Below are 57,671 nucleotides of genomic sequence, written 5' to 3'. Positions count from 1 at the left end.
CATCAGCGCATCCATCGTGTCGTCCAGCTTGCCCCAGGCCTCCCAGCGCCGCGCGTGCTTGTCCTGCTCCTGCCGCGACACCCCACGCAAGTGATGCGCCTTGAGGATCGCCGGGCCGTCCAGTCGGACCCCGCCGGTGTTCTGCGTCTCGAAGAAGTGATAGGCGTCATCCTCACTGCGGGTGACGACCAAGGTGATGTTCATCCGAGAGAAGTCCACCGATGGCAACGGCTGTTGCTCAAGCCAGCGCAGATTGCCCAGGGCGCGGGTCTGGGACTCTGGAGAGGCCAATTCGATGCCTTTGGCGAGATCTCGTTGCTTCAGCACATGCGCCAGCAATGCCAGGGTAATCAGGCGCTGCTGGCCATCTATGATGTTCAAGACGTCGGTGCGCATCCTTGGCGGGCGCGATTGGTGGACGATGATGCTGCCCAGATAGAAGTCGTGCTCAGACGGCGATGCACCCACAGACGGTGAGAAGTATTCGGTGAGATCGTTCAGTAGGCGTTGCAGGTGTTTGATCTGCCAGCGGTAAGGGCGCTGGTATTCGGGGATGGTCAACCGGCCTTTAATGTGGCGGTCGTCGCTGCCGCGGATCGACTCGCCGCCTAGCAATGCGGCAACGGAGGTGCTGGCTACGACGATATCGGGGGTGACGAGGCCGCTTAGCAGCATTTGAACTTCGTCCTTGAGGGGCTGCGTCATGTGTAGCGTTTTTCCTGGAGTTGGCGGAACCTGCGGAAGGGGTGGAATGACAAGTCTCATCCCAAGTGATGGCTTGATGATGTCAGTGAGGCGAGGTGGAAACAAGCAGGCGATGCACGCAGGAGACGCAGCCATCAAGGGCCACCAAATGTCGACAACATTTTCCGGGACCGTGCTGCCTCTGACTTTTTGAAAAACAATGATTTAGGTGTTTTGAAAAACGTTCTGATCCCCCCATTTGTTCCCCCACTTTTTTGTGGTTTTTTGCACTTGGAAGCAAACCGTGGTGCCTCTGAGCGATGCACTGCTGCCTGGGGAGTGGTTTGAGCGCTGCTCGAAGTGTGGGAGCAAGGAATTGAGGATGCGGGCGGCAGGGTGGTTGGAGAAAGCGGTGGCGGAGTATTTGCGGCGGTGTTGATGGCTGTAAGTAAGGGCAGCAATTACACCTCGCGAGCGGACGTAGCGTTTACGCTGGTCTATGACCTGGTAAACGGCATTGTGAGGCCCTGAGTTTGATCAGATGAGCACCTCAGAAGGGGGGCTTACATCCCAGTTGAAGATCCGGGCCTGATCGCTTGCATGCAAGCTGTAACAAGCAATCAGGCTTCAGCTCTAGGGCTGGGACTCAGGCCGCTTCCAGAATAGCCATACGACCATTGGGCAGGGACAGCAGCAGCCGGTTTTCTTCCGAGTGGATCAGTTGTTTGGCTTTGTGTTCGATGCGATGGAAGATTTCGGCCTTTTCGCCGATGCTGCCGCGGATCAGATTGCGGTGTTGTTCGTTTAGGAAGTTTTTGTAGAGATTCATGGCTCCCTGGTAGCGCTCGGCACCGTCCTCCAGGATTTGCTGGGCCAATTGTGGTTTGCCGACGCGGGCGGCCAGCAGGTATTCGGTGTGCATTCCCAGGGGCATGATTTCCAGCATCATGTGGGCGAAGTTGACCACCAGTTCGTAGTGTTTGTTGGTCAGTTCGTTGCTGTTATGCGCCAGGTTGAGGATATTGTCGATGAAGGACAGCGCGTGGTTGCGCTTGGCCGCTGAGGTGGCCAGCAGTGGGTAGGCCACTTCCCTGATCTCATGGGCCAGGCTGCGGTCCTTCAGCAGGGTGCGGGCAACTTCTATCCCTCCGATGTAATCGGTGACTTTGTCCATATAATAGACAATGTTCTGGGCGTGCAGGTCTTTGGCGATTTCGTCGACGGTGTTCTGGATCTTGTCGAGTTTTGCGGCCAGATATTTGGTCTGGATGATCAACGCGCCGAGGATCACGCAGGTGGAAGCGGCTGCGGCCATGACGGTTGTCATTTGTGCGGCTTTGATCGCTTCTTCGGCGGACTTGATCATGGTTTCCTTGAATGGCAGGTGTTGAATAATCCCACTCTCGCCACTACCTGCTTTCCAGTAGGCCACGCCGTCATGGATCACAGCTTTACCCTGAGCCAAGGCGTCGAGCAGTTTTTTGGAGAAGGCGGCTTCATCGAGAACCCAGATTTTCTGCAGTAGGTCGGCGGCGGCTTGCATCAGAAACGGTCCTCTTTTTCGTATTTGCGGCGCATGTAGGCGATCTGGATGACCGCTGGAATGGTGACCCGATAGGCGGTGCCGCTTAGCAACGGTATGGTCACGGCGATAGCCGCGACCGGCCCGGCGAAGGCGGCCACGGCGCGTCCGCCAATCAACGCAGCGGCGCCACCGGCGCCCATGACCAAGGCATTGCCGAAGTACTGGCGGGCGGAATTGGCGAGCCAAGCAGACCACTCGAAGGACCCTATGCCGCCTGAGCTGATAGCTTTGATGATTGCGGCCAGGGGCATAGACTCAATGGCCCCAGGAAGATTCATCGACTCCATGGCTTTGCGTTTTTCGGAGTCAGACATGCTGTCCCAAGACTGCTCGACCAGGCGTTCGATCAACTTGTTTTCGATGTCATAGGCAGACGATTTGCTATCGTACTTGGCTTTTGCCTTGTCGCAGACGTCGCAGAGCATTTCCTTGTACAGCACTCCCTGGCGGCGAAACAAGTTGACGATCGAATCGCCACCGAAATGCTGCAGTTCACCGGCCACCAGTTTCCAGCACTGGCGCCACTGGTCCGGCTGGCCCTCCAGTTTCTTGAATTGCTCATCGTTAGCGATCTCACTGGCAACTCGTTTTTCGCCATCGTTATCGAGCATCAGGTACTTGGCCAGCTGGCGGATGTCTTCCTCCGTGCAGTACTGGAGAAACGCCAGGTCGTCATCTTGTCTGTAGGTGATACCCATTACTGGAATCCTTTATCTGTGGTGAAAAGTGTGGCGAACACGGCCTAGCGATCTTCCTGTGTCACCCAGCGCACTTCGATGCGCCGTTGCTGGGCATCCTCTGGTGCGATACCTGGGATAGGCTGGGAGTCGCCGTAACCGGCCACCACGACGCGCTTGGCGCTGACAGTGTCGCCGAAAGGGATTCATACAATGTCACTCCCTTACAGACTCATGGTAACAACCAGACTGTACTGGGGCGGGCGGTTCGACCTATACCTACTGATCCACATGCTTCAAGAATCGGTAGCACATACGTGATCACCATGGGCCCGGAACTACCACCAGGTTCTCTGCGTGCAGCCTGGCAAAGCGGACTTGCCAGCAAAGGGTCTTTATTGGAGCCGATAGCGACCTGATTGGAATGCCCCTGATGTCCCTGAGTGAGCAGATAGTCCAGCGTCTGTTCAAATGCCTGCCGCGAAACACTGACAGTGCTGCTGTGTGTCGCTATGGTCACGTGAGTAGGGCTGACTGCCTGAACTTCAAAATCCGACCGGTTGGCAGGTGTATCTAAACGCTGGCCACTGAGGTTGGAAATTTGTGCCCAAAGTGCATTAGGAACTCGAGGAGTGGTCATCAATCTTGCTCCGGATAATTTTGAAAATACGTTTGTCGGCCGCTCGAAAAGCCCAGCCAAGCCCTACCGCTTCCCAATGCCCAATCCATTGGTAATCCGGCACTTGCTCGGTTCGACACCACCCCAATGGTTGGACGGAAACGGCCCGGCATTGACCACCGTTCCATCGGCAGTTTGCACCTCCAGGACTGCATTCCACAGTGACACCCGAGGGGCTTCGAGGAATGGATCGAGGCAGAGCAGGTGGGTGACGTTGGTCTGGGACTTGGCACCTGCTACTTCTATCACCTGACCTTGATAGCCAACGACCAGTAACCAATGACCTTCGCCGCCCGGCCAGTCGACCCCGATGATGGTGGAGTAGCCATTGGTTACTGCTGCCACCAGCTCGGTCACCATGGAGCGAGTGTTGCCGCTGAATTTCTCAAGGCTGATCTGGTTGCGAAAGCAGTCGACTAGCCAGTCCAGGTCACATCCGTTGGTACCGTTATTGATCAGACCGCCGAATTCGGCCAGGCGGTTATGGAATTTACCCAGCCGGGTACGGCCGTCGTTCAGCCCCATGTAGCTGGCCTCGAAGCGGCTGATGATGCCGTTGGCAACTAGCGCCATCAGAAGGCTGTAGGGGCCGCAGGCGCCGTCAAGGTCGCCTTGACGAAAATGTACTTGCTCCCCAGCTTCGTTAACCGGGCCATAGGGGGACAGGGACAGTTGGGGCATTACGTTCATCACATTCATGGTGCGCAGCATCCGATGCAGTAGGTTGGGTCGTTCTCAATGTTCAACAGGGACAGGGGATCAGGGCAGGTCACCGCCGTTAATGCTGGCCACCCTGCTTCCCCAAGTGCTTCAATCATCGCCGTCTGCACCCCAGATTCGCCCGCTCCACTCCATCGGTAACTTCGGTACCGAAACTCCGATATTTTTGAAATCCACCGCCGCTGGGCTTGCTGCGCCCATCCTCATACAAGCGTTCGTCGGGCCCGATGGGGGTAGTCGATCAGTGGAGGCGGGTGCGACAAGGTGCGTCGTGGATTTGGCGATGGCATCGTGCATGTGAGCTGCCCGCAACGATGATGGCTAATTGCTTTGCCTCTGTCGAGAGTGCTGTGTGGCTCGGTGCCGGACCTGGCGTGTGCCAGCAAGCATGAGCAGGCGTTTTCGCCGATCTACATCGGTACCATCAACGGCGGGGGGCTGGCGCTGGTGCTGCTTGGCAGCCTAGGTGACGTCACGGGATCCCTGCTACCGACGCTGCCCATGGCCTGGTGTGCAGCTGGTCCTGGATGCCGATGAGGCGCCAGGCTGGACGCAAACTACTGCCATTTTTTAGCCTTTATGCAGCCTGCAAGTTGGGATGAGCTGAGTGCCATCATGCAGCGCCCTATGGACTCGCCAAACCTCACCGGGCAAGCTTCGTGTTTTTGTGATGGCACTGAGATGGCAATGCCGAAAGAGATAGTATTCACCATCCGCCCACGCGGCCTTGTCAGTGCTCTGCTTGTATCGCCGTTAGTCGTCCTAGCCGCTTGGTGGATCTTCAATTGGCCTTGGGGAAATCCCAACGCGCCAGCATGGGTTCAGGCTGTGGGTTCCATCGCGGCCATACTGGCATCGGTGTGGATAGCAAATGCGAAGGATCGACGTGATGAGGAGAGGGCGCTGCGCGAAGTAGAGAAGGCAAAGGAGAAGATGACTTTTCTTCAAAATTCAATAAGCCATACCGCCCTATCCATGCACGACTTTGCTGTACGCCTGTTGGACTGCGTTCAGGGCTTGGGGGTGCTGACTAAAACAGTTGATTGGGGTCAGGTAAGGAGATCACTTGAAGGCTATTACGAGCAGCTGAATAAGCTGAGCGCATTGGATCTGCCCAGCGACCAGCTGGCGAAAGCTTATCTAAGCTTGTGGGGAGCAGTGAGAGAAGCTCATGCCGAGATCAGCATTTCGATGAGTGACAGTCAGCACGAGAATTTGGTCCCTAATGCCATTTCTGGCTGCAAGCGAATCATTAAAGCTGCCCACTATTGGTCTGAGACCACGAAGCTCGATTAGCGCTGTGTATTCCAACCACCTACGCGTGCACAGGTGGGGAGTAAGACAAGTCGGCTTTCTGTGAGGTTGGTGATGCTGCCATGGGTGCCTCATAAGTGATACCAATTTGGAATGCGGCGCGTATCGACACTGGCGCTCCGTGAAGCGCGGGGCAGTGAGTGCTGGTCAAGTGCCATTATTCTTCGTTAAAGTTGAAATAATTTGTTTGCGCTTGTGCACCTGATCGCTGCCAGAACCAGTCTAAGGAATGACGCAATGTCCCAACGCTCTAACTTCTTCTTCCTTGCCGAACACGACCCGGTTTTCAACAAGTTGGCCGCAAGCGCCGAGCAAGCTTTCAGCAGCGATCCCAACATTACGCTGATCAAGCTCCGACAGTTGGGAGAAGCCCTAGCGCAGGACCTTGCCAGCCGTGCTGCCATCGAATTTGATGTCAAGACCACCCAAGCCGACCTGCTTTACAAACTGGGCCGTGAAATCCAGCTTGATCGAAATATTGTCAGCCTGTTCCATACGCTGCGCATTGAAGGAAACAAAGCGACCCACGAGTTCAGCACCTGCCACCGGGAAGCGCTCGATGGCTTGAAAGTCGCCCGCGAGCTCTGCGTCTGGTACCACCGCGCTGTTGGTAAAGCCGACAGGACATTCAAGCCTGGCCAATTCATCACGCCAGCAGACCCCAGCGCGCCGCTGCGCGAGCTCCAAAGCGAAATTGATCAACTCAAGGCACAGCTGCGCGAATCCGATCATCGACTGGAGGATGACCAGCACCTGGCAGATCTGCTCAAGCGTGAAGCCGAAGAGCACGCAGAGCTCGCGCACCTAATGGAAATCGAGTCGCGCAACTACAAACAGAAGGCGGACGAGCAGGAAAAGCAACTGGCCGATTTGCGGGCCGAGCATGAAAGGAACCTTGAGGCCTTGCGCAAAGAGCTTGCCTCTCAAGCCAAGGTCTCTCAAGCGTTTGCCAAGAAAGCCAAGCGAGCGACCAGACAGTTCGATCTGGATGAAGACCTTACCCGTATTCTCATCGACCAGCAGCTCAATGAGGCGGGCTGGGAAGCCGACTCTTTGGATCTCACCTATACCAAAGGCGGGCGTCCGGAAAAGGGCAAGAACAAGGCAATTGCCGAGTGGCCCATGTCCAACCTGAATTCCAAGGCAGACTATATTCTGTTCCGCGGCCTGACGCCGATTGCTGTAGTCGAGGCCAAGCGCAAGCGCATCAACATTGCGGAGCGTATTCCCCAAGCCGAACGATACGCTCGAGGGATCGATCCCACCGCACACGTGACCGCCTGGAGCGAAGCGGGTCGCTCCGACGCATGGGAAGACGGAGAAGGCGGCCGCTTCCAAATCCCCTTCGCCTTCGCCTGCAATGGTCGCCCGTACATCCAGCAGCTTGCCGAGCAATCTGGTACATGGTTCAGAGACCTTCGCAGCCCTGCCAATACCCGTCGTGCCTTGCAGGACTTCCACCGGCCAGACGATCTGCTCGACCTGCTCAAACAGGATCGGGCAAAAGCCGAAGCCAAACTTCATACAGAAGGTTTTGGCTACCTGAAGCTGCGAGACTACCAGGAGAAAGCCATCCTGGCTGTCGAAAAGGCCTTGGCCGAAGACAAACGCAATTGTCTATTGGCCATGGCCACCGGGACTGGCAAGACCCGTACGATAATCGGCCTAATGTATCGCTTCCTGAAATCGTCACGGTTCAAGCGCATCCTGTTCCTGGTAGACCGCAGTGCTCTGGGTGAACAGGCCATCGATTCGTTCCACGATATGCCATTGGAGCAGAATCAGACCCTCGCGCAAATCTACGACGTCAAGGTGCTCGGCGATATGGCGGCTGAAGCGGAGACCCGCGTCCAGGTGGCCACTGTCCAAGCCATGGTCAGTCGTATCTTCCGTTCGGATAATCCACCACCGGTTGGCGAGTTCGATTGCATCATCGTTGACGAAGCGCACCGCGGTTATACCCTTGATCAGGAGATGACTGAAGGCGAGCTTTCCGTTCGGGATCATAGCCAATACCTTTCGCAATATCGTCGCGTACTCGACTATTTCGACGCCTGTCGCATCGGGCTGACCGCCACCCCGGCGATACAGACAACGGAGATCTTCGGAAAACCGGTGTTCACCTACAGTTACCGCGAAGCGGTCGCGGATGACTGGCTGATCGATCATGAACCCCCGATCAACTACAGAACCGAGCTAAGCGAAAACGGCATTCATTTTGACAGAGGCGATAAGGTCAGCGTAATCAACACGCAAACTGGCGAAGTCGACGTCGCCGAGCTGGAAGATGAGCTGGATTTCCAAATCGAATCATTCAACCGCCGAGTGATTACACCTGACTTCGACCGGGTCATCTGCGAAGCCCTTGCTGGAGATATCGACCCAAACGGCGAAGAGAAATCCATGATCTTTTGCGTCAGTCAGGCTCACGCGGAAAGGGTGAAAAATCTTCTCGACTCGGCCTTCAAGGATATCTACGAGGAGAGCTACAACCAGGCTGCGGTACAGGTCATCACAGGCCAGAGCGACCATGTTGAAAGTCGTATTCGCCATTTTAAGAACGAGAAATATCCCAATATCGCGATTACCGTCGACCTATTGACCACCGGTATTGATGTGCCCTCGATCTGCAACCTGGTGTTCATGCGTCGCGTGCGTTCTCGCATCCTCTATGAGCAAATGAAAGGCCGCGCGACCCGGCGCTGCGATGACATAGGCAAGACCGTATTCCGCATCTATGACCCAGTGGACCTGTACGCCAGCCTGGAATCGGTCGATACGATGCGGCCACTGGTAAAAGACCCGAACATCACGTTGGAGCAATTGCTGGATGAAATTACCAGCGACCATAGCCACGAAGCGCCGGGCAACAATGAGCAGACGAGTCATGCCCATGACGTACTAGACCAACTCAACCAGCGCATCATGCGTATCCTGCGCAAGGCCCAGCACAGAGCTGAGACGCGGCCGGACATCAAGCATAAACTCGATGAGCTACATGAACTCTGGGGAGTAGAGCCGGCTAACCTACACCAGCATCTTCATGAGCTGGGCCCCCAGCAAGCAGCAAATTTCGTTCGTCAGCACAGCCAGCTGCTCAATCAGCTTGCCACGGTGAACGAGTTGCTCGGTACCTATCGTTATCCGGTGATCTCGCATCACCCGGATAAGCTGTTGGTCCGTGAACAAAGTTATGGTCATTACGGCAAGCCTTCCGACTATCTGGACAGCTTTCGCGAGTTCATCCACCTGCAGATCAACCAATCCGCGGCCCTGTCTGTAGTGGTAAACCGCCCGAAAGATCTGACACGTGAACAACTCCGCGAGATCCGCCTGTTGCTCGATCAGAATGCATTCGGTGAAGCCAGTCTGCGTAGCGCCTGGTTCAATAACAGTAATCAGGAAATCGCTGCCAGCGTGATCGGCTACATTCGTCAGGCTGCACTGGGTGAAGCGCTGATTCCTTTTGAGCAGAGGGTCGCCAACGCCATGCAGAAAATCTATGCCCTTCAGCCCTGGAACCAGGTCCAGCGCAGATGGTTGGATCGCTTGGCGACCCAATTGGTCCATGAAATTGTGGTCGATAAGCAGCAACTGAACCGTGCATTTTCCAATGACGGCGGATTGAAAAGGCTCGACAAGCTGCTTGGAGGCCAACTGGAGCAAGTGCTGGATACACTCGGCGATAACCTCTGGTCCGCCGCCGCGTGATCAGCCGGGGGCGTCGGGATGGTCTCTTGCAATGTCAGGCAGATCTCCATACGCTCCCGCGCCACATGCTGGCCAGCTTCGGCCACCGCAAACCTTTTCTTTCGATTTTTACATAGGTCGACGACTCGCATGGGGCTGCCACGCCTTTCCCGATCGACCCGATACCTTCTTTTCTCAGGGCAACCAATGACCAATAGCGATATCGTCCAGAAACTCTGGAACCTCTGCGACGTCCTGCGCGACGACGGCATCAATTACAGCGATTATGTGACCGAACTGGTCCTGCTGCTGTTCATCAAGATGGAATACGAGCAGGTTCAGAACAACGACGACTTCAACCACAAGCTGCCGGCCGGTGCCCGCTGGCCAGACCTGTCGAATAAGTCAGGTCTGGATCTGCTCAACCATTACCGCCAAATGCTCCTCGATCTAGGCAAGAGCAGCGATCAATTGATCGCCGCCATCTATACCGACGCCCAAACCCGTCTTAAGGAGCCACGCCATCTCGAACAAATGGTAAGGAGCCTAGATGGAATCGACTGGTTCAGTGCCCGTGAGGACGGCCTCGGCGACCTTTATGAAGGTCTGCTGGAAAAGAACGCCAGCGAAACCAAATCCGGTGCGGGGCAGTACTTCACCCCGCGCCCGCTGATCGACAGCATCATCAACTGCATCAAGCCCCAGCAGGGCGAAGTCATTCAGGATCCGGCCGCCGGTACCGCAGGGTTTCTGATTGCCGCCGATACCTACATCAAAAGCCAAACCGACGACTATTACGACCTCGACGAAAAGGCCCGCAGCTTCCAGCGCAACCGTGCCTTTGTCGGCGTAGAACTTGTGCCTGGCACTCGCCGCCTGGCATTGATGAACACTCTGCTGCATGGCATGGAAGGTGACGAAGAAGGCGTGGTGCACCTGGGCAATGCCCTTGGCCAAACCGGGGCCAACCTGCCGAAAGTCGACGTAATTCTCTCCAACCCCCCGTTTGGCACCGCAAAGGGCGGCGGCGGCCCGACCCGTGACGACCTCACTTACAAGACCAGCAACAAACAACTGGCCTTCCTGCAGCACATCTATCGCGGCCTCAAACCCGGTGGCCGCGCCGCCGTGGTGTTGCCGGACAACGTATTGTTCGAAGCCGGCGTCGGCACCGACGTGCGCCGCGACCTGATGGACAAGTGCAACCTGCACACCATTCTGCGACTGCCAACGGGGATCTTTTACGCCCAAGGCGTGAAGACCAATGTGCTGTTTTTCCAGAAAGGCACTGTTGAAAATCCGCGCCAGGATCAAGGCTGCACCCAGCGTGTGTGGGTTTACGATTTGCGTAGCAACATGCCGAGTTTTGGTAAGCGCACGCCGTTTGGTGCGACGCATCTCAAGCCTTTCGAAGTGGCGTACGGGGTGGATGCCAATGGCAATAGTCCGCGTGCGGAGAATGTAGAAGGGATTGGGGAGCTGAGCCGCTTTCGGGTGTTTACTCGCGAGCAGATTGAACAGCGCGGTGATTCGCTGGATATCAGTTGGTTGAAGGATGCGGACAGTCTGGATGCTAACGACTTGCCGGCCCCGGAAGTGTTGGCGGGTGAGGCTATGGCTGAGTTGACCGAGGCGCTGCATGAGTTGGAAGAGTTGATGAAAGCGCTGGGGGCGGGGGATGAAGTGGCGGCGCAGAGGCAGTTGATGGCGGAGGTTATGGGGTTGGTCGTGGCTCAGGAGAATGGGGATGAGTGAACTACCAAATGGGTGGGTCGATATTGCAATTGGTGAAATTTCCGATGTAATTGCAGGAGGCACACCTAAAGCAAATGACGCCAGCAACTTTGCCCTTCCTGGCAAAGGTATTGCTTGGCTAACACCCGCCGACCTCAGTGGCTATAAGCAAAAAGAAATATCCAAAGGTTCTCGCGATCTTTCGCAAAAAGGTTACGACTCTTGCTCTGCTAAATTAATGCCGAAAGGGAGCCTCCTCTTCAGCAGCCGGGCACCTATCGGATATGTGGCCTTGGCTGCGAACGAAATCTCGACAAACCAGGGTTTCAAAAGCTTTGTTTTTCCCGCAGAAGTTGACCCAACCTACGCCTTTTTCTTCTTAAAAAGTATTCGAGAGCTTGCCGATAGTTTGGGTACAGGAACCACGTTTAAAGAACTTTCAGGCACTACAACAAAAACGTTGCCTTTCCGGTTGGCGCCGACCAACGAACAAATCCGCATCGCCCAAAAACTCGATGAACTGCTGGCTCAGGTCGACACCCTCAAAGCCCGCATCGACACCATCCCTGCTCTGCTCAAACGCTTTCGCCAATCCGTTCTCGCCGCAGCGGTTTCGGGGCAGTTAACAGAAGAGTGGCGTGCATCAGCCATTACACTCGGTAGTGCCCATCAGTTGCATCAACAGCTCAAGGAGTCACACGAAGCAGAGGGTGGCCATGCTCGTGGCAATGCGTCTAATCCTACGGAGGAAGCCCACGATCTTAGCCCGAGTGACTTGCCGGAATGTTGGGATATCGCAGAGATGCGTGACATTTGCGCTCCTGGGCGGCCGATCACTTACGGGATTCTGAAGCCAGGCCCGGAGTTAGAGGAAGGCGTACCCTATATTCGCGTTGCCGACTTTCCGGGCAATAAGCTGAACCCAGCCAACATCAAAAAAACCAGCCCCGAAATTGACCTGCAATTCAAACGTGCTCGATTGATTACAGGTGATCTTTTACTTTCAATTCGAGGCAGTGTTGGACGGCTAATAAAAATCCCTGAGGCACTTGAAGGCGCAAATATCACCCAAGATACGGCAAGACTTTCAATTTCTCCGCTAGTCTCCACGACCTTCATCTATTGGGTCCTTTTAGCTGATTCAACCCAACGCCGGATGAAGAACGCTACTCGGGGTGTTGCTGTACGTGGAATTAATATCGGTGACGTACGGGCAATCCAGATTCCACTCCCTACCCTAGAGGAGCAAACCGAAGTCGTCCGCCGAGTCGAACAACTCTTCGCCTTTGCCGACCAAGTGGAGGCCAAGGTCGCCTCGGCCAAAACCCGTATCGACCACCTGACCCAAAGCATCCTGGCCAAGGCATTCCGCGGTGAGCTAGTGCCCCAAGACCCGAATGACGAACCCGCCAGCGTGCTGCTGGAGCGCATAAAAGCCGAGCGTGCCGCCGCACCCAAGGCAAATCGTGGCCGCAAGGCGTCGGCCTGAATTCAAGAAAGGAAGTGAACATGGCCATTCCCGACTTCCAGTCCGTCATGCGTCTCGTATTGGTCGTGGTCGCCGATGCCTGCCCATCAGCCTTAAGGCCTTACGTGAGCAGGTCATCGAGCAGTCCCTGCTGAGCGAGGTCTAGCGCGATGAAATGTTGCGGTCAGGACGGCAGAGAGTAATCAATTCCTACCTACGCCTAGCCTAGCAACTGATCAGCAATTCTCGGCCGTTCCCTAATCGCCTCCAGATCAATAGGGCGGTAAGTCGATAGTAATACCGGGTGGCATCGGAGTGGTCTTTCAGGTGCTGAGTGAGAAACCAGCGCACATGCTTGAGCTGCCAGGTCCAGGGATTGTCTCGCTGCCATCGCTCTTGAATGGCCACTTGCATGATTTGGGCTTGCCGTAGGTGGCGTTGTTGGGTGGCATTCGAGCCAGTCAATACGCCGCTCAGGAACAGCGCCATATCGAAGGGCTTGGTCATGCTCGACCTCCAATATAGGCCGAAACCACATCGATCCGGTTATGCCCGAGTTCAAGGCTGATTTGTTGGCGCGCCTGTTGATCAAGGTCACGGTCAATGCGATAGCAGTGACCACCATTGACCGGTGCGGCGTGGCCAGTGAGCTGTTCGTAACGCTCGCAGGCGTAGGCTGCTCGCAGTTCATGAAAGCCCTTCAGCCCGTGTTCATGCAGCGTTTCGCGGGCGGGGAGCACGGTCTGTTGCAGGAACGCAGCGTAGCTTTCGTCTCGGGCCAGCAAGTTGCGGCTGCGGGGTGGCGACGCATGATGAGCCAACTGCAGCGCCGCCTTCACCGCTTCATTGGCCGCGATCCATCGCGGCGCTGAAGCCCCTGAGCGGCCGCCTTTGGTGCCGTTCTGGATGTTGATGCGGCCTAAGTGTTCGGCTTCGCGGTGCAAGCGTGGCAGGTCAGCCAGGATCGCTTCGCGCAGGCGCATGCCGGTTTCTCGGGCCAACAGGACAATCGCTGCCACCCGCTCGTGTTGCCGTTCGCCAAGCGCCTCAAGCACTCGCCGCAGCTGTTGGCGGTCTTGGCCATCTGGCGCGCGGGTGCGTACGCTCGAGCGCTGCTGTCCCAACGCCTGACTCGGGCTGGCGATCCTCACGTCCTGATCACCGCGCAGCGCGGCGAGGGTGCGGTTGACGCTGCTCAGGCGGTTCTGCGCGGTCGCGATGCAGAGTTCACCTTGCTGGATCTGCTGGCGCAGGTACATGGCGTAGTCTTGCAGCGTCCGTCGATCGATCTGGCGCGCATCGTTGCAACCGGGGCCGTCCTCTGATCGACACCAACGCACGAACGCTTGCCAGCGATCGCTATGCGCTTTGACCGTGGCGAAGTGGCCGCCGGCAAACAGATCCTTGAGCGCTTGTGGGCCGGCGTAGCTCAGTTGGCGGCCGTAGCCAAAGTTGCGACCATCACGCCGACCGACCAATGCCATCGTCATCACCGTGTTCGTTTATTTGCAGAAAGAGCAGCACGGCCTTCCAATGAGGACTGAGCCTGTCCATCTGCTGCCAGTGTGTCGGGCGGATCAGGAGGGCGTTCTCGTGGTGTTGCAACAGTGCCCCTTCCTCACGCAGTTGCTCGATCAGCCGGGCTAGGTGGGTAGGCTCCAGGGGTGGTGTGGCGACAGCGGCGACAGTGGCGACAACCCGCGTCGTTTCTGGCCTGGCGCGTGGCGACAGGGTGGCGACAGCAGCGGCGACACGCGGCAATTCAGGCTGTGCTTGATGTTGCGCCTGGTAGCGGCGCACCGCGTCATTGAGGCGAAACATGGCGGACCTCGAAAGTTGTTCCGTCGCGGCTGCTCAGCCAGCGATGAGTGATCAGCACGACCAGTAAAGAAGCGGTATGGTCAGCGCTCTTGCGGGCAAAACGAGGGCCGTTGCGATTGATGTCGCGAATGGTGAAGTGGGTCCAGCCTTTCTGCACCAGCCAGCGCAGCAGCCGATCCGCCTCTTCGCGTCGGCTATTGACCGGCTCCTGTTCGGTCAAGCGCTGGATCTCGGCCAGGTAGTAATCCATCAACGTGGAGGCGCGCTGGATGTGTGCTTCCTCCAACTGACTGGCCTCTTCAACCATGGCCAGCACGCCCGCGATGCGCAGCACATTCGCCGCGGCTTTGCCCGCGACAGGCTGGACGCCGGCCAGCTCGCCGAACTCGCCAGACTGGCACTCGATGGTGTCGTGAATATCGATCCAGGCACGACGGGCACGGGGAGTCAGTTCCAGCGTGACGGGATTGAGTGATCCATCCTTGTGAAGCGACCAGGGCTTTTGCAGCAGGGCGGTAATCCGTTGTTGGTAGCGCTGGACTTTGGCATCCCGGCTCAGGTCGATCGCCTTGTATAGCCGCTGGCCGGCCAGGCGTTCGGGCCAGCTGATCAGACAACGGCCGAGGATGCCTTGGCCATTGATCACCGGGTCTTTGAACAGCTGGTTGGCCAGGTAGGGCTGCAGCATCAGATGCAGGCTGAGGCGGCGGTCATAGGCGCGCAGGCTTTCTCCGGCCATAGAGCGAGCCCGGTCGATAGGGCTGCCATCCCACAGTGTCGACAAGGTGGTGATCGCCTTGAGCAGATTCTCTTTGCTCATGGTGCTGCTGCCCAAGAACTGTCCACCTTCATCATTGAACAAGCCCATGCTGGGCAAGCCATGGCACAGACTTTTGACTAGGGCCTCAATGGTGGGCTCGGCAATGATCAGTCTCGGCGGTACCGGCTCGGATAGTTCGCTGACTTCCGCCTCTGCGTGTTTTTTTGAGGTTTTGGGTTTGGCCATGATGCTGGTAGCGGCGCGATAGGCTTTGAGCTTTTCTGCATACAGGGTCCACTGCTGTCGTTCCCAGTCGCGCGCCGCTTTCAGTGCCAGGTGATCCACCGCGCTTTTGCGATCCCCCGAGGACGCCACCGTCAGTAGGTAGAGGGACAGCGGATAGGTTCGGCCGTCGAGGTGGACATTGGCATGACCCTGGCTCACCAGGGCAGCAGTAGCCAGCACCGATTGTGCAGCCATGGCGCAGGGCACGCCGATCACCTCGGCCAATCGTTCGACCGCAGGGCCTAACAAATCCCCGAGTGCTTCGACCGGGTAGGGCAGTGGCGCCTGCTGGTATTCCAGCAATGGTAGTGGTGGCTCGAACGCTTCGCACAGTTGCATCGAAATTCTCCTGAGATTATCGACTTCGTCCTCACTCATCCCGCCACGGTTGTTGAGTGTTATCAGGGATCAAGGCCCCTGCGACCTGTGAGGGTTGTCCACTTACGCGGGACTGACGGCTCCTTACGGCCGGGAGCTTGGGCATCTCATGATCTGGCCTCCTGAACACCTCCGAAGAAGTGGGCGGGTGGAGGCTGCACTGGCTGACGAAGCCGGTGCCGCGAGATCCTGAGTGAGGTGAAGGCAGCGAAGCGATGACTAGGGCATGCCTGACTGTCAGTCAGGTGCAGTCCATTCCGTGGGCTGCGGCACCATCATCGGCATCGCTGTGGCGAGTGAGCATTCGGTGTTTGTCACGCCGATTGTCACGAGGGGGAAAGCCGCAAAGCCCCATGCGAGCGGGGCTGCAGCAGTGGTAGGAGCGCCCGTCTCTTTAGGGGGCAAAGAGACGGGCAACAGGTTGGCGCAAGAATTGGCCAAGCGGATAAGTTGCTGCAGAGCAGCCAGGAGGGGGCATCAGTTGCCGCAGTGGGCATTCTGGAAGAAGTGGCATCCATCACATCGCTGTGACCGTGCGAGCCACCGGACGCTAATCGCACTTGGGGGTGAACCACCACAATGTGGCGTAGCTTCAAAGGTTCTGGCTACCTGGGTGCTGTCGAGGACAGCGCTTGTACAGTTCTGGTGTAGCGCTGGTTCTGTTCGCGGTCAACAGTATTTTGGGGGTGGCTGTTGCGCCAACCGGTAGCACTGGAAGACCTGGGAAGCCGGTGGCTTTCCATGGCTGGGTGGTCGTTCGTCGGGTTTTAATGTGAGCCTGCGTAATTGCATGAACTTAACCATTTGCATTGTCACTGACCAGTCAATTGCAGTCGTGTGGATCAACCGTTTTCATTCGACTTGACCAGCACACGCAGTGGTGACGACCGGCGGAGAACGGCCAAAACCGGTCACTCGAAATTAGAGAGGATTGTCGAAGAATAGGCGCGCGCAACCCCGTGACTTGGTGACAATGTCAATTGCTCAGTTACGCTTAATCACAGATATAGTAGGTGTAAGCATTCAACAACTCTGGACAGTGTGTTCGCAAAAATGTGGAAACTCCGACCTGCTCTTTTCCTTTGGCAGAGGAGACGCGCCGCACTCGATCAAGATCGTCGGACAACCCTAGTGCAGATAGCCACATGGCTATCTCCTCCGCACTCTTCGGCTCAGGGACAGCGTCATCAAGCTTCTTTACGCAACGGATGGCCATAGCGGTTAGCGAAGACACATCCTTCAAGGTCGGTGTATCTTTCTCGAAGTCTTCAAGGGTCCGCGTCGGATCAAGATTTTTGAAGCTCTCGCCAATCTTATTCGCAGCATTAACGAACAGCATCCGCTGAGCATCCGTGAGACGTGCATTCGACTTTCGGTGGATAATCCGATTTCGCCAATGCCCGACCAGAAGCGCGCCTACGAGAATGAAGTCTTCTTCTAGGTCCAGAAGTCGCCAAACGGCCATCAAACGATCCGACTTGCTCTTTGATTCCCAATCTGCGGGCCTGTTCACGCCTGGGAAAGTTGTGAGGCGATCCAAATAGCCATTCAGCTCTTCGGAGAGAAACACCAATGTGGAGCGAAGTGCAAAAGCCCGCGCCTGCCGACCCGAAGTCCGAGGGTTATGCGGTGACCACGTGATGTCCATCGTTGCGGGCTTTACTGCCATACCCGTTTCGACTGCGCTTAGGCCCACCACAATCGAGTTCAAGTGATGAACGATATGGCCGGTGGCATTTAGGAACGGTTGCAGGGCGGGTGTTGGCATAATTTTGTGTAGCTAGGATTTGAACCCAGTCTCCGGCTTTGAGCGAACTTTCTTTAATCGGCCGGCGTTTCGACCACTAACTCCCACACGACAATAGTGTACCAACGCGATCTAATGGGACGCAAGTTACGAAGTCATAGATTATATCTGGCGTTTGTGATCGAAATCGAAGGACGCAATGAACCGTATCTGCTTTCGTAGACGCCTTGATCGGTTGCTTTGGGTCGCTAGCAGTTCTTCTCGACAGGCATAAAACGGCCAGAAGCGCACGCTCCTGCACTCTAATCCGCCGCCGTAAGGAGTAAGGGGTCTAGTCCAACCTCCGCTCCAGTAAAAGAGCGCGTAAGTAAAGGGTTAAGCTTCGCGGCCTACTGCTAAGGATTAGCCAGACATTGCTCTTGAAATGTGAGATGGTCGACCCGACCATTATCTATGGGGAATTTCTGACAAGGGGGATAAGCCGTGAGCGCGACATGGAACAAGTGTTTTGCATCATGGGCGCAAGCTCCGAGCCAAACAGAAACCGATAGAATCGACAACACAATCACCGCAATCAAGAAGGCCCTCGCCGCTGACCCGAAAGTGGCGTCAATGACGAAAGTTTTTGTTCAAGGCTCCTACCGCAACCGCGTAAACGTCCGGCAGGACAGTGACATAGATATTGGCGTCCTTTACACCGGCAATCTGTTCGGTACCCACTACCCGCCTGGAAAAGCAGACGCAGACTTCAACGTGATTGGAGTCGACTATGGATACTCACATTTCAAGAACGACATAGAAAAGGCGCTCGTAAGCCGCTTTGGGCGAGCGGCCGTCAATCGGGGCGATAAGGCGTTCGACATTCACGAAAACACCTACCGTGTCGATTGTGACGTAGTCCCTCTCATGGTACACCGCCGTTATTCCGATGATGGCACCTACATTTGCGGAACAGAGTTGCAGCCAGACAGTGGCGGCAGGATCATCAACTGGCCCGAACGCCTCTACGACACCCACGAATGGCCGCGCCAGCATTACGAAAACGGCAATACCAAAAACAACAACACCAGCCGAGCATATCGCGGTGTTGTCCGTATCGTGAAAAAGCTTCGCAACATCATGGACGAGGAAGGAGTCCCCGAAACTAAGCCAATTAAGGGCTTCAATGTCGAATGCCTCGTTTGGAATGCTCCCAATAATTGTTTCATCCACGCCACATGGTACGAAGACGTATCTGCCGTGTTGAATCATCTGTCCTTCCATTTGTCTAGCATGCCGCTCTGCGAGGAATGGGGTGAAGTGAGCGAGTGGAAATACTTGCTGAAGAACGACGACACGAAGCGCAAGCAATTCGAAGCCTTCGTGGACAGTGCCCGCCGATATATTGGGATTACCTGAGCCATGTTTACACGACTCCAGATTACTGTAGCGCTCGCCATAGCCACTTTTGCATGGGGATTTGCTCTTTGGTTGCAAGGAACGCCGCTCTCCTGGGACCACCTTGCGCCCTTCACCACTGTGGTCGGCGTCCTCGTAATCGTCGCGTCGGCGATGGAGCATCTTTTCTGGCGGCTGCGCGTTTTTCAGGGGTGGCTTTTTGATCGCCCCAACATTCGCGGCACTTGGAAAGTGACAATCCAATCGGAATGGGTCAACCCGGAAACCGGCGAGAAAGCCCCTTCGATTGCAGCATACGCTGGCATCGTGCAGACGTTGAGCAAGCTGCAAATTCAGCTTATGACGTCGGAGTCCGAATCCTGCCTGCTCGCCCACGCAATCGAGCCGACGCCCTGCGGCAATCGCTTCAACGTGTCGGTCGTATATGCCAACACGCCCGGCATTGAGCTCCGCGGCGTTCACAGCGAACGACACGTTGGAGCTGCGACTATTTCCACGCATGGCGCGAAATACATGCCGGATTCGCTGACAGCTGAATACTGGACCGACAGAAAGACCGTCGGGCGAATGACCTTTGAAGGGCGCGTCGATAAGGTTTACACGCGCTTTGAGGAAGCAAAGCGGAATCTCGGATAACACAGTCGACAAGAGTACATTCCATTGGCACAGAAAGTTAATATCCTGCACGAAATAGACAAGATGCGCCGTGCAAAGGCCGCTATCGTCGGTCGGACACCAGGCCAGTCGTTGGCAAACGTCATCAACTCTGATCGTGGTGCATTTTCAGGCATACGCATGCTCTGGGCGAGCGACACGGCAGGTGTACCAATGCAAGCACTGGGTAGGTCGGAAAATCCCAATGTGCCTGTAGGATCATTGTTTACCGGAAATGGTATTCAGGCTTTTTCTGATGGAATAGAGCAACAGATGAAACAGGGTAGCGCCCTGCTTGAGTTTGCCTATTTCACCCTGCTCGATACAAACTTTCTTTCCGAGCTGCCACGTTTTTTTCGAGGTGAGCGGAACGACCACACTGAAAAAGTCGGCGATACACTTCAGTTCATCGACACGCAGCGTGGCCGAGGAATCGATTGGACATTTGCCTCGCTAGAAAACTTGCGTGAAGTACTAAAACCTAACAATCCATGGCCGTACCAAAAGGTCGCAGCAGCTAAGCTGTTTGATTCGATGAAGAACTTCCAACAGGTTAGATCGGAAAGTATGGTCGTAGCCATTGAAGACCATATACCTGCTGCCGAGAAAATGTGGGAGACATTTATCACTAGTCCCCAGATGTGGGCAGCGGTTCAACGGCGGGACGTGATGCATTGCATCATATTGCGAGCAATGCTGGATTGTTGGAGTGGTTACAGTGTGGATGACGGCGTTAGCCGCTTAATAGATTTTTGCCTAGATAGATTTGGCTTCATGCCCCTCAAGGAACTCTATTTCGGCTGGAAAGCCCTTAGTGGACTCACCAAGACGGGACCTGTACTACCGATCTTCGACGAGCCTGCGTTGCGGAACCCGAATGGCGATTCAATAAATCGGATTTCCGCGCTGGCTTGGGATCTATTTATGTTCCGCTGGTGCGAGACGCTTATGACAGAAATGAAGGGAAATCGATTCGTGATTCCCGCCGTTACTACGCTCGACGCTGGGTTGTTAGCCGCGATCCAAAGTTGCCCCTTGAAGGCGATACTCATTCACGATAAGGCTGGTTTGGTAGAGGCCATATTTGAGGATGAAAGAGATTTCGGTGAGTGTCTGCACCGCGCAATATCCGGCGAAACCTTAGTGCGTATCAACGACCCTGAACGTCGAGCCAAAAAGAAAGATGTCTCACGACATGACCTGAGTCTGCTCATCTACAACTTAGAGTTGGAAGTTAAAGACGCTAGGAAGAGTCGTTGAAACGACCGATCAGTGAATTGCCCATGATTCTGTAGACACAAATGACTGGCAGCTATGGGGCCGATTCCCGCCCTTAGCGAGAGGCAGTAATCGACCCAATGCAGACGGTCGACAATGGTGGAATTAGCCTAAAATAGGCCATCGAGTAAGGCTGCGGAATCTATGTCAGCCACAAGTTATCTGTATTGATGAGAGAAAATATCTGACTGCATTAAAATTCACACCTAATGCAGTCAAATTTTCTCGCGAGGGATTTAATCGAACAATTCAAGTTGTGGTTTGATTGTCAATTTCACGGCTATTAGTGAGCAGTCGTCCGTGGGTTCCAGTCGAACAATACGTCTGCGGAGGTTCGCCGCAAACCGGTTTGGATCTTCTAGGGTGCTTTCCAAAAAGCGCGGCCTTAACTCCCAAGAATGATAAGCGCCATCTGACATAATGAACAAGCTCACACTTCCATCTTGTTCGCAGATTTGATCATACCTCAAGAAAACTTCTTGGAAGTGGAGATTTATTTTTTTTGATATGGCTGAAAATAGCGTATTTTTCCCACTGGCCTCTTTAAGCTCGGAAGGTTTGTATAAGCCTTCGTCTATCAGCATTTGGTGCTGAGTATGATCTTTAGTAACCTGAAGAAGTTTGCGGTCATTCTTCAGGTAAACTCGGCAATCGCCTACATGACCAATTTTTATTCCTTTTTCTCCCGCGTAGCAGAAAGTCAAAGTCGTGGCAGCATCAAAGTAGCTAGGGTTTTCAAGAGTCAGGTTTGAAACACGAATTTTAATCTGGTCAAAAATTTGTTCAACAGCATCAGAGCTTTCAAACGCCGCCGATTGCAGGCTTGTCAGATATTCAATAGCAGACTCGGACGCGCTGCTAGCCCCAGCATACGACCCTACGCCATCTGCTATTGCCATCAGAAAACCGCTTCCTACCTTGCGTGGCGGCAAAATAGAATCTTCATTTTTTCGCGCGGGCTCTTTTGGAAATGAGAATACACTTGAGCTTAATAGCTTAATCATTTGCGTTCTCCCGAGATGGCGGAAACAAATTCATTTCGCATTTCTTGCACTTCTGCGTAACGATCAAGAGGGCGCCGAGCAGTGCTTTTTTTAAACACTTCATGGACGCCTGGATCGTCTAGCATATCCAGATCCTCCAGTAGAACACCTAGCGCAAAAATATCGGTTCTTTTGCTGTATTCTCCTGCGATTGCTATCTCTGGAGCCATATATTTAGCCGTGCCCATTGCGGTTGCAATTTTTGTGATAACCTCGGACTCGGAGCTTTTATCTAAATTCTTAACCAATCCAAAATCAGATACCTTATAAATGCCATCCTTGAATCGAAGGATGTTAGATGGCTTTATGTCGCGATGAAGATAGCCCATAGAATGCAAATATATAAGACCATCTGCAACCATAAGCAGCACATCAATCTTCTGGGAGATGGTTAGAATCCCTTTGTCGATATCTTTCTGCAAATCTCCTGCAGCGAGGTCCATAATGAACCATGGCTGATCTGATTTGAGATCGCACAGATAAATATTAGCTACATGGGTGTGTACACAAGAGGCCTGATATGATACCTCGCGGGCAAAACGCCTTCGAAACTCATCCCGTAGATCAGGGTCCAAATCACTGAGGGACTTGCGGGCATACTCACCGCATCTATGATCGGCAATGTTGAATAGTTCGATCTTTTCTACAAATCCAAAGCCGCCTTCTCCAATTCTCTCGATTATTTTGTATTTGTAGTTTCCGTGATAACCATCCATTCCCTGATCCACGCTTTAAAAAAATTAAACCGATTAAATTGAAACGCGATGCTGATGATGTTAAACCGCGTCAGCCATGTGCCCATACTGACAGTGTCATGATGCCATAAATCATGTGCGGTGCGTGTCTACCTGAGAAGCCCCTATGACGGCCCCGTTTTGCTACCCGTACGAATCGGATAGTTTCAATAGGCCGGGTGCATGCCATAGCCTGGCCGGGTCGCAAAATTTGCGACTAGCCAGCGACGATAGCCAAATGGTTTGAACCGCCTTGGCTTCCTGTATGCCTGAATGACGGTTTCTGGTCGATTCTGTTGAAAAAGTCGATCTGCCCAAACTACCTGATCATTGACTGGTGAAAACGCCTTTTTTGCACGCTGTTACGTGAAATCCGAGTCCGGATGCCTCTGCCAAAAGTAAAGATTTCAATCTCGGACGCGTACTTTTCTGATGCGCAAACCATGGCCGACTTTTTCAACAGAATCGGTCGGTTGCAGTCTTTCAGTGCTTGGCTGACGCACTCGCGCTGAGTGGCACCCGCTGACATCCATCAACTGCAAACGGCTGGTCAGCGCGAATGCAAATGACTGGTCAAGTCGGCTGCAAACAAACTGGTCAGTGGCAATGCAATTAGATGGTCAAGTGAGATGTAATTACGCAGAGCCCATGCGAGTGGGAATGCGGAGCCTTCCCGCTCGCGTGGGCTTGGCCGAGAAAGCGCCAAGAGGGAGGCTTGCAACGGCGACAGTCGCCACTTCTGTCGCCATGCTGCAAACCAGGTATTACGCGGGTTGTCGCCGGTGTCGCCGCTGTCGCCAAATCAACCATCACTCCATCTGGGGAGTCATTTTCGGTTACCGGCGGCATCCGGTGAGCGCTCACCGTATAGGCACGACGTTGTGGTCTCTGGTTTGATTGATCGCAGATGCCGACAGGTTGCCAGTGGCCGCTTTCTGGATGTGCTCGCTCCACCAAGCCATCATCGGACGCCGGCGTTCGATGTAGTCAGCTCGGTTGTAAGCGCTTCGGACTTCGTCCTTGTCGACATGCGCCAGCGCGACTTCGATTAGCTCCGGATCCCACCCATGTTCGTTCAGGATGGTGCTGGCCATGGAGCGCATGCCGTGGCTGACCAAGCGGTCCTGGAAGCCCATGCGTTTCAACGCCATGTTGGCGGTCTGGCTGTTGGCGTGGGTGCGCGGGTTTCTATCTGCCGGGAACACGTATTCCCTGTGGCCGCTGTGGAGCTTGAGCGTCTCCAGTAACGCGAGTGCCTGTTCGGTCAGTGGGACGGTGTGCGGACGACGCTTTTTCATGCGCTCCGGAGGGATGGTCCAGATGCGTTTGTCGAAGTCGATGTCTGCCCATCGGGTGGTAGCCGCTTCGGCAGGGCGGGTCATGGTGTGCAGTTGCCATTCGATCAGGCAGCGGGTGATCCGCTTGATGCTGGCGTTTGCGATTTCGATCATGAGCTCGGAGAGCTCATCGGGTCGTAGCGCGGCCATGTTCTGTTTCTTGGGTTTCTTGAATACCGCCCGAATGCCACTGAGGGGATTAGCGAAAATCAACCCGGAGTTCACCCCGTAGGTCATGATCTCGTTGAGGCGTTGGCTCAATCGCTTCACTGTCTCGAGGCTGCCTTTGGCCTCGATTGGGCGAAGCAGTTCGATGACCATCGGTGCGGTAATTTTCGAGAGCGGCGTTGTTTTCAGGTCTGGAAATACATGCAGCGTGAGCGATCGCCAAATGTCTTCGGCGTACGCCGGCGTGACGGAGTCCTTCTTCAGCTCGAACCAGGCGGTGGCCACGTTCTCGAAGGTGTGTTCCGTTTCTGCGCGCTTGGCCTCATTTAGCGTATCGCGCTGCACCTTCGGATCGATGCCTTGGGCGAGCAGCTCGCGTGCTTCGACCGCCATCTTTCGGGCGTTCGCCAGCGAGAGCTCTGGGTAGGTGCCCAAGCCCATGTTGATGCGGTTCTTGGTCACCGGTTCACGGTAATTGAAATTCCACAGCAGAGAGCCGTTGCTGCGTACACGGAGTTGCAAACCGTCACCGTCGGTGAGGACGTAATCTTTGGACGCGGGTTTGACTCCCTTGAGCTGTCGATCAGATAGGCGGAGGGCTGGAGCAGGCATGAGATTTTCCTCAGGCACTGATTTGGTATTCCAAAGGTTAGCACCGAATGGGTTGGAATACCGTTTGGAATACCCGAATGGCTGGAACTCAAAAAATCTCAGAAGACCGCAAAAGCGCTGGAGGCCGCGTATTTACTGGATTTCAGACACAAAAAAAGACGTCCGTGGACGTCTTTAGATGATGAAGTGGTGGAGCCGGGGGGATTTGAACCCCCGTCCGCCAGTACTCCGCTGTCGGTACTACATGCGTAGCCGTGTCTATTAAGTTAACCCTCAGCGACCCGACGGGCAGGGTGCTTTGGGCGAGTTGTGTAAGTTTTAGCCGCTTCGTCCACAACGTACTGCACGGCGATTCTGTTCTATATGACAATCACTTTGGGTTTACAGACATCCCCTGATGATTGCTGGACCCGAAGGTACCAGGAGGGAAGGGCTAAGGCTGCTTACGCAGCGAGAGCGTATTCCCCGTAGGTTTCGTCATTGGCAACTATAGGAAGTTGCAACAGTGGATTTACGAGTTCTGTTACCAACTCGGCATGCACCTAAAGTTTCGCAACCGGCGTCGAATCCTAAACGGCCCCGAGCCTGATGCTCGTTGAATCAAGTGAGCAGCAGGCATGTACAGTGTACGTCATCACGCCCCGGAAGGCCAACCCGAAGGTTGACCACCACAGATCATGGGTTTGGCTCGTTGCTCTGTTTGTCAGCGAGTGCCATCGCCTGGGTGGCCTCGGTGACGCATTTTTTGTCGTCTCCGGAGGCTTGTGAGGCTTCGGCGCTGGACATCAGTCTTTTGATTTCCATTGAGGTGTTGGTGGAGGTCGCCGGCAGCGCATTCACTTTGCCTTTGAGCTCTTGCAGCTTGCTCGTACAAAGGTTGTTGTCTGCAGCAAATACAGGAGAGGCGAGCATTGCAGCAGAAATGAACAGACCAGCGAGTGTGGTGCGTTTCATGGATATCTCCTTGAACTGATGGTCTTGGTGCTGCCGTATGAGTGGACGGCCAAGCCGAGCCGGAAAAATCAGCCACGATCTGATGGGGCTTACCTCAAAGACTACGATTCAACGCAAGAATTCGGTTTTTTCAGAAAACGTGTCGAGCTTTTTCCAGCGATGCGGGCGGTTACACATTTCCAGACCCCAGATGCAACAAAACCCGCAACTGGCGGGTTTTGGTTTGCTTCGTGTCGGACGCAGCCGGGCATTGAACTCCCGGCTGCCAGTACTCCGTTGTTGATGTACGCCGACAAGGCCAACCCGAAGGTTGGCCTTGGGCAGAGTTACTTCGCGCCTTTGTGCGCGTTCGTGACGTCCATGATGGTTTGGTTGGTCTCGGCGATGCAATCATCAATACCTGCCTTGGTGCCTTTTGCCTGCTCGGCTTTGGCTTTCTTGACGGAGGCATCCACCTGGTCAAGCATTTCCCCGGGAATCTGTGCCTTTGCGTTTTCGATGGTTTGCAGGTTGAGCGCGCATTGGTCTTTTTCGGCCGCAAACGAAGTGGAAGCCATCATGGAAGCAACAACGAAAAAACCTAACAGCACAGAACGATTCATGTGTATCTCCTTGGACTGAAAGGCCAGGCTTTGCTGGCCATCAAATCGGACAACCGAGTTTTGGGAAGGTCCCACATTTGCGGGACTTGATCAGTGGACTGCGGCGGCACGTCAGGGTTATGTTTTTCCACTGTAGAGCTGTCGACTCCGGCAAGTAGCGTTAAGGAATGCAACTCTATGCACCTTCCTGTAGATCCTGCTATCAGGGCACCCTGGCCTGGGTCACGCGGTCCACGAGATAGACTAGTCCGTGGTAGTCAATGCCGCCATGTTGCGTCAGACCGATCTCACAGGTGCGGCTGGTAGAAATCCCTTCGCTGCACTGCTGCACCGCGTCCTTGAGCGTGCGCAGCGAATGGGCGTTCAGCTCCGGCGTGGTGAATCCCTTGTCGCCGGCGAAGCCGCAGCAGTGAATGCCTTCGGGAATGACCACGTTTTTGCTGCATTTGCGCGCCAGATCGATCAGCGCCTGACTTTCCCCGAGGTGTTGTGTGCTGCAGGTTACGTGCACGGCGATCGGCGCTTCCTGAGGCGTGAAATCCAGGCGATCCATCAGGTGCGTGCGGATAAAACGTACCGGGTCGTACAGGTCCAGACGGACTTCACCGAGGTCTTGAACCAGGCGCAAGGTGCAGGGGCTGGTGTCGCAGTAGATCGGGTCGAGCCCGCCACGGCTGGCGTGGAGCAGGGCGCCGATCAGTTCCTGTCGTTTGTGCTCGGCTTGCTCGGCGTAGCCTTTTGAGGCGAATGGCTGACCGCAGCACAAGCTGTCCAGGTTGTCCGGGAATACCACCTGGTAGCCGGCCTTTTCCAGCAGGCCTCGGGTCTTTTCGTGCAGCGACATTTGTTCCGTGTCGCTCGCAGCAGGCCCCATGGCACGGGATACACAGGCCGCCAGATAGACCACACGCGGGCGCGCGTCCGTCACTGTCGGGCTGAAGCGAATGGCTTTTTCCGGTTGCGGCATCGCGTTGGTCCATTGCGGGACCTGACCCTTGGACAGGCGCGTCAGCGTCGCCGACAACTTCGCCAGTCTCGGCGCCCCCAGCAACATCCGCGCGCCATTGGCCACGTGCAGGGTGAAGCGCGCACCTTGCAGTGCGGTGGCGAAATTTCCTTCCAGCCAGTTGGCGGTTTTCGTATGTGTCGCCTTCCGGCCGCGCAGCTTTTTCACCAGCTCGCCGGTATTGATGCCGACCGGGCAACGTTGCGCACACAGGCCGGTAGCGGCACAGGTATCGATGCCCTGGTATTCGTACGCGGCTTCAAGTTCGGTGGTGTCGATGCCGGCGCGTTTTCTCGCCTGAATGTCGCGCCAGATCACGATGCGTTGGCGTGGGCTCAGGGTCAGGCCTTTCGACGGGCAGACCGGTTCGCAGAAGCCGCATTCGATGCACTTGTCCACAATCTCGTCGGCGGCCGGCAATGGCTTGAGGTGCTTGAGGTGGATCTGTGGGTCTTCGCTGAGCACCACGTCCGGGTTGAGTATGCCGTTGGGGTCGAGCAGACGCTTGAGCTGCCACATCAATTGGTAGGCATCGCTGCCCCATTCCAGTTCGACGAACGGCGCCATGTTGCGCCCGGTGCCGTGTTCGGCTTTCAGTGAACCGCCGAACTCCACTGCCACCAGTTGCGCCACGTCGTCCATGAACGCCTGATAGCGTGCGATTTCTTCCGGGGTGTTGAAGCCTTGGGTGAAGACAAAATGCAGATTGCCTTCCAGCGCGTGTCCGAAAAGGATCGCTTCGTCATAGTGATGTTTGTCGAACAGTTCGATCAGGCGGTTGACGCCGATGGCCAGTTGTTCGACCGGGAAGGTGACGTCTTCGATGATCACCGTGGTGCCGGTCTTGCGTACCGCGCCGACGGCCGGGAAGGTGTCTTTGCGGATGGCCCAGAGACGGGCGTTTTCCTGCGGGTCTTCGGTGAAGTCGACCTGCTTTTCCACCGGGAACGCCTTCAGCGACGCCATGATCTGCGCCAGTTGTTCGTGCAGCAAGGTGAACGATGCGGCGCGGGATTCGATCAGCAAGGCGCAGGCATTGTTCGACAGATGCTGTACGAAAGAGGGCATGCCGGGTTTGCCCTGCACTGAACGCAGGCTGCGCCGGTCAAGCAGTTCCACGGCCGACACCGGTTGGCTTTTCAGTACGGTGACCGCGTTGCAACAGGTCTCGACATCCGGGAACACAATCAGGGCCGAGGCCTTGTTCGGATGGTCGATCACCGTGTCGTAGGTCACGGCACTGATGAACCCGAGCGTGCCCTCGGAGCCCACCAGCAAGTGGCTCAAGATATCCACAGGCTCGTCGAAATCCACCAGGGCATTGAGCGACAGGCCGGTGGTGTTTTTCAGACGATACTTGTGGCGGATTCTCGCAGCCAGCTCGGCGTTTGCCCGGGTCTCGCGGCCCAGGGTCGCCAAGCGTTCCAGCAATGCGGCATGGCTTTGGCGAAATGCCGCGACGCTGGCGGCATCCTCGGTGTCGAGACGACTGCCGTCGGCCAGCACCAGACGAATGCCAGCCAGGGTGTGATAGGTGTTTTGCGCGGTGCCGCAGCACATGCCGCTGGCGTTGTTGGCGACGATGCCGCCGATCTTGCAGGCGTTGATCGAGGCCGGGTCCGGACCGATCTTGCGTCCGAAAGGCGCCAGCCAAGCGTTGGCCTGGGCGCCGATCACGCCCGGTTGCAGGCGAATCTGTGTGCCTTGCCCGCGGATCTCGCGAGCGTTCCAGTTATCCCCAAGCACGATCAAAACCGAGTCGCTGATGGCCTGACCAGAGAGGCTGGTGCCGGCAGCACGGAAAGTCACCGGGACTTGATCGCGCTGCGCCAGTTTCAGTAGCGCCACCACTTCGTCTTCGGACTCGACACGGATCACCAGTTGCGGAATCAACCGATAGAAACTGGCGTCGGTGCCGAAGGCCAGGGTCGACAGCGGGTCGTCGAACCGTCGCTCTTGTGGAATCAGTTGCTGTGCATCGTGCAGGAAAGCGGCCGGTAGACTCATTGGTCCTCCAGGATCAGCACCACCAGGTCTTTCGGACCGTGGGCGCCGTACGCCAGCACTTGCTCGATGTCGGCAGTCTTCGACGGGCCGGACACCAGCAACGCATTGGTCGGCATGCCCTGGGCCCATTCGAACTCCTGTTGCACCTGATAGAAGTTATCGCGGATTTCGCTGGCCTTGAGCAGGGCGAAATGCACCGGTGGCGCGAGGCTCATCAGGCGTGGTTCCTCCCGGGTCGGCCAGAGAATCAGGCTGCCGGTTGCCGCGATGGCACCGAGGGTGCCAGTCAGGCTGGCCGGGGTGTCGTTGAACAGCTCGGCCTTCCATTCTTCAACCGGGCGGTCGTAGGCCTTGAGCATTGGCAGGCCGGGATTGTTCGCCCAGTGCTGCGTGATCCGTTGACCGTGGGGCGTTGTCGGTGCGATCAGCAGACTCGGCAATTGGCGGTCCTGCAGCAATTGTGCGAGTAGAGCTGGCCATTCCTGGCCGGACGTCAGATGGATTTCCGTGTGCACCGCTTCCATCAATTGGCGCAGTTGCGCAATGCGCTGCTCAGGCGCGTAGGTGTAAGGTTGGGTCACCAAATCGACATCGAAGTTGTCGGCCACTGGCGTGGTACCTGTCAGACTTTTACGCAGTTTGGCGAGGATATTTTGCTTGGCGCTCATCAACGGTCTCCCTGTTTGGCCAAATGCTCGCGGGCCATGTCATGCAGTGAGCGGGCGGCGGGTTTGGGGGCGCTGTGGTTTTGCGTCCACGGGCCGACATTGCTCGGTGTTAGGGCGCGCAAACGGGTGGCGAAGAATCCGAACAGGCGATACAGCGTCGGCGAGCTGTTGAGCTTCGCCCAGGCATTCCAGATGAACCGCTCCTTGCGCGAATACTTGCTGCCCTGACCGCGCATCACTTGATGGGGGCTGTCCGGGGCCTTGACGTTTTCTTCCCGCAGGCGCCGCAACAGAGCAGGGATCGGGATTTTCACCGGGCAAACTTCACCGCAGGCGCCGCACAGCGACGAGGCGCTCGGGTGATCCGGCACTTTCGCCAGGCCGACCATGTGCGGGGTGACGATTTTTCCGATAGGGCCGGGGTAAACCTCCCCATAGGCATGGCCGCCGATTCGGGTGTAGACCGGGCAATGATTCATACAGGCGCCACAGCGAATGCAGTTCAGGGTCTGGCGCAATTCGCTGTCGGCAAAGGCCTGGCTGCGGCCATTGTCGAGCAGTACAAGGTGCACTTCCTGCGGGCCGTCGAGTTCATGTTCCTTGCGCGGGCCGGAGATCATGTTGACGTAAGTGGTGATCGGAATGCCCAAGGCCGAGCGGGTCAGCAGCGACAGTAGTGGCACCACATCGCGCAGGTTTTCCACGACTTTTTCGATGCCGGTGACGGCGATATGCACGGGCGGCACCGTGGTGGTCATGCGGCCGTTGCCTTCGTTTTCCACCAGCAGCAGGGTGCCGGTTTCGGCCACGGCGAAGTTGACACCGGAGACACCGATGTCCGCTTCGAAGAATTTCTGCCGCAGGACTCTGCGACCGATCTGAATGAGTTGGTCAACGTCCTTGGTGTATTCCACGCCAAGTTTGTCGTGGAACAAGGACGCGACCTGACCGGCATTCTTGTGGATTGCCGGCATGATTATGTGTGAAGGCTTCTCGTGGTCGAGCTGGACGATGTACTCGCCCATGTCCGATTCCAGGCATTCAATGCCCCGATCAGCGAGGAAATGGTTCATCTCCATCTCTTCGCTGACCATCGATTTGCCCTTGATCACTTGCCGCCCCTCGTGAGCGCGGATGATCGAGAGGACGATGCCATTGGCCTCGTCCACCGTTTCCGCCCAGTGCACTGTCACACCGTTGCGGGTCAGGTTCTGTTCCAGTTGCTCGAGCAGCTCGGGCAACTTGGAGAGCGCGCGGGCACGGATTGCATTGCCCAGTGAGCGCAAGTGTTCTCTTTCATGGGCATCGCTGAACGCCGCTGCCCGTTTGCTCATTAGTGAATCCATCGCCTTGCGAAAGTTGTTTCGCAATTGCGCGTCACCCAACGCCTTGTGGGCGCGGGTGCGAAAATCTTCTTCTACGGCAACCGTAGGAATAATCGCGGAAGTGCTCATTGGGCACCTCCGGTACGCTGCCAGAGGAAGCTGGCCAGATGCTGACCGCGCAACGCTTCCTGCTGTTTTTCCAGCGAGCCGTTGATGTTCATCAAACAGCCGCAGTCGGCACTCAATATCTTGTGCGCGCCGGATTCCTTCAACGCCCGGGTCTTGTCAGCCACCATCGCGCCGGAAATGTCTGGCATACGGACGCTGAATGTCCCGCCGAAGCCACAGCATTCGCTTTCGTGGTCGTGGTCGACCCGTTCCACGTTGCTCAACTGCGCCAATAATTCGCGGCCGTGCAGGTGGGTGTTCATCTCGCGGCGTGCCGAGCACGAGGTGTGCAGCGCCACTTTTACCGGCTCGCCGCTGTCTTTGAGCTGCACCTTGCAGACAAACAACAGGAACTCGGCCAGCTCGTAGGTTCTGGCCGCCAGGGCCTGAACCTGTTTCAACGTCTCCGGCTCGTCCTTGAACAAGTCGGCGTAATGTTCGCGCAGCATGCCCGCGCAAGAGCCTGACGGCACCACCACCGGATAGTCGCCGGCAAACAGCGCCAGTTGCGAGCGCGCCACGGTCCGTGCCTGTTCGGTGTAACCCGAGGTGTAGGCCGGTTGGCCGCAGCAACTTTGCCCTTGCGGGTATTCGACACGAATGCCTTCGCGCTCCAGCAGGTGGATCGCGTCCATCCCGGCTTGCGGGTAGAACAAATCGACCACGCAGGTCCCGAACAGGTAGACCCGTGACGGTTTCTCGCAGGGGTATTGCCGAGGCTCGGGCAGTGGCGGGGCGACACGGGTCGCGTTCGGCACGGCGTTGTAAAAAAGCTCGCTCATCAGGCGGTCTCCGGGTGATCCCGGTTATTCGTCTGTCGAGGCTGCTGAATATAGTGTTGGAAGCTTTCAGCAGCCTTACAGACCGGGTGTGAATAGCGGACGCCGGGGGCGTGGCCCGGCGTCGGTTTTTATCGTGTTGCCTGTAGTCCTTAGTGCACCAGCATGCCGGTGAACCAGTAGGCCTGGGCCAACGTGATCAAGCCGACAATCGTTGCAAAGAATAGGCTGTGCTTGAGGGTGAAGCGGAACAGATCCGATTCCTTGCCCACCAGGCCGGTCGCGGCACAGGCCACGGCGATCGATTGTGGCGAGATCATTTTACCGGTCACGCCGCCGCTGGTGTTCGCGGCCACCAGCAGGGTGTCGTTGACACCGATCTGGTGTGCGGTGGTCGCTTGCAGCGAGCTGAACAGGGCGTTGGACGAAGTATCGGAACCGGTGAGGAACACGCCCAGCCAGCCAAGGAACGGCGAGAAGAACGGGAAGGCTGCCCCCGTCGCCGCCAGTACCAGGGCCATGGTCGAGGACATGCCCGAGTAGTTGGTCACGAAGGCAAACGCCAGCACCATGCCGATGGATAGGATCGGCCAGCGCAGTTCGTAGAAGGTCTCTTTCAAAGTGGTCAGACCAGTTTTGAAGTTGACCTTCAGGACCAGCATCGAGATCAGCGCCGAGAAGAAAATCGCCGTGCCGGTGGCGGAAATCGGGTCCAGTTTGAACACTGCCGGAAGGGCGGTCGGCGCGGCCACGATCGGTGCGACCTTGATCACCATCTGGTCCAGGTGCGGGATGGCGAAGTTGAATACGAAGCTGTACATCGAACCGCCGACGGCGAACATCGCCTTGAACGGTTTCAAGGTCCAGATCGTGACCAGTACGGTCAGGATCAGGAACGGCGACCAGGCCTTGAAGATTTCCCCAAGGCTGTAAGGCGAAGCCACGGTGGTGCGCTTCTGGCCGAAACCTCCGACGCTGGCGCTTACCACGGAGGCCGAGACAGCGCCGACGATGTGTTGGCCGGCGGCGCGTTTTGGTTGCCAGACTTTCAGGAACAGAGTCAGGGAAATCAGGCTGGCCAGGGCCGAGGTGATGTCCGGCAGCTCCGGGCCGATGAAGTTCGAGGTGAAGTACTGGGTTACGGCAAAGCTCAAGCCGGCCACCAGGGCGGCGGGCCAGGTTTCCCGCACGCCGCGCAGGCCATCCATCATGAACACCAGCCAGAACGGCACGAACATCGACAGCAGCGGCAATTGGCGACCGGTCATGGCGCCGATCTTGAAGGCGTCGATGCCGGTCACTTGCCCGGCAACGATGATCGGAATGCCCAGCGCGCCAAAGGCTACCGGCGCGGTGTTGGCGATCAGGCACAAGCCGGCGGCGTACAGCGGGTTGAAGCCCAGTCCTACCAGCAGGGCTGCGGTAATCGCCACCGGAGCGCCGAAACCGGCCGCCCCTTCGAGGAAGGCACCGAAGCAGAAGCCGATCAGCAGGACCTGCAGGCGCTGGTCATCGGTGATCGACAGGACCGAACTGCGGATGACTTCAAACTGCCCACTCTTGACCGTCAGTTTGTAGAGGAACACCGCTGCCACAATGATCCAGGCAATCGGCCACAAGCCATAAGCGAAGCCATACCCGGCGGCGGCGAGCGCCATATCGACCGGCATCTGGAAAGCGAAGATCGCCACCAGGATCGACAAAGCCAGGGTGATGCTGCCGGCCACGTGTCCTTTGAGGCGGAACACGGCCAAAGCCAGGAAGAAAAACACGATGGGGATAACGGCGGCGAGTGCGGACAGGCCGAGGCTGCCGAGCGGGGTATAGAGCTGTTGCCAGGTTTGCATATGGGGTGGCCCCTAATTGTTGTTGGTCAGGCACTGTTCAGCGTTCTTGGATAATTGGTAAGACCAATTTACAATCGCTGTTGGCTAGGGTAAAAGCCTTGTAGGCGGTGTGTCAATTTGCCGCCCTAAAACTTTTGTCGAATGCGAAGTGCGCAAGTCGTCTGTCTGGTATGACCAAATGCGCTTTGGCAGGTGCTGGCGTGGCGCCGATAGGCCAGAATAGAGCCCCGGCGAGCCGTCGGATCGTGGAGTAATCGAGTTATGGGGTTTGATCAGATTCGTCAGCGCCGTTTGTCTGACGATATTGTCGAGCAGCTTGAGGGCATGATCCTCGAGGGCACGCTGAAAGCGGGTGAGCGCTTGCCGGCCGAGCGCGCGCTGGCTGAGCAATTTGGCGTGTCACGTCCTTCGTTGCGCGAAGCCATTCAGAAGCTGACCGCCAAGGGCCTGCTGGTCAGTCGTCAGGGCGGCGGAAACTATGTGGTGGAATCACTGGGTAGCACCTTCAGTGATCCCTTGTTGCATCTGCTGGAAAGCAATCCCGAGGCGCAGCGCGATCTGCTGGAGTTTCGCCATACGCTGGAAGCGTCTTGCGCCTACTACGCGGCGCTGCGTGCCACTGATGTGGATCGCGAGCGGCTGACCGCTGCGTTCAACGAATTGCAGGACTGCTATTCCCGTCATGAAGAGGTGAGTCGTGCCGAAGAGGGGGCTGCGGACGCAAAGTTTCACCTGGCGATCGCCGAGGCCAGCCACAATGCCGTGTTGCTGCACACCATTCGCGGGCTGTTCGACCTGCTCAAGCGCAACGTGGTGACCAACATCGGTGGCATGTACAAGCAGCGTACTGAAACCCGCGACATGTTGATTGCGCAGCACCGGGAGTTGTATCAGGCGATTATCGAAGGGCGGGGGGAGCAGGCACGGGAAGTTTCCAGTCGACACATTTTGTATGTGCAGGAGGTGCTGGAAGAAGTGCGTCAGGAAGTGCAGCGCATGGCCAGGGCAGAGCGGCGCAAGGGGATGTGATCGTTAAAACAAAAGATCGCAGCCTTCGGCAGCTCCTACGGGGAAACACAAATCCCAACGTAGGAGCTGCCGCAGGCTGCGATCTTTTTATTCGCGCCGCAATTCGCAGGCAGAAAAATCAGTCTTCCTTGCCCTTGTTGCGCACCGCACGTTGCAGCTCGCGACCGGCGTCGCGTTCGCGCTCGGTATCACGCTTGTCGTATTCCTTCTTGCCCTTGCCCAGCGCGATCTCGCACTTGACCATGTGCTTGCTCCAGTACCAGGACAGGCACACGCAGGCATAACCCTTTTGCTGCACGGCCGCGGCCAGCTTTTCCAGCTCGCGCCGATTGAGCAGCAATTTACGGGTGCGCACCGGGTCGGCGATGACGTGGGTGCTGGCGGTCGTCAGGGGCGTAATGTGGCTGCCGAGCAGCCAGGCTTCGCCATCCTTGAGCAGTACGTAACTGTCAACCAGCTGCAGCTTGCTTGCCCGCAGACTTTTTACTTCCCAGCCGGCCAGGACCAGACCAGCCTCGAACCGATGTTCGATGAAGTAATCGTGTCGCGCCTTTTTATTTTGCGCGATGGTCCCTGTTGGGTGTTTCTTCTGTTTAGCCATAGGGGCGGCATTATAGGGAGTTGCACGCGAGTCGGCTACGGTGTTGCTACATGCTTGAGCAGGTTGATTGAATCCCGGACAATGCGGCCTCTTTTTTGAACGCTTGGGCGTGATAACGATGTCGACAGACAAGGTTTCTGTCCACGGCAGTTGGGCTAGCCGCTGGGTCTTCATACTCGCCGCGACCGGTTCGGCCGTGGGGCTGGGTAGTATCTGGAAATTCCCGTACATGGTTGGCGTCTATGGCGGCGGCGCCTTCGTGCTGATGTTCCTGGCCTGCATCGCGCTGATTGGCGTACCGGTCATGCTGGCCGAAACCCTGATCGGCCGGCGTGCCCGGCAGAGCCCGGCCAATGCCTTGAAGACGCTGGCGATCGAGGCGGGGCACTCGACGAAATGGTCCTGGGGCGCATTTGCCGGGATGATCACAGCGTTGTTGATCCTGTCTTTCTATAGCGTTGTCGGCGGCTGGTCGCTGGATTACATCATCGATATGGGGCGTGGCGACTTCCAGGGAGTGACCCCGGATCAGGTGGGGGCTTACTTCGGTAATGTGATCGCCGATCCCTGGCGCCTGACACTTTGGCACACGATTTTCATGCTGTTGTCAGCGGTGGTGATCGCCAAGGGCGTAGTTGCCGGGCTGGAACGCAGTTTGCGCATCATGATGCCGTTGTTGTTCGTGATGATCCTGGTGCTGCTGGGCTATAGCATGACCACGGGGCATTTCATGGAAGGCGTGCATTTCATGTTCGACTTCCACCCGGAAAAGGTCCTGGACGGCTTGTTGCCCGCGATGGGGCATGCGTTCTTTTCCCTGAGCGTGGGCGTCGGCTCGATCATGATCTACGGCGCCTACATGCCAAAGAACTCGTCGATTTCAGGGACGGTCGTTGGCGTGGCGCTGCTCGATACCTTCGTTTCCCTGGTGGCCGGCCTGGCACTGTTTCCGATTGTTTTCGCGGCGGGCCTGAATCCGAGCGAAGGGCCGGGGCTGATGTTCGTCAGCCTGCCGTTTGCCTTCGGTAACGTGGCGTTCGGGCAATTGATGGGAGTGGTGTTCTTCGTGCTGGTGGCGGTCGCTGCCTGGAGTTCGGCGATTTCCCTGCTTGAACCGATGGTGGCTTACCTGGTCGAGCGCACTAAAGTGAGCCGTGCATGGGTTACATTCTGGCTGGCTTTCAGCTGCTGGTTTGTCGGCCTGGGCACGGTGTTCTCTTTCAATATCTGGAAGGAGGCGAAGTTCTTCGTGAACGAAGGCGGGATGTTCCACCTCTACCAATGGGGAGCCGCCGGTGGTCTCGACTTCTTCGGTGTGATCGATTTCTTCACCTCGCGACTCATGTTGCCGCTTGGCGGTTTGTGTTTCGTGGTGTTTGCGGGCTGGATCATGGGGCGTGAAGCGGTGCGCGACGAGTTGTCGATCCGCAACCCTGCGCTGTTTGGCCTGTCCTTGTTCTTGATGCGCTATGTGGCGCCCATCGGCATTCTCGTAGTGTTTGCCGCCCAGCTGTGGAAGTGACGCTGACATGACGACACACATTTCACGTTCGGCCTTGCTGCCATACCCGGCACAAGCGCTGTATGACCTGGTCAACGACGTGGCGCGCTATCCGGAGTTTCTGCCGTGGTGCTCGTCCGCCGAAGTCCTGGAGAGCTCACCTGAGCATATGCGGGCGAGCGTTGGTGTAGCGAAGGGTGGCCTCAGTCAGCACTTCGTGACGCGCAACGCTCTGGTTCCCGGTCAATCGATCGAAATGAATCTTGAAGAAGGCCCGTTCAATCAATTGCATGGTGTGTGGGTGTTCAAGCCGCTGGGCGAGAAGGCCTGCAAGATCAGTCTTGATCTGTCGTTCGATTATGCCGGGCCGCTGGTTCGCGCCACTCTGGGACCATTGTTCAATCAGGCCGCCAATACGCTGGTGGATGCGTTCTGTCAGCGCGCCAAGCAGATTCATGGTTGAAGCCGTGATCGATATCGAAGTGGTGTACGCCGCTGTAGACAGGCAGGTGCTACTTTCACTCGCGGTGCCGGTCGGCACTACGGTTCGGGCGGCCGTGCTCAAGTCTGGTGTAGGGGCAGAGTTTCCTGAGCTGGATCTTGCCGCCTGCCCGGTGGGTATCTTTGGCAAGGTGATCACCGACCCGGACACTCGAACGATTCAGGCGGGGGACCGAATCGAAATCTACCGGCCGCTGCTGGCGGATCCGAAAGAGGTCCGTCGCCTGCGTGCAGCAAAAGCGGCCGAGGCCAAGGCGCGGAATCAATGATTGAATTGCGCGCCAGGCACTAAAATTTCCGCCCACAGGTGGTTCAATCCCTGAGTGTAAATATGCTTTGTAGGCTTTTTATCGGGGGAATGTAGGATTGGTTTGAGTATTTAAGAGAATTTTCTCTTTGCTTCAATCTTGATTGAATGTGGTTCCGATTAAGCCTAAATCAAGTCTTGCCCTCGTTATGTGAGGGGCAAATAAACTCATTTAGGGATAAATCTGAAATGGACTTGATCAAGTCGTTGAAGCATATAAGTGTGCTGGCAGCAATGGGTGCGGCTTTCACTGTCATGCCCGCCAGTGCAGCCTCCAATGTGTTAACCGCCACGATAAGTGCACAAGGCAAGGTGGTGGCTCAGGCACCCGAGTGGATCTCTGCGGTAGAGTACTTCTCCCAGCCTGATTATTTTGCGAACTATAAGGTTAGCTTCAAGTCGGATGTCTTCATCCAGGCTCCACGGTTCTGCTCTGTATCCCTTACGAACAGCCGTTCCGAAGATGATATTTATTATGGGCGGGCGCGACTTGGGTCTACACCCAAGGAGGATAATTTGAGTGTGATCACTCAACTGGCAGGAATGAAGGGCCCTTCCGGTGATGGTTCCCAAGACTTTATGCTGATGTGTATTAAATAAGCGGGAATCATCGATAGTGATTCCGGCAAGCGATCCGGATCGATCACTATTGCCGGTACATAAAAAAATCCGCCGCCAGAGGTCTGGTAGCGGATTTTCAGAGCAGCCTTGCTGGAGCTTGAATGCCCAGGCAAGCGGCATCATTCGCCAATTACTGCGGCGAGGTGTCCAGCGGTTCAGGCGTCGGGACTGGAGCGGTTTCTACACCGTCGACGTCCTTCTGGATCTGATCCAGCAACGAACCTGGCTTGACCGGTTTTTCCGGTTTTGGCTTCTCGACGTTTTCTGCCGGGGCAGCCACTGTCGTGCCGCTGTCCTTACCAAGGATTGCTTCGTCGCGGCTCACGCCTGGCATGAAATCACCGGAGAGGCTGACAAGCTGGTCATTTGGGTTGAAGATAACGCTGATGCGTTCCTGTTGGCGTTCACCGCCACCGGGTTGCAGGCTGTACAGATAATCCCAGCGATCGGCATGGAACGTGTCAGTCAGCAGAGGGTTGCCCATGATAAATCGTACTTGCTTACGGGTCATTCCCGGGCGCAACTGGTCTATCATGTCCTGCGTGACGACATTGCCCTGCTGGATGTCGATTTTGTAAACCCCGGGGAATGAACAACCGGCGAGTGCGAGCAGTCCCACAAGGGTGAAACTGGTTAGCAAGAGCTTGGTGTTTTGCATCGGTGGGCGACTTCCACTATCTTGGCTGGGACAACGTAAACGCCGATCATACCCGTATTAAGAGAAGCTGCGAAGCAGCATCGCGAGAAAGCTGACCATGGTTGAAAATAGCGAACTACGTAAAGCCGGCCTCAAAGTGACCCTTCCACGGGTCAAAATTCTGCAAATGCTCGATTCCGCCGAGAAGCGCCACATGAGTGCCGAGGACGTCTACAAGGCGCTGATGGAGGCTGGTGAGGATGTCGGTCTGGCCACGGTTTACCGTGTTCTGACCCAGTTCGAGGCAGCTGGCCTGGTGGTGCGGCACAACTTCGACGGAGGCCATGCGGTCTTCGAGCTGGACGACGGCAAGCATCACGACCATATGGTCAATGTCGATGACGGTGAGGTAATCGAGTTCTTTGATCCAGAAATCGAGAAGCTTCAGGCGGCGATTGTCGAGAAGCACGGCTTCGATTTGGCGGGTCACAACTTGGTGCTATACGTGCGCAAGAAAAAGTAAGCTTGTCGCGCGGGCATCAGTTCGCGAAACGAACGAAGGCGACCCCAGGGTCGCCTTCGTGCTTTCTGCCTTTATTCAAGCTTTTGCGGCAACCACCATTTTCCTGGCGTGAGCCAGGGACTCCTTGGTGAGATCAATGCCCCCCAGCATCCGTGCGACTTCTTCGACGCGGTCGTTTTTGCTCAATCTGGAAACGGCCGTGCGGGTGGCATCTTCGCCGCGCACTTTATGCACAAATAGATGCTGATGACCTTGCGCCGCCACTTGCGGCAAGTGGGTCACGGTCAGCACCTGCCCGCGCTCGCCGAGCCTGCGCAGCAATTGGCCGACGATTTCCGCGGTCGGGCCGCCAATACCGACGTCGACTTCGTCGAATACCAGGGTCGGTACGCGGGAGGTCTGTGCGGTGATGACCTGAATCGCCAGGCTGATCCGCGACAGTTCGCCCCCGGATGCGACTTTTGCCAAAGCTTTTAATGGTTGGCCCGGGTTGGCGCTGACCAGTAATTCAACCTGTTCAAGTCCGTTAGGCAGCAGTTCGTCGCTACTGTTTGGACGCAGTTCGATGGTGAAGCGCCCACCAGGCATGCCCAGGCGCTGGATTTCCTGCTCCACCGCGCTGGCCAGGCTGCTCGAGGCTTGATGGCGCAGATCGCTGAGCTCTCGGGCTTTTTCCTGATAATGGCGAGCGTAGGAAGAAAGTTCGTCGCTCAGGCGCTCGATGGATTCGTCGTTGGCATTCAGGGTTTCGATTTCATCGAGCAGCTTCTGTTGCATCTCAGCGACTTCGGTCGGCTGGATGCGGTGCTTGCGGGCCATTGTATAGATCGCATCGAGCCGCTCTTCGAGGTATTGAAGGCGCGCCGGATCGGCGTCGAAGTTGTCGAGAAAGCGGTTCAGTTCGCCCACGGCCTCTTCTACCTGGATCTGCGCGCTGGTCAGCAGGCTGCTGGCCTCGCCGAGTGCACCGATCGAGTTGTTGACGCTGGACAAGCGGTTGAGGCTGGCAGTGAGTGCGTTCAGCACATTGCCGGAATCACTTTCGCTGCACTGTTCGACGACTTGCCGGCAAATACCCAACAAGGTCTCGGCGTTGGTCAGGTTCTTGTGCTCTTGTTCAAGCTGTTCCAGTTCGTTGTCGCCAAGGCCGAGGTTTTCCAGCTCTTCGAGTTGGTAGCTGAGCAATTGGTGGCGAGCGCGTTGTTCGTCGCCGGAGTTGGAAAGGCGATCCAGCTCCTGGCGAGTCTGGCGCCAGCGCTGTGCGGCAAGCTGCACCTGGCGGGCAAGGTCCGTGGACCCGGCGTACTCGTCGAGCAGGCGGCGATGGGTGTCGGTCTTGAGCAGGGATTGGTGTTCGTGCTGGCTGTGAATGTCGATCAGCAGCTCGCCCAGCGCCTTGAGATCGCCAAGCGGGCAGGGCGTGCCGTTGATGTAGCCACGCGAGCGTCCTTCGGATGTGATCACCCGGCGCAGGATGCACGGGCCCTCGCTTTCGAGGTCGCGTTCGGCCAGCCAGGCGCTGGCTTCCGGAATGTCGGCCAGATCGAAGGTGGCCAGGATGTCGGCCTTGTCGGCGCCGGGGCGAACCACGCCGCTGTCGGCGCGATCACCCAGGGTAAGGCCCAGCGCGTCGAGCATGATCGACTTGCCCGCGCCGGTTTCCCCGGTGATCACGCTCATCCCGCGATCGAGTTCGAGATCGAGATGTTCAACGATGGCGTAGTTGTGTACGGACAGGTGCACCAGCATATGGGCCGCTCCCAGGTGTTAGGTCTGGTTATTTATACAGTGTTTTGTTTCTGGCTGACAATGCCCCTCGTTAGCTCGATTCGCTCGACCCGACGAAAGCCTTATCGCGACCGGGAATGACAAAGCAGTTGTTTTTTGTAGGGTTAATCGTCGGTGCCCCTTGAAGCCGGATTTTGCGGCCCCATATAGCTGGGCAGAAGCGCGAGTTGAGCTCGCGGACGATATTGAAAGGAGAAATCTATGGCTGACGAACAGACAGTGGATACGCAAAACCCAGACGCCAACCAGGCGCCCGAGGCTTCGGGTGAAGACCTGGCGGCTCGTGTACAAGTGCTCGAAGAGCAACTGGCAGGCGCTCAGGATCAGGCTTTGCGTGTAGCCGCCGATCTGCAGAACGTCCGCCGTCGCGCCGAGCAGGATGTGGAGAAGGCTCACAAGTTCGCGCTGGAAAAATTCGCCAGCGACCTGCTGCCGATCGTCGACAGCCTGGAGCGCGGCCTGGAATTGTCCAGCCCGGACGACGAAAGCATCCGTCCGATGCGCGAAGGCATCGAGCTGACCCTGAAAATGTTCCAGGACACCCTCAAGCGTTATCAGCTTGAAGCGATCGATCCGCATGGCGAACCGTTCAACGCCGTTCAACATCAGGCGATGGCCATGCAGGAAAGCGCCGATGTCGAGCCGAACAGTGTTCTGAAGGTGTTCCAGAAGGGCTATCAGCTCAATGGTCGCTTGCTGCGCCCGGCGATGGTCGTGGTCAGCAAGGCGCCTGCGCCGGTTTCGCCTTCGATTGACGAGCAGGCTTGAAATCCGCCGCAAGGCCCCCATTTATAAGTCAAGCGTTTAAGTGCTACCGCAGTTAGCCACCACTGCTGCGGCAACCAAATCCAAAGTTTCGGGAGAGTGAACATGGGCAAAATTATCGGTATCGACCTGGGGACTACCAACTCCTGCGTCTCCGTGCTGGAAAACGGCAAGGCAAAAGTTATTGAAAACGCTGAAGGCGCGCGTACCACGCCGTCGATCATCGCTTACGCCAACGATGGCGAAATTCTGGTTGGCCAGTCGGCCAAGCGTCAGGCCGTGACCAATCCGCATAACACCCTCTACGCGGTGAAGCGTCTGATCGGTCGTCGTTTCGACGAAGAAGTCGTGCAGAAAGACATCCAGATGGTCCCTTACAAGATCGTCAAGGCTGACAACAGCGACGCCTGGGTTGAAGTGAACGGCCAGAAAATGGCACCGCCACAAATCTCGGCTGAAATCCTGAAGAAAATGAAGAAGACCGCCGAAGACTACCTCGGCGAGACCGTGACTGAAGCGGTGATCACCGTTCCGGCCTACTTCAACGACAGCCAGCGTCAAGCCACCAAGGACGCCGGCCGCATCGCCGGTCTGGACGTAAAACGTATCATCAACGAACCAACCGCAGCCGCTCTGGCTTACGGCATGGACAAGGCCAAGGGCGATCACACCGTGATCGTTTACGACCTGGGCGGCGGTACTTTCGACGTTTCCGTGATCGAGATCGCTGAAGTCGATGGCGAGCACCAGTTCGAAGTACTGGCCACCAACGGTGACACGTTCCTGGGCGGTGAAGACTTTGACATCCGTCTGATCGACTACCTCGTCGACGAATTCAAGAAAGAAAGCGGCATGAACCTCAAGGGTGACCCGCTGGCCATGCAGCGCCTGAAAGAAGCCGCTGAAAAAGCCAAGATCGAACTGTCCTCGAGCCAGTCGACCGACGTGAACCTGCCGTACATCACTGCAGACGCGACCGGTCCAAAGCACCTGAACGTGAAGATCTCCCGCGCCAAGCTCGAGGCGCTGGTGGAAGATCTGGTTCAGCGCACCATCGAACCTTGCCGCATCGCAATGAAAGATGCCGGTATCGACGTTGGCGCGATCAACGACGTGATCCTGGTGGGCGGTCAGACCCGTATGCCACTGGTTCAGAAGCTGGTAACCGAGTTCTTCGGCAAAGAAGCTCGTAAAGACGTCAACCCGGACGAAGCGGTTGCCATGGGTGCTGCTATCCAGGGCGCGGTACTGGCCGGTGACGTGAAAGACGTTCTGCTGCTCGACGTCAGCCCGCTGACCCTGGGTATCGAAACCATGGGTGGCGTGATGACCGCGCTGATCGAGAAAAACACCACGATTCCTACCAAGAAATCGCAAGTGTTCTCGACTGCCGACGACAACCAGGGCGCCGTGACCATTCATGTGCTGCAGGGCGAGCGTAAGCAAGCCGCACAGAACAAGTCCTTGGGCAAGTTCGACCTGGCCGACATTCCACCAGCTCCACGTGGCGTGCCGCAGATCGAAGTGACCTTCGACATCGACGCCAACGGCATCCTGCACGTTGGTGCGAAGGACAAGGCTACCGGCAAGACTCAGTCGATCGTGATCAAGGCCAACTCCGGTCTGTCCGACGAAGAAATCGAGCGCATGGTGCGTGATGCCGAGGCGAACGCCGAGGAAGACCGCAAGTTCGAAGAGTTGGCCGCTGCCCGCAACCAGGGCGACGCACTGGTTCACTCGACGCGCAAAATGGTTACCGATGCCGGCGATAAAGTGACCGCGGAAGAGAAGACTGCAATCGAAGCTGCCGTAGTTGCCCTGGAAGCCGCCGTCAAAGGCGACGACAAGGCTGCTATCGACGCCAAGGTTGAAGCACTGTCGAAAGTCTCCGCTCCAGTGGCGCAGAAGATGTACGCCGAACAGGCTCAGCCTGCTGAAGGCGCAGCACCGCACGACGACAAGGCGCAAAAGGCTGACGACGTTGTCGACGCCGAGTTCGAAGAAGTCAAAGACCACAAGTAAGTTGTTGGTCGGCCGGTTGACTGCCTTCAGGCGGTGACTGGTAGGATGTCGCCGCGCGGGAGCTTGCTCCCGCGTTGGCGTATCTGGAATACGCGAATTTTTACAGCATGCGACAGCGTTCGCCTGCTGGCGGTATGGCCGGGAATGCTCCTGCTTTTCGCGCCGCAAGTACCGCAAGAATCAAAGACCAGGATCGTTGAATTGACGTGAGTTGGGTCCGGGCCTGCATTGGGGCTCAACGAGTTCGACAGACTCAGGAGGGTTTTGTCGGACGTCCTCAAGAGTGCAAAGACTTATGGCAAAGCGTGACTATTACGAAGTGTTGGGTGTTGAGCGTGGCTCAAGCGAAGCAGACCTGAAGAAGGCCTACCGTCGCCTGGCGATGAAGCACCACCCGGACCGTAATCCCGATGACAAGGCGTCGGAAGAGATGTTCAAGGAGGCCAACGAGGCCTACGAAGTGCTGTCCGACTCCAGCAAGCGTGCGGCTTACGACCAGTACGGCCATGCCGGTGTCGACCCGAGCATGGGTGGCGGCGGTGCCGGTTTTGGCGGTCAGAACTTCTCCGACATCTTTGGCGATGTCTTCAGTGATTTCTTCGGTGGCGGTCGCGGCGGTTCCCGTGGTGGCGCTCAACGCGGCAGTGACTTGCGCTACACCCTGGAACTGGACCTCGAAGAGGCGGTGCGCGGTACGACCGTGAATATCCGCGTTCCGACGCTGGTCAACTGCAAGCCTTGCGACGGCTCCGGTGCCAAGAAAGGCTCTGCGCCGGTGACCTGTCCGACTTGCGGCGGTATCGGCCAGGTACGCATGCAGCAGGGCTTCTTCTCGGTGCAGCAGACATGCCCGCGCTGCCATGGCCAGGGCAAGATCATTTCCGATCCGTGCGATTCCTGCCACGGCGAAGGTCGTGTCGAAGAGTACAAGACCCTGTCGGTGAAAGTGCCGGCCGGAGTCGATACCGGTGACCGCATTCGTCTGTCCGGCGAAGGCGAGGCGGGTGCTCAAGGTGGCCCGACTGGCGATCTGTACGTGGTGATCAATGTGCGCGAACACGCGATTTTCCAGCGTGACGGCAAGCATCTGTTCTGCGAGGTGCCGATCAGCTTCGTCGATGCGGCGCTGGGTGGCGAGTTGGAGATTCCGACCCTTGATGGCCGGGTCAAGCTGAAGATCCCTGAGGGGACTCAGACCGGCAAGCAGTTCCGTGTGCGTGGCAAGGGTGTCGCGCCTGTGCGTGGCGGCGGTGCGGGTGACTTGATGTGCCGTGTGGCGGTCGAGACTCCGGTCAACCTGAGTCGTCGCCAGCGCGAAATGCTTGAGGAGTTCCGTAGCTCCCTGGCGGACGACAACAGCCATTCGCCAAAAACCACCGGTTGGTTCGAAGGCGTAAAGCGCTTCTTCGGCGATTTGTAAGGAGACAGGCATGCGACGTATTGCAGTGATGGGCGCCGCCGGGCGCATGGGCAAGACCCTGATTGAGGCGGTGCAGCAAACCCCGGGCGCCGGTCTGACGGCGGCGGTGGATCGTCCCGACAGCACGCTGGTCGGCGCGGATGCCGGTGAGCTGGCTGCGCTGGGTCGTATCGGTGTGCCTCTGTCCGGAGACCTGGATCGGGTGGTCGACGAGTTCGACGTGCTGATCGACTTCACGCACCCGACGGTGACCCTGAAGAACCTCGCCTTCTGCCGTAAACACGGCAAGGCCATGATCATCGGTACCACCGGTTTCAGCGTTGAAGAAAAGCAGTTGCTGGCGGAGGCGGGCAAGGACATTCCGATTGTCTTCGCGGCCAACTTCAGTGTCGGGGTCAATCTGTGCCTGAAGTTACTCGACACGGCGGCTCGCGTATTGGGCGACGATGTCGACATCGAAATCACCGAAGCTCACCATCGGCACAAAGTCGATGCGCCGTCCGGCACTGCCGTGCGCATGGGTGAGGTGATTGCCGATGCATTGGGTCGCGATCTGAAAAAGGTGGCGGTGTATGGTCGTGAGGGCCAGACCGGCGCCCGTGATCGTGAAACCATCGGTTTCGCCACGGTGCGTGCCGGCGACATCGTCGGTGATCACACTGTACTGTTCGCCGCCGACGGCGAGCGTGTCGAGATCACTCACAAGGCGTCCAGTCGCATGACGTTCGCCAAGGGTGCGGTGCGTGCTGCGTTGTGGCTGGATGGGCGCGAGCCTGGCCTTTACGACATGCAAGACGTGCTCGATCTGCGTTAAGATGCACCCGAAATCGGGCTCGCGCACCGCGTTTGAGCCCGGTTTTGTTCCGCCAAGCGACGTCCTGTCGCATTCTCCAGCCTTTAAGGCTCATTGGCGGTAGACCAAAAAGGCCTTTTTCTGTAAGCTACAGCTTTAGTGTGTCCACTAAAAGCGCGCAGATTAATTCAGTGAAGAAGCGGGGTGACGTGTCCATACGTCACTCCGCTTTTTTACAACCTGCGATCGCCCTTTCAGGCTTTATTTACGGGAGGTCTTCTTGACTAAGCCAGCCATACTCGCCCTTGCTGATGGCAGCATTTTTCGCGGCGAAGCCATTGGAGCCGACGGTCAAACCGTTGGTGAGGTGGTGTTCAACACCGCAATGACCGGCTATCAGGAAATCCTTACCGATCCTTCCTACGCCCAACAAATCGTTACCCTGACTTACCCGCACATCGGCAACACCGGCACCACGCCGGAAGACGCCGAGTCCAACCGCGTCTGGTCTGCCGGCCTGGTCATCCGTGATCTGCCACTGGTGGCGAGCAACTGGCGTAACACGATGTCCCTGTCCGACTACCTGAAGGCCAACAACGTTGTGGCCATCGCCGGTATCGACACCCGCCGCCTGACACGCATCCTGCGTGAAAAAGGCGCGCAGAACGGCTGCATCATGGCCGGTGACAACATTTCCGAAGCCGCTGCCATCGCCGCCGCCCAGGGTTTCCCTGGCCTCAAGGGCATGGACCTGGCGAAAGTCGTCAGCACCAAGGAAAGCTACGAGTGGCGCTCGACTGTCTGGGATCTGAAAACCGACAGCCACGCAACCATCGAAGCCTCCGAGCTGCCGTACCACGTGGTTGCCTACGACTACGGCGTCAAGGTGAACATCCTGCGCATGCTGGTCGAGCGCGGTTGCCGCGTGACCGTCGTGCCTGCGCAAACCCCTGCTGCCGATGTGCTGGCACTGAAGCCGGACGGCGTGTTCCTGTCCAACGGCCCTGGTGATCCGGAGCCTTGCGACTATGCGATCCAGGCGATCAAGGACGTGCTGGAAACCGAGATTCCGGTCTTCGGTATCTGCCTCGGTCACCAACTGCTGGCCCTGGCCTCCGGCGCCAAGACCCTGAAAATGGGTCACGGTCACCACGGTGCCAACCACCCCGTCCAGGACCTGGACAGCGGCGTGGTGATGATCACCAGCCAGAACCACGGTTTTGCCGTAGACGAAGCGACCCTGCCGGCCAATGTTCGCGCGATCCACAAATCGCTGTTCGACGGCACCCTGCAAGGTATCGAGCGTACCGACAAGAGCGCCTTCAGCTTCCAGGGTCACCCGGAAGCCAGCCCTGGCCCGAACGACGTAGCGCCATTGTTCGATCGCTTCATCACCGAGATGGCCAAGCGACGCTGATCGCTCGCCCTGATGTAGCAAAGCCTGAGGGCGGTCCCGACATCGGTGGCCCCCTCAAGGCTCAAAGATTGAACAAGACGGCTTGCCGACTGACCTGCGGATTTGAGTGACAAACCCATGCCAAAACGTACAGACATTAAAAGCATCCTGATTCTCGGTGCTGGCCCGATCGTGATCGGCCAGGCCTGCGAATTCGACTACTCCGGCGCCCAGGCCTGTAAAGCCCTGCGCGAGGAGGGTTACCGCGTCATCCTGGTGAACTCCAATCCGGCCACCATCATGACCGACCCGGCCATGGCCGACGCCACCTACATCGAGCCGATCAAGTGGCAGACCGTTGCCAAGATCATCGAGAAAGAGCGTCCGGACGCGCTGCTGCCAACCATGGGTGGCCAGACCGCTCTGAACTGCGCCCTGGACCTGGAGCGCGAAGGCGTTCTGGAGAAGTTCGGCGTAGAGATGATCGGTGCCAACGCCGACACCATCGACAAGGCTGAAGACCGTTCGCGTTTCGACAAGGCGATGAAATCCATCGGCCTGGCGTGCCCGCGTTCCGGTATCGCCCACAGCATGGAAGAGGCCAATGCGGTCCTTGAGAAGCTCGGCTTCCCGTGCATCATCCGTCCGTCCTTCACCATGGGCGGCACTGGTGGCGGTATCGCTTACAACCGTGAAGAGTTCGAAGAAATCTGCGCCCGTGGTCTGGACCTGTCGCCGACCAAAGAGCTGCTGATCGACGAATCGCTGATCGGCTGGAAAGAATACGAGATGGAGGTTGTCCGCGATAAGAAGGACAACTGCATCATCGTCTGCTCCATCGAAAACTTCGACCCGATGGGCGTGCACACCGGTGACTCGATCACCGTGGCTCCGGCACAGACCCTGACCGACAAGGAATACCAGATCCTGCGTAACGCCTCCCTGGCGGTACTGCGCGAGATCGGCGTGGAAACCGGCGGTTCCAACGTTCAGTTCGGTATCTGCCCGAACACCGGTCGCATGGTCGTGATCGAGATGAACCCGCGAGTATCGCGTTCCTCGGCACTGGCTTCGAAAGCCACCGGCTTCCCGATCGCCAAGGTCGCGGCCAAGCTGGCTGTGGGTTACACCCTCGACGAGCTGTCGAACGACATCACCGGCGGCAAGACCCCGGCGTCCTTCGAGCCGTCCATCGACTACGTCGTGACCAAGCTGCCGCGTTTTGCCTTCGAGAAATTCCCGAAAGCCGACGCCCGCCTGACCACTCAAATGAAGTCGGTGGGTGAAGTCATGGCCATCGGCCGTACCTTCCAGGAATCCCTGCAGAAAGCCCTGCGCGGTCTGGAAGTTGGCGTTTGCGGTCTGGACGAGAAAGTTGATCTGGCCAATCCGGAAAGCATGAGCGTACTCAAGCGCGAGCTGACCGTGCCGGGCGCCGAGCGTATCTGGTACGTGGCGGACGCAATGCGCGCCGGCATGACCGTCGAAGACATCTTCGGCATGACCATGATCGACCCTTGGTTCCTGGTGCAGATGGAAGACCTGATCAAGGAAGAAGAGAAGGTCAAGACCCTGGGTCTGACCAGCATCGACCGCGATCTGATGTTCCGCCTCAAGCGCAAAGGCTTCTCCGATATGCGCCTGGCCAAGTTACTGGGTGTGACCGAGAAGAGCCTGCGCGCTCACCGTCACAAGCTGGAAATCTTCCCGGTCTACAAGCGCGTCGACACCTGCGCTGCCGAGTTCGCCACCGATACTGCTTACCTCTACTCGACGTACGAGGAAGAGTGCGAAGCGGCGCCATCGGGTCGCGACAAGATCATGATCCTGGGTGGCGGTCCGAACCGCATCGGCCAGGGCATCGAGTTCGACTACTGCTGCGTACACGCGGCACTGGCCCTGCGCGATGACGGTTACGAGACCATCATGGTCAACTGCAACCCGGAAACCGTTTCCACCGACTACGACACTTCCGATCGCCTGTACTTCGAACCAGTGACCCTGGAAGACGTGCTGGAAATCGTCCGCGTCGAGAAGCCAAAAGGTGTGATCGTCCAGTACGGCGGCCAGACCCCGCTGAAACTGGCTCGCGCTCTGGAAGCCGCCGGCGTGCCGATCATCGGTACCAGCCCTGATGCAATCGACCGTGCTGAAGACCGTGAGCGCTTCCAGCAGATGGTCCAGCGCCTGAACCTGCGTCAGCCGCCAAACGCCACTGTGCGCAGCGAGGACGAAGCCATTCGTGCCGCCACCAAGATCGGTTACCCGCTGGTGGTGCGTCCGTCCTATGTACTGGGCGGCCGTGCGATGGAAATCGTCTACGAAGAAGAAGAACTCAAGCGCTACCTGCGCGAAGCGGTTCAAGTGTCCAACGACAGCCCGGTGCTGCTGGACCACTTCCTCAACTGCGCCATCGAGATGGACGTTGATGCGGTCTGCGACGGCAAGGACGTGGTAATCGGCGCGATCATGCAGCACATCGAGCAGGCTGGTGTTCACTCCGGTGACTCTGCGTGCTCGCTGCCGCCGTACTCGCTGCCGGCGCACATCCAGGACGAGATGCGCGAACAGGTCAAGAAAATGGCCCTGGAACTGGGCGTGGTCGGCCTGATGAACGTTCAGTTGGCGCTGCAAGGCGACGACATCTACGTCATTGAAGTCAACCCGCGCGCTTCCCGTACCGTGCCGTTCGTGTCCAAGTGCATCGGTGTTTCCCTGGCAATGATCGCGGCTCGCGTCATGGCCGGTAAGACCTTGAAGGAAATCGGCTTCACCAAGGAAATCATCCCGAACTTCTACAGCGTGAAAGAGGCGGTGTTCCCATTCGCCAAATTCCCTGGCGTTGACCCGATCCTCGGCCCAGAGATGAAGTCCACCGGTGAAGTGATGGGGGTGGGCGACACCTTCGGTGAGGCGTTCGCCAAGGCCCAGATGGGGGCCAGCGAAGTGCTGCCGACCGGCGGTACCGCGTTCATCAGCGTGCGTGACGACGACAAGCCGCTGGTTGCGGGCGTGGCCCGTGATCTGATCAACTTGGGCTTCGAAGTGGTCGCCACTGCCGGTACTGCCAGGCTGATTGAAGCCGCAGGCCTGAAAGTGCGCCGTGTGAACAAGGTGACCGAAGGTCGTCCACACGTGGTCGACATGATCAAGAATGACGAAGTCACGCTGATCATCAACACTACCGAAGGGCGCCAGTCGATCGCTGATTCGTATTCCATTCGTCGTAATGCCCTGCAGCACAAGATTTACTGCACCACCACCATTGCTGCTGGCGAAGCCATCTGTGAAGCGCTGAAGTTCGGCCCCGAGAAGACGGTGCGCCGTTTGCAGGATCTACACGCAGGATTGAAGGCATGAGCATAACGAAGTACCCAATGACCGTTCAGGGCGCTCGCGCCCTGGAAGAAGAGCACACTCACCTGACCAAGGTCGTTCGTCCGAAGCTCAGCCAGGACATCGGTACGGCCCGCGAGTTGGGTGACTTGAAGGAAAACGCCGAATACCACGCTGCTCGCGAGCAGCAGGGTATGGTCGAGGCGCGGATCCGCGACATCGAAGGCCGGATTCAAAATCAGGTCATCATTGATGTCACGAGCATTCCGCACACCGGCAAAGTGATTTTCGGCACCACCGTTGAAATCGCCAACGTCGAGACGGATGAGCGCGTCACTTACCACATCGTGGGTGAGGATGAGGCTGACTTCAAACTCGGCAAGATTTCGGTCGGCTCGCCACTGGCTCGCGCCTTGATTGCCAAGGAAGAGGGTGATGTGGTCGCCGTGAAAACGCCTGGCGGCGTTATCGAGTACGAGATTGTCGAAGTTCGCCACATCTGAAGGCCGGCGCCCGTTTCGTACGGGCGCCATGCTTTGGCAGCTGACCCGGATGTTGTAGGTCGGCGGCTTGTGGCTGTTGCAAATGGGTCTGTTACCGGTGCTGGGTCGAATTGGCCTGGCACCGCTGCTGATCGATGAAATTGCAGTCATGCTGAAGGCGCTGATGGCGAGACTTGCCGCAGCGTGCGTGATTTTTCAGGCTTTGGTGCTGATTAAGGCCGAGGGCCTTGTCAGTCTATGGCGGGATTTTCGCGGGTGGAGCGGCAGGGTGCGCGAAGCACACCCTTGACCCTTGCCATCACTTGAAGCGATGGACGTTCGACAGCTGCTTGTTGACGCTGAAGTTCTTGCGGTAGATCAGTGCCATCTTGCCGATGACTTGAACCAGATCCGCTTTGCCGACCTTGCAGAGCTCTGCAATGGACGCCAGGCGCGATTCGCGATCGAGGATGTTGAGCTTGATCTTGATCAGCTCGTGATCCGCCAAAGCGCGTTCGAGTTCGGCTAACACACCTTCAGTCAAACCATTGTCTGCCACAATCAAAACCGGTTTCAGATGGTGGCCAATGGATTTGTACTGTTTCTTCTGCTCTTGAGTGAGCGGCATAATCTGACCCCTGCGTCTGATCTTGTAAAAAGCGGCGGCCAGTTTACCCGAGCGAGTCCGGGACCGCCCAGTTAATCACGACCCGTTTTATTTTCGAGGTGGCCCGTGGCCCGTTCCAAGACAAGTCTTAAATGGCTGCAAGAGCATTTCAACGACCCATTCGTCAAAATGGCACAAAAAGACGGGTACCGTTCCCGCGCCAGCTACAAACTGCTGGAGATCCAGGAAAAGGATCGACTGATCCGGCCGGGCATGAGCGTAATCGACCTTGGTGCGGCCCCCGGTGGGTGGTCCCAGGTGACCAGTCGTCTGATTGGTGGGCAGGGCACACTGATCGCTTCTGACATTCTGGAAATGGACAGCATTCCGGACGTGACCTTCATTCAGGGCGACTTTACCGAGGATGCCGTACTGGCTCAGATCCTCGATGCCGTCGGAAATAAGGAAGTAGACCTTGTGATTTCCGACATGGCCCCCAATATGAGTGGATTACCAGCCGTGGACATGCCGCGAGCGATGTTCCTGTGCGAGTTGGCACTGGATCTTTCGACGCGGGTGCTCAAACCCGGTGGTGATTTTTTGATCAAGATCTTCCAGGGCGAAGGCTTCGACGAGTTCCACAAGAGCGTTCGCCAGCAGTTCGAGAAGGTGCAGATGCGCAAGCCGAACTCGTCGCGCGACCGTTCTCGCGAGCAGTACCTGCTGGGCCGCGGTTTCCGCGGACGCAGTGAGGGTTGAGTGAATTTTCGATCGGGGCGATAGGATTTTTGTATTACGCCTTGTCAGAATTAGCGAATATTGTGTAGGAAGTGTTTCACAAAGGGTTACAGACGGCGCCTGCCAAGTCGTAGGTAATGTAGTAAGTTAGGCCGGTGAATATCATGCGAAGCGCGCGCCAGTAGCGGAGCTTGCTTCAGAGGGTAGTTAATTGAACGATATGGCAAAGAATCTGATCCTGTGGTTGATCATTGCGGCTGTCCTGGTGACGGTGATGAACAACTTCTCCAGCCCTAACGAGCCGCAGACCCTCAACTATTCCGACTTCATCCAGCAGGTCAAGGATGGCAAGGTCGAACGCGTGGCGGTTGATGGCTACGTGATTACCGGCAAGCGCAACGATGGCGACAGCTTCAAGACCATTCGCCCGGCGATCCAGGACAACGGCCTGATCGGCGACCTGGTGGATAACCACGTCGTGGTCGAAGGCAAGCAGCCTGAACAGCAAAGCATCTGGACTCAGCTTCTGGTTGCCAGCTTCCCGATCCTCGTGATCATCGCCGTGTTCATGTTCTTCATGCGGCAGATGCAGGGCGGTGCCGGTGGCAAGGGCGGGCCGATGAGCTTCGGTAAAAGCAAGGCGCGCCTGCTCTCCGAGGATCAGGTGAAAACTACCCTGGCTGACGTTGCCGGTTGCGACGAAGCCAAGGAAGAAGTCGGTGAGCTGGTCGAGTTCCTGCGCGATCCGGGCAAGTTCCAGCGCCTGGGTGGCCGCATTCCTCGCGGCGTGCTGATGGTCGGTCCTCCGGGTACCGGTAAGACCCTGCTGGCCAAGGCCATCGCCGGCGAAGCCAAAGTACCGTTCTTCACCATTTCCGGCTCCGACTTCGTCGAAATGTTCGTCGGTGTCGGTGCCAGCCGTGTTCGAGACATGTTCGAGCAGGCCAAGAAGCATGCTCCATGCATCATCTTCATCGACGAAATCGATGCGGTCGGTCGCCATCGTGGTGCCGGCATGGGTGGTGGTCACGACGAGCGCGAGCAGACTCTCAACCAATTGCTGGTGGAGATGGATGGCTTTGAAATGAATGACGGCATCATCGTGATCGCCGCAACCAACCGTCCTGATGTACTGGACCCTGCGTTGCTGCGTCCGGGCCGTTTCGACCGTCAGGTTGTGGTCGGTCTGCCGGATATCCGTGGTCGCGAACAGATTCTCAAGGTGCACATGCGCAAAGTGCCGATGGGCGACGACGTTGCCCCGGCCGTGATCGCTCGTGGTACTCCTGGCTTCTCCGGTGCTGACCTGGCGAACCTGGTGAACGAGGCATCGTTGTTCGCTGCCCGCGCCGGCAAGCGCATCGTCGAAATGAAAGAATTCGAGCTGGCCAAAGACAAGATCATGATGGGCGCCGAGCGCAAATCCATGGTCATGTCCGAGAAGGAAAAACAGAATACGGCTTATCACGAAGCCGGCCACGCCATTGTGGGGCGTGTCGTGCCTGAGCATGATCCGGTGTACAAGGTGTCGATCATTCCGCGCGGTCGTGCGCTGGGTGTGACCATGTTCCTGCCGGAAGAAGATCGTTACAGCCTGTCCAAGCGTGCGTTGATCAGCCAGATCTGCTCGCTGTACGGCGGTCGTATCGCTGAAGAAATGACCCTGGGCTTCGATGGCGTGACCACCGGTGCTTCCAACGACATCATGCGCGCCAGCCAGATTGCGCGGAACATGGTGACCAAATGGGGGCTCTCGGAGAAACTCGGCCCGTTGATGTATGCCGAAGAAGAGGGTGAAGTGTTCCTTGGTCGCGGCGGTGGCGGTCAGAATGCAAGCTTCTCTGGTGATACAGCCAAGCTGATCGACTCCGAAGTACGCAGCATCATCGATCAGTGCTACGGCACGGCGAAGCAGATCCTCACGGACAACCGTGACAAGCTCGATGCGATGGCCGATGCCTTGATGAAGTACGAAACGATCGATGCCGAGCAGATCGACGACATCATGGCGGGTCGTACACCTCGCGAGCCGCGCGACTGGTCGGGTGGCACGGGTACTTCCGGCACTCCTCCGGTGGTGCAGGATGAGCGTCCGGAAACACCGATCGGCGGTCCTGCTGCTGACGTATAAGGTTTGAAATGACTTCTGTTCAGTCCTCGACCCGGTTGCCTTGCGGCAACCGGGTTCTTGATTTGGCCCAGACGCATGTCATGGGTATTCTCAATGTCACTCCTGATTCTTTCTCCGATGGTGGCCAATACAGCCAGCTCGAAGCGGCAATGCGCCACGCCGAAGCCATGGTGGCGGCCGGCGCGACGCTGATCGATGTCGGCGGCGAGTCCACCCGTCCTGGTGCCAGGGCGGTGTCGCCACTGGAGGAGCTGGAACGCGTAGCGCCCATTGTCGAGCGCATCAGTCGCGAGCTGGACGTCATCATCTCGGTCGACACCTCCACGCCAGCGGTCATGCGTGAGGCTGCGCGCCTGGGTGCCGGGTTGATCAATGACGTGCGTTCGTTGCGTCGCGATGGTGCCCTGGATGCTGCAGCGGCCACCGGGCTACCGGTTTGCCTGATGCATATGCTGGGAGAGCCGGGCGATATGCAGGACAATCCGCAGTACCAGGACATTACAAGGGAAGTCGGTGAGTTTCTCGCCGAACGCATGCATCAGTGTTCATTGGCGGGTATTCCAGCCGAACGGATTATTCTTGATCCGGGCTTTGGCTTCGCCAAAACCTTGCAGCACAACCTGAGCTTGTTCAAACATATGCAAGCCCTGCATGCCTTGGGGCGGCCCCTGTTGGTCGGGGTTTCGCGAAAGAGCATGATTGGTCAGGCGTTGAATCGTCCGGTGGGGGACCGACTGTATGGTGGTTTGGCGCTTGCGGCGCTGGCATCAACGAAAGGTGCGCGTATATTGCGCGTCCATGATGTAGCCGAAACAATGGATGTGGTGCGGATGATTGCCGCAGTGGAATCAGCCGAATAAGAATGATGGAGCACTTATGAGCAAAAAATATTTTGGCACCGATGGTATTCGTGGGCGTGTCGGTGAATACCCGATCACTCCTGATTTCATGCTCAAGCTCGGCTGGGCTGCCGGTATGGCGTTCCGCAAGATGGGCGCCTGCAAGGTATTGGTAGGCAAGGACACCCGGATCTCCGGCTACATGTTCGAGTCTGCGCTTGAAGCAGGGCTGACGTCGGCAGGTGCCGATGTGATGCTTCTGGGGCCTATGCCGACTCCGGCTATTGCCTACCTGACGCGTACCTTTCATGCCGAAGCTGGCATCGTGATCAGTGCGTCGCACAATCCGCATGATGACAATGGCATCAAGTTCTTCTCCGGCAATGGCACCAAGCTTCCGGATGAGGTCGAGCACATGATCGAAGAGCTGCTCGATACCCCAATGACTGTGGTTGAGTCGAGCAAGATCGGCAAGGTGTCGCGAATCAATGACGCGTCGGGTCGCTATATCGAGTTCTGCAAGAGCAGTGTGCCGACCGGTACCAGCTTTACCGGCCTCAAGATTGTGATCGACTGCGCCCATGGTGCGACCTATAAAGTGGCGCCGAGTGTGTTTCGTGAGTTGGGTGCCGAGGTCGTGGTCTTGTCCGCGCAGCCCAATGGTTTGAATATCAATGACAACTGCGGCTCGACCCATATGGGGCAACTGCAGGCCGCTGTGCTGGCTGAACACGCCGATCTGGGTATCGCCTTCGATGGTGATGGTGACCGGGTATTGATGGTGGATCACACAGGGGCCATCGTCGATGGCGATGAGTTGCTGTTCATCATTGCTCGCGACCTGCATGAGCGAGACAAGCTGCAAGGTGGTGTAGTCGGTACGCTGATGAGCAACCTGGGATTGGAGTTGGCCTTGGCCGACCTGGCGATTCCATTTGTCCGCGCCAATGTTGGTGATCGTTATGTGATTGCTGATCTGCTGGAGCGCAACTGGCTGGTCGGTGGCGAAAATTCGGGTCATATCGTTTGCTTCAATTACACCACCACGGGTGATGCGATTATCGCCGCGTTGCAGGTGCTGAAGGCGTTGAAAGCCCGTGCGCAAGGTTTGGCTGAAGCGCGTCAGGCGCTGCGCAAATGCCCTCAGGTGCTGATCAACGTTCGCTTCGGTGGCGGCGCAAACCCTCTCGATCATCCGTCGGTCAAGGAAGCCAGCGAGCGTGTGACCAAGGCCATGGCAGGTCGGGGGCGTGTGTTGTTGCGCAAGTCCGGAACCGAACCACTGGTGCGTGTGATGGTCGAAGGCGAAGACGAAACGCAGGTTCGTGGCTATGCCGAAGAGCTGGCGAAACTGGTAACTGAAGTTTCTGCCTGATTTCGGCTTGCCAGCCATGATTGTGTTGGGTAACATCTGCGCCCACTTTGACCGACGAGGTACAGCATGCGTCGCCCTATGGTAGCTGGTAACTGGAAGATGCACGGTACCCGCGCCAGCGTCGCTGAGCTGATCAA

49 protein-coding genes, 1 other RNA gene and 1 pseudogene (2 of these 51 cut by a window edge) are annotated in these 57,671 nt (G+C 57.1%); 27 read left to right on the top strand and 24 right to left on the bottom strand.

Features of this window, described 5'->3' with window-relative positions:
- The 4 genes from KGA83_RS02580 to KGA83_RS02560 all read right to left on the bottom strand — a co-directional run.
- Positions 1–705, bottom strand: partial view of a DUF262 domain-containing protein gene (locus KGA83_RS02580; protein WP_223528189.1) — the 5' end (the start) only. Its footprint begins 771 nt before the window's first position; the window shows 705 of its 1,476 coding nt (coding positions 1–705); its start codon is at positions 703–705; the stop codon falls past the left edge of the window.
- 625 nt (positions 706–1,330) lie between these two features.
- Entirely contained in the window at positions 1,331–2,227 is an 897-nt protein-coding gene (locus KGA83_RS02570; RefSeq protein WP_194933453.1) for a hypothetical protein, read from the bottom strand.
- The gene (locus tag KGA83_RS02565; RefSeq protein WP_223528185.1) at positions 2,227–2,967 is read right to left on the bottom strand and encodes a DUF3944 domain-containing protein; all 741 of its coding nucleotides are present in this window, start codon (positions 2,965–2,967) and stop codon (positions 2,227–2,229) included. The genes KGA83_RS02570 and KGA83_RS02565 overlap by 1 nt, the downstream gene beginning before the upstream one ends.
- 682 nt (positions 2,968–3,649) lie before the next feature.
- Entirely contained in the window at positions 3,650–4,315 is a 666-nt protein-coding gene (locus tag KGA83_RS02560) for a hypothetical protein (RefSeq protein WP_223528182.1), read from the bottom strand.
- Positions 4,316–4,675: 360 nt separating this feature from the next.
- Here KGA83_RS02560 and KGA83_RS02555 point away from each other — a divergent pair, with 360 nt between their 5' ends.
- The 5 genes from KGA83_RS02555 (at position 4,676) to KGA83_RS02535 (ending at position 12,572) form a co-directional block, all read left to right on the top strand.
- Positions 4,676–4,882 (top strand): hypothetical protein, encoded by a 207-nt coding sequence (locus tag KGA83_RS02555; protein ID WP_411741897.1) that lies wholly within the window; start codon positions 4,676–4,678, stop codon positions 4,880–4,882.
- Between the two features lie 90 nt (positions 4,883–4,972).
- On the top strand, positions 4,973–5,641 hold the full coding sequence (locus KGA83_RS02550; protein WP_223528180.1) for a hypothetical protein: 669 nt from the start codon (positions 4,973–4,975) through the stop codon (positions 5,639–5,641).
- Between the two features lie 255 nt (positions 5,642–5,896).
- Positions 5,897–9,370 carry a type I restriction-modification system endonuclease gene (hsdR, locus tag KGA83_RS02545; protein ID WP_223528178.1) on the top strand — a complete coding sequence of 1,158 codons (3,474 nt, stop codon included), beginning with the start codon at positions 5,897–5,899 and terminating at the stop codon, positions 9,368–9,370.
- A gap of 186 nt (positions 9,371–9,556) precedes the next feature.
- Positions 9,557–11,104 carry an N-6 DNA methylase gene (locus KGA83_RS02540; protein ID WP_223528176.1) on the top strand — a complete coding sequence of 516 codons (1,548 nt, stop codon included), beginning with the start codon at positions 9,557–9,559 and terminating at the stop codon, positions 11,102–11,104.
- On the top strand, positions 11,097–12,572 hold the full coding sequence (locus tag KGA83_RS02535; protein WP_223528173.1) for a restriction endonuclease subunit S: 1,476 nt from the start codon (positions 11,097–11,099) through the stop codon (positions 12,570–12,572). The genes KGA83_RS02540 and KGA83_RS02535 overlap by 8 nt, the downstream gene beginning before the upstream one ends.
- Positions 12,573–12,776: 204 nt before the next feature.
- On the opposite strand, the gene KGA83_RS02530 is transcribed toward KGA83_RS02535, so the two are convergent.
- The 5 genes from KGA83_RS02530 to KGA83_RS02510 all read right to left on the bottom strand — a co-directional run bounded on the left by KGA83_RS02530 (position 12,777) and on the right by KGA83_RS02510 (position 17,464).
- The gene (locus KGA83_RS02530) at positions 12,777–13,058 is read right to left on the bottom strand and encodes a hypothetical protein (protein WP_223528170.1); all 282 of its coding nucleotides are present in this window, start codon (positions 13,056–13,058) and stop codon (positions 12,777–12,779) included.
- Positions 13,055–14,035, bottom strand: a complete 981-nt coding sequence (locus KGA83_RS02525; protein WP_223528247.1) for an integrase domain-containing protein — start codon at positions 14,033–14,035, stop codon at positions 13,055–13,057. The genes KGA83_RS02530 and KGA83_RS02525 overlap by 4 nt, the downstream gene beginning before the upstream one ends.
- Entirely contained in the window at positions 14,013–14,372 is a 360-nt protein-coding gene (locus KGA83_RS02520; protein ID WP_223528167.1) for a hypothetical protein, read from the bottom strand. Before KGA83_RS02520 ends, KGA83_RS02525 begins: the two co-directional genes overlap by 23 nt.
- Complete coding sequence (locus KGA83_RS02515) at positions 14,356–15,756, bottom strand: YfjI family protein (RefSeq protein WP_223528164.1); 1,401 nt, start codon at positions 15,754–15,756, stop codon at positions 14,356–14,358. The genes KGA83_RS02520 and KGA83_RS02515 overlap by 17 nt, the downstream gene beginning before the upstream one ends.
- A 1,033-nt stretch (positions 15,757–16,789) precedes the next feature.
- On the bottom strand, positions 16,790–17,464 hold the full coding sequence (locus KGA83_RS02510; protein ID WP_223528161.1) for a hypothetical protein: 675 nt from the start codon (positions 17,462–17,464) through the stop codon (positions 16,790–16,792).
- Between the two features lie 561 nt (positions 17,465–18,025).
- Here KGA83_RS02510 and KGA83_RS02505 point away from each other — a divergent pair.
- The 3 genes from KGA83_RS02505 to KGA83_RS02495 are packed head-to-tail and all read left to right on the top strand — an operon-like array spanning position 18,026 to position 20,854.
- Positions 18,026–18,940: a nucleotidyltransferase gene (locus KGA83_RS02505; protein WP_223528158.1), complete on the top strand. Its 915-nt coding sequence runs from the start codon at positions 18,026–18,028 to the stop codon at positions 18,938–18,940.
- 3 nt (positions 18,941–18,943) lie between these two features.
- A complete protein-coding gene (locus KGA83_RS02500) occupies positions 18,944–19,576 on the top strand; it encodes a hypothetical protein (RefSeq protein WP_223528156.1) in 633 nt (210 codons plus the stop codon).
- 24 nt (positions 19,577–19,600) lie between these two features.
- Positions 19,601–20,854, top strand: coding sequence for a hypothetical protein (locus tag KGA83_RS02495; protein WP_223528153.1), 1,254 nt, complete (start codon positions 19,601–19,603; stop codon positions 20,852–20,854).
- 254 nt (positions 20,855–21,108) lie between these two features.
- On the opposite strand, the gene KGA83_RS02490 is transcribed toward KGA83_RS02495, so the two are convergent.
- The 11 genes from KGA83_RS02490 to KGA83_RS02440 form a co-directional block, all read right to left on the bottom strand.
- Positions 21,109–21,876 (bottom strand): PP2C family protein-serine/threonine phosphatase, encoded by a 768-nt coding sequence (locus KGA83_RS02490; protein WP_223528150.1) that lies wholly within the window; start codon positions 21,874–21,876, stop codon positions 21,109–21,111.
- Positions 21,873–22,631: a serine/threonine-protein kinase gene (locus tag KGA83_RS02485; RefSeq protein WP_223528147.1), complete on the bottom strand. Its 759-nt coding sequence runs from the start codon at positions 22,629–22,631 to the stop codon at positions 21,873–21,875. Before KGA83_RS02485 ends, KGA83_RS02490 begins: the two co-directional genes overlap by 4 nt.
- Before the next feature lie 878 nt (positions 22,632–23,509).
- Positions 23,510–24,766, bottom strand: coding sequence for an integrase domain-containing protein (locus KGA83_RS02480; RefSeq protein WP_223528144.1), 1,257 nt, complete (start codon positions 24,764–24,766; stop codon positions 23,510–23,512).
- Positions 24,767–24,953: 187 nt separating this feature from the next.
- Positions 24,954–25,347, bottom strand: a transfer-messenger RNA (tmRNA) gene (gene ssrA / locus KGA83_RS02475).
- A 94-nt stretch (positions 25,348–25,441) separates the two neighbouring features.
- Positions 25,442–25,720 (bottom strand): hypothetical protein, encoded by a 279-nt coding sequence (locus KGA83_RS02470; protein ID WP_108219790.1) that lies wholly within the window; start codon positions 25,718–25,720, stop codon positions 25,442–25,444.
- Between the two features lie 326 nt (positions 25,721–26,046).
- Positions 26,047–26,322 (bottom strand): hypothetical protein, encoded by a 276-nt coding sequence (locus KGA83_RS02465; RefSeq protein WP_108219789.1) that lies wholly within the window; start codon positions 26,320–26,322, stop codon positions 26,047–26,049.
- Between the two features lie 202 nt (positions 26,323–26,524).
- Positions 26,525–29,335 (bottom strand): FAD-binding and (Fe-S)-binding domain-containing protein, encoded by a 2,811-nt coding sequence (locus KGA83_RS02460; RefSeq protein ID WP_223528141.1) that lies wholly within the window; start codon positions 29,333–29,335, stop codon positions 26,525–26,527.
- Positions 29,332–30,003, bottom strand: coding sequence for a lactate utilization protein C (locus KGA83_RS02455; protein ID WP_108219787.1), 672 nt, complete (start codon positions 30,001–30,003; stop codon positions 29,332–29,334). Before KGA83_RS02455 ends, KGA83_RS02460 begins: the two co-directional genes overlap by 4 nt.
- Positions 30,003–31,457, bottom strand: a complete 1,455-nt coding sequence (locus tag KGA83_RS02450; protein WP_108219786.1) for a LutB/LldF family L-lactate oxidation iron-sulfur protein — start codon at positions 31,455–31,457, stop codon at positions 30,003–30,005. The genes KGA83_RS02455 and KGA83_RS02450 overlap by 1 nt, the downstream gene beginning before the upstream one ends.
- On the bottom strand, positions 31,454–32,278 hold the full coding sequence (locus KGA83_RS02445) for a (Fe-S)-binding protein (protein WP_223528138.1): 825 nt from the start codon (positions 32,276–32,278) through the stop codon (positions 31,454–31,456). The genes KGA83_RS02450 and KGA83_RS02445 overlap by 4 nt, the downstream gene beginning before the upstream one ends.
- 149 nt (positions 32,279–32,427) lie before the next feature.
- Positions 32,428–34,122, bottom strand: a complete 1,695-nt coding sequence (locus tag KGA83_RS02440) for a lactate permease LctP family transporter (protein WP_223528135.1) — start codon at positions 34,120–34,122, stop codon at positions 32,428–32,430.
- A gap of 261 nt (positions 34,123–34,383) precedes the next feature.
- On the opposite strand from KGA83_RS02440, the gene KGA83_RS02435 reads away from it, so the two are divergent.
- The gene (locus KGA83_RS02435) at positions 34,384–35,151 is read left to right on the top strand and encodes an FCD domain-containing protein (RefSeq protein ID WP_218429207.1); all 768 of its coding nucleotides are present in this window, start codon (positions 34,384–34,386) and stop codon (positions 35,149–35,151) included.
- A gap of 118 nt (positions 35,152–35,269) precedes the next feature.
- On the opposite strand, the gene smpB is transcribed toward KGA83_RS02435, so the two are convergent.
- The gene (gene smpB, locus KGA83_RS02430) at positions 35,270–35,752 is read right to left on the bottom strand and encodes an SsrA-binding protein SmpB (protein ID WP_008057382.1); all 483 of its coding nucleotides are present in this window, start codon (positions 35,750–35,752) and stop codon (positions 35,270–35,272) included.
- A gap of 118 nt (positions 35,753–35,870) precedes the next feature.
- Here smpB and KGA83_RS02425 point away from each other — a divergent pair, with 118 nt between their 5' ends.
- The 4 genes from KGA83_RS02425 (at position 35,871) to KGA83_RS02410 (ending at position 38,661) form a co-directional block, all read left to right on the top strand.
- Positions 35,871–37,274, top strand: a complete 1,404-nt coding sequence (locus tag KGA83_RS02425; protein WP_108218127.1) for a sodium-dependent transporter — start codon at positions 35,871–35,873, stop codon at positions 37,272–37,274.
- 7 nt (positions 37,275–37,281) lie between these two features.
- A complete protein-coding gene (locus KGA83_RS02420) occupies positions 37,282–37,716 on the top strand; it encodes a type II toxin-antitoxin system RatA family toxin (protein WP_108218128.1) in 435 nt (144 codons plus the stop codon).
- Positions 37,709–38,023 carry an RnfH family protein gene (locus tag KGA83_RS02415; protein ID WP_108218129.1) on the top strand — a complete coding sequence of 105 codons (315 nt, stop codon included), beginning with the start codon at positions 37,709–37,711 and terminating at the stop codon, positions 38,021–38,023. The genes KGA83_RS02420 and KGA83_RS02415 overlap by 8 nt, the downstream gene beginning before the upstream one ends.
- 227 nt (positions 38,024–38,250) lie before the next feature.
- A complete protein-coding gene (locus KGA83_RS02410; RefSeq protein WP_223528132.1) occupies positions 38,251–38,661 on the top strand; it encodes a hypothetical protein in 411 nt (136 codons plus the stop codon).
- 151 nt (positions 38,662–38,812) lie between these two features.
- Here KGA83_RS02410 and KGA83_RS02405 read toward each other — a convergent pair whose 3' ends face one another.
- Entirely contained in the window at positions 38,813–39,340 is a 528-nt protein-coding gene (locus KGA83_RS02405) for an outer membrane protein assembly factor BamE (RefSeq protein ID WP_108218131.1), read from the bottom strand.
- Between the two features lie 97 nt (positions 39,341–39,437).
- Between KGA83_RS02405 and fur the strand changes: the two genes are divergently transcribed.
- Entirely contained in the window at positions 39,438–39,842 is a 405-nt protein-coding gene (gene fur / locus KGA83_RS02400) for a ferric iron uptake transcriptional regulator (RefSeq protein ID WP_108218132.1), read from the top strand.
- A 75-nt stretch (positions 39,843–39,917) separates the two neighbouring features.
- On the opposite strand, the gene recN is transcribed toward fur, so the two are convergent.
- Positions 39,918–41,591 carry a DNA repair protein RecN gene (gene recN, locus KGA83_RS02395; RefSeq protein ID WP_108218133.1) on the bottom strand — a complete coding sequence of 558 codons (1,674 nt, stop codon included), beginning with the start codon at positions 41,589–41,591 and terminating at the stop codon, positions 39,918–39,920.
- A 240-nt stretch (positions 41,592–41,831) separates the two neighbouring features.
- On the opposite strand from recN, the gene grpE reads away from it, so the two are divergent.
- The 8 genes and pseudogenes from grpE to KGA83_RS02355 all read left to right on the top strand — a co-directional run.
- Positions 41,832–42,398 carry a nucleotide exchange factor GrpE gene (gene grpE, locus KGA83_RS02390; protein WP_108218134.1) on the top strand — a complete coding sequence of 189 codons (567 nt, stop codon included), beginning with the start codon at positions 41,832–41,834 and terminating at the stop codon, positions 42,396–42,398.
- A 102-nt stretch (positions 42,399–42,500) separates the two neighbouring features.
- Positions 42,501–44,417 (top strand): molecular chaperone DnaK, encoded by a 1,917-nt coding sequence (dnaK, locus tag KGA83_RS02385; protein WP_108218135.1) that lies wholly within the window; start codon positions 42,501–42,503, stop codon positions 44,415–44,417.
- A gap of 295 nt (positions 44,418–44,712) precedes the next feature.
- Positions 44,713–45,837: a molecular chaperone DnaJ gene (gene dnaJ / locus KGA83_RS02380; protein ID WP_008047463.1), complete on the top strand. Its 1,125-nt coding sequence runs from the start codon at positions 44,713–44,715 to the stop codon at positions 45,835–45,837.
- Between the two features lie 10 nt (positions 45,838–45,847).
- Positions 45,848–46,651, top strand: coding sequence for a 4-hydroxy-tetrahydrodipicolinate reductase (gene dapB / locus KGA83_RS02375; protein WP_057716481.1), 804 nt, complete (start codon positions 45,848–45,850; stop codon positions 46,649–46,651).
- Positions 46,652–46,910: 259 nt separating this feature from the next.
- Positions 46,911–48,047, top strand: a complete 1,137-nt coding sequence (carA, locus tag KGA83_RS02370; RefSeq protein WP_046038697.1) for a glutamine-hydrolyzing carbamoyl-phosphate synthase small subunit — start codon at positions 46,911–46,913, stop codon at positions 48,045–48,047.
- A gap of 117 nt (positions 48,048–48,164) precedes the next feature.
- Positions 48,165–51,386, top strand: a complete 3,222-nt coding sequence (gene carB / locus KGA83_RS02365) for a carbamoyl-phosphate synthase large subunit (protein WP_218429215.1) — start codon at positions 48,165–48,167, stop codon at positions 51,384–51,386.
- Positions 51,387–51,388: 2 nt separating this feature from the next.
- Positions 51,389–51,865 (top strand): transcription elongation factor GreA, encoded by a 477-nt coding sequence (gene greA, locus KGA83_RS02360; RefSeq protein WP_108218328.1) that lies wholly within the window; start codon positions 51,389–51,391, stop codon positions 51,863–51,865.
- Between the two features lie 28 nt (positions 51,866–51,893).
- Positions 51,894–52,121: pseudogene (locus KGA83_RS02355) on the top strand (MFS transporter); the annotation flags it as partial.
- A gap of 42 nt (positions 52,122–52,163) precedes the next feature.
- Here the strand turns inward: KGA83_RS02355 and KGA83_RS02350 are convergent.
- On the bottom strand, positions 52,164–52,472 hold the full coding sequence (locus KGA83_RS02350; RefSeq protein WP_007942889.1) for a YhbY family RNA-binding protein: 309 nt from the start codon (positions 52,470–52,472) through the stop codon (positions 52,164–52,166).
- Between the two features lie 105 nt (positions 52,473–52,577).
- On the opposite strand from KGA83_RS02350, the gene rlmE reads away from it, so the two are divergent.
- The 5 genes from rlmE to tpiA form a co-directional block, all read left to right on the top strand.
- On the top strand, positions 52,578–53,210 hold the full coding sequence (gene rlmE, locus KGA83_RS02345) for a 23S rRNA (uridine(2552)-2'-O)-methyltransferase RlmE (RefSeq protein WP_108218137.1): 633 nt from the start codon (positions 52,578–52,580) through the stop codon (positions 53,208–53,210).
- Between the two features lie 199 nt (positions 53,211–53,409).
- The gene (gene ftsH / locus KGA83_RS02340; protein ID WP_108218138.1) at positions 53,410–55,320 is read left to right on the top strand and encodes an ATP-dependent zinc metalloprotease FtsH; all 1,911 of its coding nucleotides are present in this window, start codon (positions 53,410–53,412) and stop codon (positions 55,318–55,320) included.
- An 8-nt stretch (positions 55,321–55,328) separates the two neighbouring features.
- Complete coding sequence (gene folP, locus KGA83_RS02335; protein ID WP_223528130.1) at positions 55,329–56,180, top strand: dihydropteroate synthase; 852 nt, start codon at positions 55,329–55,331, stop codon at positions 56,178–56,180.
- A 16-nt stretch (positions 56,181–56,196) separates the two neighbouring features.
- Complete coding sequence (glmM, locus tag KGA83_RS02330) at positions 56,197–57,534, top strand: phosphoglucosamine mutase (RefSeq protein ID WP_108218140.1); 1,338 nt, start codon at positions 56,197–56,199, stop codon at positions 57,532–57,534.
- Positions 57,535–57,600: 66 nt separating this feature from the next.
- A protein-coding gene (gene tpiA / locus KGA83_RS02325) for a triose-phosphate isomerase (protein WP_108218141.1) crosses the window boundary here: on the top strand, positions 57,601–57,671 show its beginning. It continues 685 nt past the right edge of the window; 71 of the gene's 756 nt are visible here — the first part of the coding sequence; its start codon is at positions 57,601–57,603; its stop codon lies beyond the right edge, outside the window.

The organism is Pseudomonas sp. GL-R-19, from assembly GCF_019956375.1.
Lineage (GTDB): Bacteria > Pseudomonadota > Gammaproteobacteria > Pseudomonadales > Pseudomonadaceae > Aquipseudomonas.
Note: the sequence above shows the minus strand (reverse complement) of the source record. Positions and strands in the feature narration are given on the sequence as shown.

Bases quoted from the DNA above. Each gene is read 5' to 3' on its own strand.
- KGA83_RS02570 (WP_194933453.1), bottom strand. From the start codon at position 2,227: ATGCAAGCCGCCGCCGACCTACTGCAGAAAATCTGGGTTCTCGATGAA.
- KGA83_RS02565 (WP_223528185.1), bottom strand. From the start codon at position 2,967: ATGGGTATCACCTACAGACAAGATGACGACCTGGCGTTTCTCCAGTAC.
- KGA83_RS02560 (WP_223528182.1), bottom strand. From the start codon at position 4,315: ATGAACGTAATGCCCCAACTGTCCCTGTCCCCCTATGGCCCGGTTAAC.
- KGA83_RS02550 (WP_223528180.1), top strand. From the start codon at position 4,973: ATGGACTCGCCAAACCTCACCGGGCAAGCTTCGTGTTTTTGTGATGGC.
- hsdR (WP_223528178.1), top strand. From the start codon at position 5,897: ATGTCCCAACGCTCTAACTTCTTCTTCCTTGCCGAACACGACCCGGTT.
- KGA83_RS02540 (WP_223528176.1), top strand. From the start codon at position 9,557: ATGACCAATAGCGATATCGTCCAGAAACTCTGGAACCTCTGCGACGTC.
- KGA83_RS02535 (WP_223528173.1), top strand. From the start codon at position 11,097: ATGAGTGAACTACCAAATGGGTGGGTCGATATTGCAATTGGTGAAATT.
- KGA83_RS02530 (WP_223528170.1), bottom strand. From the start codon at position 13,058: ATGACCAAGCCCTTCGATATGGCGCTGTTCCTGAGCGGCGTATTGACT.
- KGA83_RS02525 (WP_223528247.1), bottom strand. From the start codon at position 14,035: ATGGCATTGGTCGGTCGGCGTGATGGTCGCAACTTTGGCTACGGCCGC.
- KGA83_RS02520 (WP_223528167.1), bottom strand. From the start codon at position 14,372: ATGTTTCGCCTCAATGACGCGGTGCGCCGCTACCAGGCGCAACATCAA.
- KGA83_RS02515 (WP_223528164.1), bottom strand. From the start codon at position 15,756: ATGCAACTGTGCGAAGCGTTCGAGCCACCACTACCATTGCTGGAATAC.
- KGA83_RS02510 (WP_223528161.1), bottom strand. From the start codon at position 17,464: ATGGCAGTAAAGCCCGCAACGATGGACATCACGTGGTCACCGCATAAC.
- KGA83_RS02500 (WP_223528156.1), top strand. From the start codon at position 18,944: ATGTTTACACGACTCCAGATTACTGTAGCGCTCGCCATAGCCACTTTT.
- KGA83_RS02490 (WP_223528150.1), bottom strand. From the start codon at position 21,876: ATGATTAAGCTATTAAGCTCAAGTGTATTCTCATTTCCAAAAGAGCCC.
- KGA83_RS02485 (WP_223528147.1), bottom strand. From the start codon at position 22,631: ATGGATGGTTATCACGGAAACTACAAATACAAAATAATCGAGAGAATT.
- KGA83_RS02480 (WP_223528144.1), bottom strand. From the start codon at position 24,766: ATGCCTGCTCCAGCCCTCCGCCTATCTGATCGACAGCTCAAGGGAGTC.
- KGA83_RS02470 (WP_108219790.1), bottom strand. From the start codon at position 25,720: ATGAAACGCACCACACTCGCTGGTCTGTTCATTTCTGCTGCAATGCTC.
- KGA83_RS02465 (WP_108219789.1), bottom strand. From the start codon at position 26,322: ATGAATCGTTCTGTGCTGTTAGGTTTTTTCGTTGTTGCTTCCATGATG.
- KGA83_RS02460 (WP_223528141.1), bottom strand. From the start codon at position 29,335: ATGAGTCTACCGGCCGCTTTCCTGCACGATGCACAGCAACTGATTCCA.
- KGA83_RS02455 (WP_108219787.1), bottom strand. From the start codon at position 30,003: ATGAGCGCCAAGCAAAATATCCTCGCCAAACTGCGTAAAAGTCTGACA.
- KGA83_RS02450 (WP_108219786.1), bottom strand. From the start codon at position 31,457: ATGAGCACTTCCGCGATTATTCCTACGGTTGCCGTAGAAGAAGATTTT.
- KGA83_RS02445 (WP_223528138.1), bottom strand. From the start codon at position 32,278: ATGAGCGAGCTTTTTTACAACGCCGTGCCGAACGCGACCCGTGTCGCC.
- KGA83_RS02440 (WP_223528135.1), bottom strand. From the start codon at position 34,122: ATGCAAACCTGGCAACAGCTCTATACCCCGCTCGGCAGCCTCGGCCTG.
- KGA83_RS02435 (WP_218429207.1), top strand. From the start codon at position 34,384: ATGGGGTTTGATCAGATTCGTCAGCGCCGTTTGTCTGACGATATTGTC.
- smpB (WP_008057382.1), bottom strand. From the start codon at position 35,752: ATGGCTAAACAGAAGAAACACCCAACAGGGACCATCGCGCAAAATAAA.
- KGA83_RS02425 (WP_108218127.1), top strand. From the start codon at position 35,871: ATGTCGACAGACAAGGTTTCTGTCCACGGCAGTTGGGCTAGCCGCTGG.
- KGA83_RS02420 (WP_108218128.1), top strand. From the start codon at position 37,282: ATGACGACACACATTTCACGTTCGGCCTTGCTGCCATACCCGGCACAA.
- KGA83_RS02415 (WP_108218129.1), top strand. From the start codon at position 37,709: ATGGTTGAAGCCGTGATCGATATCGAAGTGGTGTACGCCGCTGTAGAC.
- KGA83_RS02410 (WP_223528132.1), top strand. From the start codon at position 38,251: ATGGACTTGATCAAGTCGTTGAAGCATATAAGTGTGCTGGCAGCAATG.
- KGA83_RS02405 (WP_108218131.1), bottom strand. From the start codon at position 39,340: ATGCAAAACACCAAGCTCTTGCTAACCAGTTTCACCCTTGTGGGACTG.
- fur (WP_108218132.1), top strand. From the start codon at position 39,438: ATGGTTGAAAATAGCGAACTACGTAAAGCCGGCCTCAAAGTGACCCTT.
- recN (WP_108218133.1), bottom strand. From the start codon at position 41,591: ATGCTGGTGCACCTGTCCGTACACAACTACGCCATCGTTGAACATCTC.
- grpE (WP_108218134.1), top strand. From the start codon at position 41,832: ATGGCTGACGAACAGACAGTGGATACGCAAAACCCAGACGCCAACCAG.
- dnaK (WP_108218135.1), top strand. From the start codon at position 42,501: ATGGGCAAAATTATCGGTATCGACCTGGGGACTACCAACTCCTGCGTC.
- dnaJ (WP_008047463.1), top strand. From the start codon at position 44,713: ATGGCAAAGCGTGACTATTACGAAGTGTTGGGTGTTGAGCGTGGCTCA.
- dapB (WP_057716481.1), top strand. From the start codon at position 45,848: ATGCGACGTATTGCAGTGATGGGCGCCGCCGGGCGCATGGGCAAGACC.
- carB (WP_218429215.1), top strand. From the start codon at position 48,165: ATGCCAAAACGTACAGACATTAAAAGCATCCTGATTCTCGGTGCTGGC.
- KGA83_RS02350 (WP_007942889.1), bottom strand. From the start codon at position 52,472: ATGCCGCTCACTCAAGAGCAGAAGAAACAGTACAAATCCATTGGCCAC.
- ftsH (WP_108218138.1), top strand. From the start codon at position 53,410: ATGGCAAAGAATCTGATCCTGTGGTTGATCATTGCGGCTGTCCTGGTG.
- folP (WP_223528130.1), top strand. From the start codon at position 55,329: ATGACTTCTGTTCAGTCCTCGACCCGGTTGCCTTGCGGCAACCGGGTT.
- glmM (WP_108218140.1), top strand. From the start codon at position 56,197: ATGAGCAAAAAATATTTTGGCACCGATGGTATTCGTGGGCGTGTCGGT.